Annotated in this window: 53 protein-coding genes and 2 tRNA genes (1 of these 55 running past the window's edge); 17 read left to right on the forward strand and 38 right to left on the reverse strand. The window is 53.8% G+C overall.

Going from position 1 to position 57,671, the window contains the following annotated elements; genetic code table 11:
- Positions 1-176: 176 nt before the first annotated feature.
- The 19 genes from BUA28_RS13815 to BUA28_RS13900 form a co-directional block, all read right to left on the reverse strand.
- Positions 177-2,027, reverse strand: a complete 1,851-nt coding sequence (locus BUA28_RS13815) for a phage major capsid protein (RefSeq protein ID WP_072768704.1) — start codon at positions 2,025-2,027, stop codon at positions 177-179.
- Positions 2,028-2,239: 212 nt separating this feature from the next.
- A complete protein-coding gene (locus BUA28_RS13820) occupies positions 2,240-2,527 on the reverse strand; it encodes a hypothetical protein (protein ID WP_143148533.1) in 288 nt (95 codons plus the stop codon).
- Between the two features lie 229 nt (positions 2,528-2,756).
- Positions 2,757-3,452: a hypothetical protein gene (locus BUA28_RS15655; RefSeq protein WP_143148534.1), complete on the reverse strand. Its 696-nt coding sequence runs from the start codon at positions 3,450-3,452 to the stop codon at positions 2,757-2,759.
- On the reverse strand, positions 3,453-3,575 hold the full coding sequence (locus tag BUA28_RS16330; protein WP_256598336.1) for a hypothetical protein: 123 nt from the start codon (positions 3,573-3,575) through the stop codon (positions 3,453-3,455).
- 316 nt (positions 3,576-3,891) lie between these two features.
- Complete coding sequence (locus BUA28_RS13830; RefSeq protein ID WP_072768707.1) at positions 3,892-4,158, reverse strand: hypothetical protein; 267 nt, start codon at positions 4,156-4,158, stop codon at positions 3,892-3,894.
- A 255-nt stretch (positions 4,159-4,413) separates the two neighbouring features.
- Positions 4,414-4,617: a helix-turn-helix transcriptional regulator gene (locus BUA28_RS13835; protein ID WP_072768708.1), complete on the reverse strand. Its 204-nt coding sequence runs from the start codon at positions 4,615-4,617 to the stop codon at positions 4,414-4,416.
- Between the two features lie 117 nt (positions 4,618-4,734).
- Positions 4,735-5,217, reverse strand: coding sequence for a hypothetical protein (locus BUA28_RS13840; protein WP_072768709.1), 483 nt, complete (start codon positions 5,215-5,217; stop codon positions 4,735-4,737).
- 6 nt (positions 5,218-5,223) lie between these two features.
- Positions 5,224-6,432: a tyrosine-type recombinase/integrase gene (locus tag BUA28_RS13845; RefSeq protein WP_072768710.1), complete on the reverse strand. Its 1,209-nt coding sequence runs from the start codon at positions 6,430-6,432 to the stop codon at positions 5,224-5,226.
- A gap of 177 nt (positions 6,433-6,609) precedes the next feature.
- Positions 6,610-6,685, reverse strand: a tRNA-Ala gene (locus BUA28_RS13850).
- Between the two features lie 138 nt (positions 6,686-6,823).
- Entirely contained in the window at positions 6,824-7,723 is a 900-nt protein-coding gene (gene hemF, locus BUA28_RS13855; RefSeq protein ID WP_072768711.1) for an oxygen-dependent coproporphyrinogen oxidase, read from the reverse strand.
- Positions 7,724-7,789: 66 nt separating this feature from the next.
- Entirely contained in the window at positions 7,790-9,112 is a 1,323-nt protein-coding gene (purD, locus tag BUA28_RS13860; RefSeq protein ID WP_072768712.1) for a phosphoribosylamine--glycine ligase, read from the reverse strand.
- 211 nt (positions 9,113-9,323) lie between these two features.
- Positions 9,324-10,886, reverse strand: a complete 1,563-nt coding sequence (gene purH / locus BUA28_RS13865; protein WP_072768713.1) for a bifunctional phosphoribosylaminoimidazolecarboxamide formyltransferase/IMP cyclohydrolase — start codon at positions 10,884-10,886, stop codon at positions 9,324-9,326.
- Between the two features lie 146 nt (positions 10,887-11,032).
- Positions 11,033-11,275: a helix-turn-helix domain-containing protein gene (locus BUA28_RS13870; protein ID WP_025041412.1), complete on the reverse strand. Its 243-nt coding sequence runs from the start codon at positions 11,273-11,275 to the stop codon at positions 11,033-11,035.
- Complete coding sequence (gene dusB / locus BUA28_RS13875) at positions 11,272-12,285, reverse strand: tRNA dihydrouridine synthase DusB (RefSeq protein ID WP_072768714.1); 1,014 nt, start codon at positions 12,283-12,285, stop codon at positions 11,272-11,274. Before dusB ends, BUA28_RS13870 begins: the two co-directional genes overlap by 4 nt.
- Before the next feature lie 208 nt (positions 12,286-12,493).
- Positions 12,494-13,774, reverse strand: coding sequence for an FAD-dependent monooxygenase (locus tag BUA28_RS13880; RefSeq protein ID WP_072768715.1), 1,281 nt, complete (start codon positions 13,772-13,774; stop codon positions 12,494-12,496).
- A 103-nt stretch (positions 13,775-13,877) separates the two neighbouring features.
- Complete coding sequence (locus BUA28_RS13885) at positions 13,878-14,276, reverse strand: hypothetical protein (RefSeq protein WP_072768716.1); 399 nt, start codon at positions 14,274-14,276, stop codon at positions 13,878-13,880.
- Complete coding sequence (pepP, locus tag BUA28_RS13890; protein WP_072768717.1) at positions 14,255-15,601, reverse strand: Xaa-Pro aminopeptidase; 1,347 nt, start codon at positions 15,599-15,601, stop codon at positions 14,255-14,257. Before pepP ends, BUA28_RS13885 begins: the two co-directional genes overlap by 22 nt.
- A gap of 93 nt (positions 15,602-15,694) precedes the next feature.
- Positions 15,695-16,420 (reverse strand): N-acetylmuramate alpha-1-phosphate uridylyltransferase MurU, encoded by a 726-nt coding sequence (gene murU / locus BUA28_RS13895; protein WP_072768718.1) that lies wholly within the window; start codon positions 16,418-16,420, stop codon positions 15,695-15,697.
- Positions 16,421-16,439: 19 nt separating this feature from the next.
- On the reverse strand, positions 16,440-17,447 hold the full coding sequence (locus tag BUA28_RS13900) for an aminoglycoside phosphotransferase family protein (RefSeq protein ID WP_072768755.1): 1,008 nt from the start codon (positions 17,445-17,447) through the stop codon (positions 16,440-16,442).
- 103 nt (positions 17,448-17,550) lie between these two features.
- On the opposite strand from BUA28_RS13900, the gene BUA28_RS13905 reads away from it, so the two are divergent.
- The 3 genes from BUA28_RS13905 to metH all read left to right on the forward strand — a co-directional run bounded on the left by BUA28_RS13905 (position 17,551) and on the right by metH (position 23,449).
- Entirely contained in the window at positions 17,551-17,853 is a 303-nt protein-coding gene (locus tag BUA28_RS13905) for an accessory factor UbiK family protein (protein ID WP_072768756.1), read from the forward strand.
- 107 nt (positions 17,854-17,960) lie between these two features.
- Positions 17,961-19,469 (forward strand): YifB family Mg chelatase-like AAA ATPase, encoded by a 1,509-nt coding sequence (locus BUA28_RS13910; protein ID WP_072768719.1) that lies wholly within the window; start codon positions 17,961-17,963, stop codon positions 19,467-19,469.
- 248 nt (positions 19,470-19,717) lie between these two features.
- Positions 19,718-23,449 (forward strand): methionine synthase, encoded by a 3,732-nt coding sequence (metH, locus tag BUA28_RS13915; protein ID WP_072768720.1) that lies wholly within the window; start codon positions 19,718-19,720, stop codon positions 23,447-23,449.
- Positions 23,450-23,542: 93 nt separating this feature from the next.
- Here metH and BUA28_RS13920 read toward each other — a convergent pair whose 3' ends face one another.
- The 5 genes from BUA28_RS13920 to BUA28_RS13940 form a co-directional block, all read right to left on the reverse strand.
- Positions 23,543-25,696, reverse strand: coding sequence for a RelA/SpoT family protein (locus BUA28_RS13920; protein ID WP_072768721.1), 2,154 nt, complete (start codon positions 25,694-25,696; stop codon positions 23,543-23,545).
- Between the two features lie 148 nt (positions 25,697-25,844).
- Positions 25,845-26,051, reverse strand: a complete 207-nt coding sequence (rpoZ, locus tag BUA28_RS13925) for a DNA-directed RNA polymerase subunit omega (RefSeq protein ID WP_072768722.1) — start codon at positions 26,049-26,051, stop codon at positions 25,845-25,847.
- Between the two features lie 125 nt (positions 26,052-26,176).
- Entirely contained in the window at positions 26,177-26,809 is a 633-nt protein-coding gene (gene gmk, locus BUA28_RS13930; protein ID WP_072768723.1) for a guanylate kinase, read from the reverse strand.
- Between the two features lie 183 nt (positions 26,810-26,992).
- The gene (trxC, locus tag BUA28_RS13935) at positions 26,993-27,424 is read right to left on the reverse strand and encodes a thioredoxin TrxC (RefSeq protein ID WP_072768724.1); all 432 of its coding nucleotides are present in this window, start codon (positions 27,422-27,424) and stop codon (positions 26,993-26,995) included.
- Positions 27,425-28,059: 635 nt separating this feature from the next.
- Complete coding sequence (locus BUA28_RS13940; protein ID WP_072768725.1) at positions 28,060-28,914, reverse strand: YicC/YloC family endoribonuclease; 855 nt, start codon at positions 28,912-28,914, stop codon at positions 28,060-28,062.
- Between the two features lie 208 nt (positions 28,915-29,122).
- On the opposite strand from BUA28_RS13940, the gene rph reads away from it, so the two are divergent.
- The 3 genes from rph (at position 29,123) to hemW (ending at position 31,865) form a co-directional block, all read left to right on the forward strand.
- Complete coding sequence (rph, locus tag BUA28_RS13945) at positions 29,123-29,842, forward strand: ribonuclease PH (protein ID WP_072768726.1); 720 nt, start codon at positions 29,123-29,125, stop codon at positions 29,840-29,842.
- A 9-nt stretch (positions 29,843-29,851) separates the two neighbouring features.
- A complete protein-coding gene (gene rdgB / locus BUA28_RS13950; protein WP_072768727.1) occupies positions 29,852-30,445 on the forward strand; it encodes an RdgB/HAM1 family non-canonical purine NTP pyrophosphatase in 594 nt (197 codons plus the stop codon).
- Between the two features lie 193 nt (positions 30,446-30,638).
- The gene (gene hemW, locus BUA28_RS13955) at positions 30,639-31,865 is read left to right on the forward strand and encodes a radical SAM family heme chaperone HemW (RefSeq protein ID WP_072768728.1); all 1,227 of its coding nucleotides are present in this window, start codon (positions 30,639-30,641) and stop codon (positions 31,863-31,865) included.
- A gap of 175 nt (positions 31,866-32,040) precedes the next feature.
- Here hemW and trmB read toward each other — a convergent pair whose 3' ends face one another.
- The 3 genes from trmB to thiS are packed head-to-tail and all read right to left on the reverse strand — an operon-like array spanning position 32,041 to position 33,811.
- Positions 32,041-32,724, reverse strand: a complete 684-nt coding sequence (gene trmB, locus BUA28_RS13960) for a tRNA (guanosine(46)-N7)-methyltransferase TrmB (protein ID WP_072768729.1) — start codon at positions 32,722-32,724, stop codon at positions 32,041-32,043.
- Positions 32,725-32,753: 29 nt separating this feature from the next.
- Complete coding sequence (locus BUA28_RS13965; protein ID WP_072768730.1) at positions 32,754-33,566, reverse strand: thiazole synthase; 813 nt, start codon at positions 33,564-33,566, stop codon at positions 32,754-32,756.
- Positions 33,567-33,568: 2 nt separating this feature from the next.
- On the reverse strand, positions 33,569-33,811 hold the full coding sequence (gene thiS, locus BUA28_RS13970; protein ID WP_072768731.1) for a sulfur carrier protein ThiS: 243 nt from the start codon (positions 33,809-33,811) through the stop codon (positions 33,569-33,571).
- A gap of 380 nt (positions 33,812-34,191) precedes the next feature.
- On the opposite strand from thiS, the gene BUA28_RS13975 reads away from it, so the two are divergent.
- The 4 genes from BUA28_RS13975 (at position 34,192) to BUA28_RS13990 (ending at position 37,613) form a co-directional block, all read left to right on the forward strand.
- Positions 34,192-34,265 (forward strand) — tRNA-Gly (locus tag BUA28_RS13975).
- 13 nt (positions 34,266-34,278) lie between these two features.
- On the forward strand, positions 34,279-35,853 hold the full coding sequence (locus tag BUA28_RS13980) for an AsmA family protein (RefSeq protein ID WP_072768732.1): 1,575 nt from the start codon (positions 34,279-34,281) through the stop codon (positions 35,851-35,853).
- Complete coding sequence (mutY, locus tag BUA28_RS13985; protein WP_072768733.1) at positions 35,850-36,944, forward strand: A/G-specific adenine glycosylase; 1,095 nt, start codon at positions 35,850-35,852, stop codon at positions 36,942-36,944. Before BUA28_RS13980 ends, mutY begins: the two co-directional genes overlap by 4 nt.
- Positions 36,945-36,989: 45 nt before the next feature.
- On the forward strand, positions 36,990-37,613 hold the full coding sequence (locus tag BUA28_RS13990; RefSeq protein WP_072768757.1) for a 5-formyltetrahydrofolate cyclo-ligase: 624 nt from the start codon (positions 36,990-36,992) through the stop codon (positions 37,611-37,613).
- Between the two features lie 134 nt (positions 37,614-37,747).
- Here BUA28_RS13990 and rapZ read toward each other — a convergent pair whose 3' ends face one another.
- The 11 genes from rapZ to BUA28_RS14050 form a co-directional block, all read right to left on the reverse strand.
- Positions 37,748-38,587 carry an RNase adapter RapZ gene (gene rapZ / locus BUA28_RS13995; RefSeq protein WP_072768734.1) on the reverse strand — a complete coding sequence of 280 codons (840 nt, stop codon included), beginning with the start codon at positions 38,585-38,587 and terminating at the stop codon, positions 37,748-37,750.
- Positions 38,588-38,630: 43 nt separating this feature from the next.
- Positions 38,631-39,590 carry an HPr(Ser) kinase/phosphatase gene (hprK, locus tag BUA28_RS14000; RefSeq protein ID WP_072768735.1) on the reverse strand — a complete coding sequence of 320 codons (960 nt, stop codon included), beginning with the start codon at positions 39,588-39,590 and terminating at the stop codon, positions 38,631-38,633.
- 82 nt (positions 39,591-39,672) lie between these two features.
- Positions 39,673-40,005 (reverse strand): ribosome hibernation-promoting factor, HPF/YfiA family, encoded by a 333-nt coding sequence (gene hpf, locus BUA28_RS14005; protein WP_072768736.1) that lies wholly within the window; start codon positions 40,003-40,005, stop codon positions 39,673-39,675.
- Between the two features lie 19 nt (positions 40,006-40,024).
- Positions 40,025-41,494, reverse strand: a complete 1,470-nt coding sequence (locus BUA28_RS14010; protein ID WP_072768737.1) for an RNA polymerase factor sigma-54 — start codon at positions 41,492-41,494, stop codon at positions 40,025-40,027.
- 49 nt (positions 41,495-41,543) lie between these two features.
- Entirely contained in the window at positions 41,544-42,266 is a 723-nt protein-coding gene (gene lptB, locus BUA28_RS14015; RefSeq protein WP_072768758.1) for an LPS export ABC transporter ATP-binding protein, read from the reverse strand.
- 28 nt (positions 42,267-42,294) lie between these two features.
- The gene (gene lptA / locus BUA28_RS14020) at positions 42,295-42,909 is read right to left on the reverse strand and encodes a lipopolysaccharide transport periplasmic protein LptA (protein ID WP_256325275.1); all 615 of its coding nucleotides are present in this window, start codon (positions 42,907-42,909) and stop codon (positions 42,295-42,297) included.
- Positions 42,893-43,465, reverse strand: coding sequence for an LPS export ABC transporter periplasmic protein LptC (gene lptC / locus BUA28_RS14025; protein WP_072768738.1), 573 nt, complete (start codon positions 43,463-43,465; stop codon positions 42,893-42,895). The genes lptA and lptC overlap by 17 nt, the downstream gene beginning before the upstream one ends.
- Entirely contained in the window at positions 43,462-43,986 is a 525-nt protein-coding gene (locus BUA28_RS14030; protein ID WP_072768739.1) for a KdsC family phosphatase, read from the reverse strand. Before BUA28_RS14030 ends, lptC begins: the two co-directional genes overlap by 4 nt.
- A 569-nt stretch (positions 43,987-44,555) precedes the next feature.
- A complete protein-coding gene (ispH, locus tag BUA28_RS14035; RefSeq protein ID WP_072768740.1) occupies positions 44,556-45,500 on the reverse strand; it encodes a 4-hydroxy-3-methylbut-2-enyl diphosphate reductase in 945 nt (314 codons plus the stop codon).
- A gap of 344 nt (positions 45,501-45,844) precedes the next feature.
- Complete coding sequence (locus BUA28_RS14045) at positions 45,845-46,906, reverse strand: cobalamin-binding protein (protein WP_072768742.1); 1,062 nt, start codon at positions 46,904-46,906, stop codon at positions 45,845-45,847.
- An 85-nt stretch (positions 46,907-46,991) separates the two neighbouring features.
- Entirely contained in the window at positions 46,992-48,113 is a 1,122-nt protein-coding gene (locus BUA28_RS14050; RefSeq protein ID WP_072768743.1) for a 3-deoxy-7-phosphoheptulonate synthase, read from the reverse strand.
- A gap of 320 nt (positions 48,114-48,433) precedes the next feature.
- On the opposite strand from BUA28_RS14050, the gene miaA reads away from it, so the two are divergent.
- The 7 genes from miaA to BUA28_RS14085 all read left to right on the forward strand — a co-directional run.
- Complete coding sequence (miaA, locus tag BUA28_RS14055) at positions 48,434-49,357, forward strand: tRNA (adenosine(37)-N6)-dimethylallyltransferase MiaA (RefSeq protein WP_218587274.1); 924 nt, start codon at positions 48,434-48,436, stop codon at positions 49,355-49,357.
- 61 nt (positions 49,358-49,418) lie between these two features.
- Entirely contained in the window at positions 49,419-49,787 is a 369-nt protein-coding gene (locus tag BUA28_RS14060) for a BON domain-containing protein (RefSeq protein WP_072768745.1), read from the forward strand.
- 64 nt (positions 49,788-49,851) lie between these two features.
- The gene (locus tag BUA28_RS14065) at positions 49,852-52,212 is read left to right on the forward strand and encodes an acyl-CoA dehydrogenase (protein ID WP_072768746.1); all 2,361 of its coding nucleotides are present in this window, start codon (positions 49,852-49,854) and stop codon (positions 52,210-52,212) included.
- Positions 52,213-52,253: 41 nt separating this feature from the next.
- Positions 52,254-54,095, forward strand: a complete 1,842-nt coding sequence (locus BUA28_RS14070; protein WP_072768760.1) for an AMP-dependent synthetase/ligase — start codon at positions 52,254-52,256, stop codon at positions 54,093-54,095.
- Positions 54,096-54,241: 146 nt separating this feature from the next.
- Positions 54,242-54,658 (forward strand): acyl-CoA thioesterase, encoded by a 417-nt coding sequence (locus BUA28_RS14075; RefSeq protein WP_072768747.1) that lies wholly within the window; start codon positions 54,242-54,244, stop codon positions 54,656-54,658.
- Between the two features lie 238 nt (positions 54,659-54,896).
- Positions 54,897-57,422, forward strand: coding sequence for a 3-hydroxyacyl-CoA dehydrogenase/enoyl-CoA hydratase family protein (locus BUA28_RS14080; protein WP_072768748.1), 2,526 nt, complete (start codon positions 54,897-54,899; stop codon positions 57,420-57,422).
- 16 nt (positions 57,423-57,438) lie between these two features.
- Positions 57,439-57,671, forward strand: the start of a protein-coding gene (locus BUA28_RS14085) for an acetyl-CoA C-acyltransferase (RefSeq protein WP_072768749.1). It continues 967 nt past the right edge of the window; only the first 233 of its 1,200 coding nucleotides appear in the window; its start codon is at positions 57,439-57,441; its stop codon lies beyond the right edge, outside the window.

Raw genomic sequence — 57,671 nt, forward strand, 5'->3', positions numbered from 1 at the left:
CCCGCAAAGACGTCCTGCATTTTTTTGATGGACCCGTTCACCGAATCAAAGCTCTTGCCCATCTGTGAGGTAGCGTTTTGCACCACCTTTTGCGCGGCAGCCACGGCGGCATTCAGGCCGGCATCTTCCGCGCTGATGCCGAGTGATACGTCTTTATCTGCCATGGCGAGCCCCTTTTAGCCGGTAATCGCGTCGGACATGACGGCGAAGGATTCAGGATGACGTATTCCAATATCCACGCTCTGCATCGCGCGAATATCAACCTGGCCGGTAGCAAAACCTGAACCGTACGGATTGGGCAGTATTTCCAGCACACCCCATTCACCGATAACCAGAGAACTCCAATCACCGAAACAGAGAGAGCTCAGGTTCGTGCCAGTCCCTTTCGTATTATTGCTGGGTAACTGATTCGTCTGGAGTACGGGATAACCGTTGATCCTGTCCACCATACGCTCAGCAATCGAGGTAAATTCGCCACCGCGTGCCCACAGGTATTGACCGGTGGTGGATTTGAGTTTGCTCAAAGAGGTTTGAGTTTTGCTGTTCACCAGGTAACCCATGCTTGTCCCTGCCGCGTTTGCATTCATCACGGCGGCTACCAAATCAAGCATGTGGTCCAGGGTAACTTGTCCGCCGTTGGTTCCCCCCACGACTGAGCCGATACCGCCGGTATTAAAGATGCCGGTAGGCTGATTACCTGTTCCAGGGCCATATAGCGCCGCTTTATCGATTGCCAGGGCGATAATCTCTACCAGGTCGCCGCGTACCAGCATCTCGATGTCAGGCGTGCTTTGGATAAGCATGTTGCGGCTGTAGCGGCTCAGGGCTGCAACCGTCTTGGGACTCAGCGATATTTTATCGAAAGTGCCCTCAGACTCGGTAATTGACCCGGCCTCAGCCACCCAATATGCGGTAGTTGCCGAACTGCGCCGCGGAATATCCACATTGCCGACCAATCCGGTAAGCATTGTGGCGCCCAAATTAATCACCTGGCAGCGGTTGCGCAAAATGTCTATGAAGCTGCTGGCGAGTAAGTTCGTAGCAACAACGTTGCCGCCAGTCGAAGGCGCGCCGGTAGCGTAGGCTGCGCGGGCCATGGGCAGATCCAGGGGAACGAAGAAACCTTCTGTCTGGCGTCCAACGCGCTGGGAAATGGCATCAGACATCGAACGTTCCAGTCCGGCCTTGCGCCAGTCCTTGCCGGCTGATGCTACCAGGGCGCGGCAAATTGAGAAGTCTTGCATGTCGGCCCGACCGAACCCGTAATCTTGACCGGAACCTTCATAATTATTGCCGTACGAGTCGGGACCTGTAACCGGAGTGTATCTACGGGCGCTTATAATTTCCAGTACAGTGCGGCGCGCAATTTCAGTATTTGAGCCGCTATCAATCAGCTCCCGCGCCACATTCGCATCGACTTTGTGGGTTTTGCACATTTCTTCAATTGCGCGAATGCGCCCACGCTCAGCTTCAGCTGCTGCTTGTTGATTTTCAAGCCCGTGCCGTTGCGCTCTACGTTGACCACGCGAAAGATCCTGTTCATCATTTTCTTCAATTTGCATTTGATACTCCATATTTAGATTGCGAAAGATTCCTGCATTGATGTCGGCAGGCACAGCGACCAGGCTCACTTCAAGAGGTTGCCAGCGCGTGACGGTTACGGTGTCGTTTTTGTCCACCCACTTCACCCACCGATACCCGACGCTAAGCGCCCCTACGATGCCGTCCTGGATGTCCTGCTTGATTTCTTGTGCGCGGGCAGACTTACCCAAACGAAGCATTCCCCGCAGTTTTCCGCCGACCAGGGTTAAATCCTCGACCAAACCGATATTGAGCTTTCCTGAATCGTGGCTTTCAATGAGGGGCAGCGGTGCGCGGCTAAGGTCTACTGCGCCAGGGTCGTGGGATAGCACCTCCACGAAGTCACCGCGTGATACGGGTGCATTCGATGAGATGGTGCAAGGGAATACATCGGATGAGCCATCCTGTTTTTCTACCTGTGCGGCTCGATGATATGTGTGTTTCATGAGACTCCTCTAGCGGATCGGCCAAAACAAAAAGCGCGCTCTAGCCGAAACGCACATAAATGAATATATGCATCTTGACCAGAGCGCGCTTTCGTAAAGCTTGCTCTCCCGCTTAAGGATACATCCCCCGACCACTCTGCAAGCGCTAAGCAATTGAACAGGTATCTGGGAGCTGTAGCATCTAGAAGCTCAGATAATTGCATATTATTCTATTAATTCTTTTTTGTCAAAAGCTTAGCTTGCGCATTAATTTTATTTATCTCAGCAATAAAAGTTTCAGAGCATCTGTTAGCAATTTTCGCGAAATCGCTTTCACTGATGGGGGTGTAGATGCTCCACATGCCTCCCCCGCAACCATTACCGGTAAATGAGCCGCCAACGTGACGGTGCTTGCAGTACACGAATTTCAGGTTGCCGCCTGATGGAGCAAAAGCGATAGCTTCTTTTTCCAAGCAATCATCACAGGGCACGGCGGGTCGCACTTCTTTAAGCTGGTTCATGATTTCCTTATAGGTTGAAGCGGGGCGGATTCTTTCTTCATCGTATCCATGCATAAGTCCCTGATAGTCACTACTAATTCTATAATCCGTTATCTAGGAAATGGCTTAAAGGAAGGAAGTGAGGAGAGGCAAAACATCTGCGCGAAATTCGCGGTCATGGCACCCGCAGTACGAGGGCCTGGGAAGTACCTTTTATCATTGGCCGCCCTGCCATCCTCGTCGATCATCATCACGCCATTTTCTTTTCTTGTTCGTCCGTGACTTGGTCGCATCCATTCGTGATCAGTAATCGTCGTCCACTTGCAGCGCTACCCGAACCAACAAGACCAGACAGAGCAACAGCAGAAGCAGGGATGTATTGGTTATATACATTGTGGACATGCGGTGTCCTTGGTGGGTCGTCAAAAAGGGGGTTTTCACGGACATGCGGCGTCCTTGGGCTAACGTCCCCACGGACATGCGGTGTCCTTGCAGAGGCCTTATCAAGGACATGCGGTGTCCAGCCTTTTTTTTCTGTTTTATGCTCTTTGGATAGTGGGGAAAGTAGATATGCGCCGGGGTGATAATCGCGTGATGTGATGTCCAGTTCGGCAAAATTGGATATGGCTAGCCAAGTGAGTGCAAACCAGTGCGAGCCATTATTTAACCCGCCGTGTCTTGTCTGAAGAATGAGTCGGTTCTGAGCCAGCTCATCCCTGAGTTTTCGAACGGTTGCGGGCCTGTTCCATCCACGTGACTCCAGCCAACTACGTGAAAGGTGAAGATGCCCATTGTTGAGCCCGTTATGCTGACGACAAAGCTCCATCAGCAGCGCTCTTGCAGGTGGGCTGCAACGCTTCCAGGCATCAGAATCGAGGATGTTATAAGGAAGGGCAAAGAAGCCCCCGCTTGGGGCTTCAGGCCGCTTCTTTGAGCGTTTAGCCATCTAAATGGCCGCCCGATCGGCTACGGCAGATAACCCGGCAACGTTGCCGGGTTTTTCAGAAGGCGTGAAAGTGCACCTCTCACGTTTTATCGTGCTGGCACGATAAAATTGCTTTGCGCTCATGATTCGCTCCCAAACTTAAGCAAATCTTGCTGTAAGAACGGAAGCATGCCCAACATAGAGAGGGAGCTGTCCCCACGAGCCCTACCTTTAATGTCTGAAATGATGCTGAAGCTATCATCGCGAGGCTCATGAATTATGCCAACGTACATCAATCCGGGCAGCCTGCCTTGCCGAGCCAGCCCAAGAAGATACTCAAGGCTATCAATACTCTCGCGGCAATTGTCGCTAAGGGAAGGAGTTGATTGGCGTATCGAGATTACAGGGGCTAATTTGCGGGCGGTAGCGGCAACAGGTGCGCGGGCTGTGGTTTTCTTGCTCACCCCATCACCTTCTTCAGCAATTTGGCCTTAAGCACCTCCACCGCCCCCAGGCAGAAAGTCGGGGACCCATCCGCCATTCCTACCGCATTCGCAAAGTATCCATCAAGATTGGTAATTTCGACATACGCCAGTCCAACAGACTCGCCGCGCTCCGCTCTACGCAACAACGCTCGCAGTGCAGATATATAATTTTTTTCAGGTACTGACGTTACAGGGATAAGTTTTAAAACGGACGCGGGCGCGCCTTTAGATTGAGCAGCCATGGCTGGCCTCCTTGCGGTATCGTTGAAATTTCGCCCCTGTTGAGGGGGCGGCCAGGCACTTCAACACCGCCGCAAGACGGCTGGCAGCTTCAGTCCGAAGACTATTTTTACACTGCCCACTACCCGGCCAAAGAGAAACCAATGGACGTAAAAAAGCCACGACTGACGGGCGCGGATTAGGCCGCTTGCGGAGGTGTGTTGAGCACCGAAAGCAAACAGTACCGGAAAAAAACGGCGCCGTCAATAAAAGGGAAATCATGACGCTGTTTTCCGTTGCACGGCGCGCGGGAGGTTGGCCAGAAAGTTATCTATTTCTTCGAGATACCAACCGACTGAATTTTCACCGAGGAGCACCCTGGAAGGGAACTTGCCTTGAGACTCCAGACGGTAAATTGTGCTACGGGAAAGGTTTGTTTTCTGCTGAACAGCAGGAAGGCGAATTACAGCTTTAGATTGCATGAGTGCTCCTGGGATACCACTGCTATGCGGCCAGTGTCAGGGCGAATCATGGTGTGTTTCTAACTCACTGAAAATATCGGAATCCGGGCATTGTGTACACAATGCTGCATTGTGACATCACAAACCTTTAAGCCATCGCTCGCGGATTGTTCTTTCCTGGACTCTCAAATCGTGCTCATGCAATATACGCTTAGCATAGTCACGAGCGAATGCCGATTTATTGTTACTGTATTCGGCTTTGTGTTTTATCCATTCCGAGATGACCCACGTCTCAATTTCCCGATGTTTTTCAAAACGTTTATTTGACATCTCACTTGAATTTTTAGAAATGAATTCAGCGGCAAGTGGCTGGATTACGTCATCCGCAGATGATCCGAGGGATGATTCCCTAATCAAATTCAAACTTAATTCGACAAATGCGCTTGCCTCTGGCGAGGCAATAATTTTCTTATCCTTGGCAGCCTCTTTCAGTAATTCTATAAGCCTCAACCAACCAACAGCGTTCGGTTCAGATAAAGCCTTTGTAAAAATCGTTTGAATATCCGCAAACGCCTTATCCACTTCATCTATAGGATTGCGCCTCGTTTCAGTTTTTTTCATAATATGTTATGTCGCTCTAAGGGCTATAACATTGCCGCTAATCGTCAAGCTGTCAAGATAATCCGCCCAGAGCTGCATCATTTCCCGGCGCACCTTCAAAAACTTTGTGCGGTTGTATGCTGAACCCAGAGCGTCAGGGACCTTATGCGCCAACTGGTGCTCAATAACTTCCGGCTTCTGATGTAGCTCTTCCGCGAGAATCGTTCGAGCCATCGCCCGGAAACCATGTCCTGTAATTTCGGTTTTTGTGTCATACCCCATCCGGCGCAAAGCTGCATTCACAGCTGCGCCACTCATAGGCTTTCGAGGATCCCGCCCCGGAAAGACATATCTCCCGGTCCCGGTCAGGGCCTGGAGTTCGCGCAGAGTCTTCACCGCTTGACTGGCCAGAGGAACGGAATGCTCAGTCTTGGTCTTGGTTACAAAGTAGCGCCATTCGGACTTGTCGAAGTCAATGTCCTTCCATTCCGCGCGCCGTAGCTCGCCTGGACGCACGAACAGCATAGGGGCAAGGCGTAAGGCACACTGAACGACAAACGTCCCTCTAAAGCCTTGTATAGCGCGCAGCAGCTCGCCAACCTGCGCAGGATCCGTAATCGAAGCGAAATGATTTTTCTTGGCTGACGGGATAGCATCTTTCAGATCCTGTGCGGGGTCGCGCTCAGCTCTCCCTGTCGCCACGGCATACCTGAATACCTGCCCGCAATTTTGCTTGACGCGGTGGGCGGTATCCAGCGCCCCGCGGCTTTCCGTTCGGCGTATGACTGCAAGTAGTTGGGGAGGGGTGATGTCCGCAATAGGCTTGCTCCCAATCCAAGGGAAAGCATCGTTTTCCAAGCGCCTGATGATTTTGTCTGCATGAGAAGGTGCCCACTGAGGGGAAAACTTTGCAAACCACTCACGAGCGACGGCCTCGAAGCTGTTCGCAGCATTTTCCCTGCTTGCGGATTTGGACTGCTGCTTTACTATGCCAGGATCAACTTCGTTCGCCAGCAGCTTACGGGCATCATCTCGCCGGCTGCGCGCAAGGCTCAGGGGCACATCAGGGTAAACTCCAAATGCGAGACGCTTTTCCTTGCCGCCAAACCTGTACTTGAACCGCCAGTATTTCGAGCCGTTGGGCATCACTTCAAGGTACATGCCCCCACCATCTGCCATCTTATAAGGCTTGGCTTCAGGCTTCGCCTTTCGCACTGCCATATCGTTTAATTTCATGAGGGAACCTGATTGGGGGCATCAAATTTGAATTGGGGGCATTTGTTGTCGAATTATGCCCCCTTTAGGTGTGGGATTCAATAGAACTTGATGAGATGTGGCGGGACGTAAAACCAATGAAAAAGCCCGCAGGGCGCGGGCTTTCGGGACTTCCTGGGACTTGCTGGAACATCTAAATGGTGGAGACGAGGAGGATCGAACTCCCGACCTTCGCATTGCGAACGCGACGCTCTCCCAGCTGAGCTACGTCCCCACGTATTAAGCGCTATTTTATAACAAAAAACGACAGCAGAATATTTACGTTACCTAGTAATCGGCAAATGAGTACCCAATCAGCGAGCACCGGTAGGGTGGATGGCTTACGAAGGAACCTGACGAAACCCATGTTCGCTCACACCCAATCCTTCCCAATCAGAAAATCAGTATAAAGCTTATCTTCGGCGCTGCCCGCCTCGGGTTTCCAGTCATAGCGCCACTTCACGATGGGCGGCAGCGACATGAGGATGGATTCTGTACGCCCCCCCGATTGCAACCCGAACAAAGTTCCGCGATCCCACACCAGGTTGAATTCCACATACCTGCCGCGACGGTATGCCTGGAAGTCGCGTTCGCGCTCGCCATATGGCGTATTCAACCGGCGCTCCAGGAGCGGCACATAGGCTGGCACGAAATGATCGCCGACGCTCTTGGTCAGGTTGAAACAAGTGTCGAAGTCCGGCTTGCCTAAATCATCGAAAAAGATGCCGCCGACACCGCGGGGCTCCTTGCGGTGCTTCAGGTAAAAATAATCGTCGCACCATTTCTTGAAGCGCGTGTGATAGTCGGCACCGAACGGCTGTAGCGCGTTCTTGCAGGTCTGGTGGAAGTGTACGGCGTCTTCTTCAAAACCGTAGTAGGGGGTTAAATCCATGCCGCCGCCAAACCACCACACCGGTTTGGCGCCTTCCTTGCGCGCTTCCAGATAACGCACGTTCAGGTGCACGGTGGGTGCATATGGATTGCGGGGATGCAACACGATCGATACCCCCATCGCCTCAAAGCTGCGCCCCGATAATTCGGGCCGGGCGGCAGTGGCGGAGGCGGGCAGGCCGCCGCCGAATACGTGCGAATAGTTCACCCCGCCGCGCTCGAATACGTTGCCCTCTTCCATCACGCAACTTAACCCGCCGCCACCTTCCGGGCGCTCCCATTTGTCGCGGTGAAAGCGTTTTCCATCCACTTTCTCCAAGCGCTCGACAATGCGTTCCTGAAGGCCGATGAAGAACTCCTTAGCCTGTTGCGTGGTGTCCATACACACTCCCGATACCGCTCTGTTATTTTTTCCGGGCAACCGTGCCCCATGCCCCTTGTCTATGGGCTATTTACGGTGGTTGATAGCCCGGTAGCCAATGTCGCGGCGCATCTGGCAACCATCGAAATGAATCTGCTCGGCAATTTCGTAAGCCCGGCGCTGGGCCATTTTCACGCTATCCCCAAGCGCGGCAACGCACAATACACGCCCGCCCGCAGTCACGATTTCCTTGCCGTTTTCTGCACCCAATGCCGTGCCTGAATGGAATACGTGAAAGTCTTTTTCCAGCTCTTCCGTAGACGCTGACTCCGACCCCAGCGCCGGCAGGTCATGTATCACGTCACCTTTACGCGGCGAGTCTGGATAACCATGTGCTGCCAGCACCACCCCCAATGCAGTGCGGCGATCCCATTCGGCTTCCACTTTATCGAGCGTTCCATTCAGGGCATGCTCTATCAGCGTTATCAGACTGCTTTTCAGACGCAACATGATGACTTCGGCTTCCGGATCGCCCATACGGCAATTGAACTCCAGCACTTTGATGCCGCCGTCTGGCGTGATCATCAGTCCGGCATAAAGAAAGCCGGTGTACCGTTCGCCTTCCTGTTCCATGCCGTGCATGGCCGCATGAATCACTTCGCGCATTATCCTGGCGTGAAGGGCTGGGGTAATCATGGGTGCGGGAGAATAAGCCCCCATGCCGCCGGTATTTGGCCCCTGATCGCCTTCTTTCAGCCGCTTGTGATCCTGGCTGGTGGCAAGCGGCAACACGTGGCGCCCATCGGCCATGACAATAAAGCTGACCTCTTCGCCTTCCAGATAATCCTCTATCACAACGCGCGTACCGGCATTGCCCAGCCGGTTTTCGACCATCATTGCATCGACGGCGTCATGGGCCTCTGCCAGCGTCATCGCTACCACGGCACCCTTGCCTGCAGCCAGGCCGTCTGCCTTGATGACGATGGGTGCGCCTTTCTGGTCCAGATATTGGTGGGCTTCTGCAGCTGAACTGAAGGTAGCATAGGCGGCGGTGGGAATGCCGTGGCGCTGCATGAAAGCCTTGGAAAAATCCTTTGAGGTTTCCAGTCGCGCAGCCTGTTTGGTCGGGCCGAAAATTTTCTGCCCGGCGGCGCGAAAGGCATCGACGATGCCCTCCGCCAGAGGTGCTTCCGGCCCGACAATCGTGAATGCGATGGATTCCTTCTTGGCAAATTCCACTAATTCGGGGATAGCCGTGATGGGAAGATTCTCCAGTCCGTCTTCCATTGCCGTGCCTGCATTACCCGGCGCGACAAAGACCTTTATGGCGCGACTGATCCGCCATGACTGGAGGAGCCTCCACGCTAAAGCGTGTTCCCTGCCACCTCCGCCGATTACAAGTAGTTTCATATTTCTAGCCTGAATTTGCGAACATCCACTTTGCAAAATGTCTGTGCTACCCGACTTTGCGCCAGTGGCTGCCCATGTGCTGACATGTGTCGCGTCGCGTAGTTTTGATGGGTTGCGCTACGCTTCACCCATCCTACCCAAGCTACACAGGCGTCAAACTGAGAATGGTGCATAGGATATTTATCGAAAGACCCGCCGCTTCGACACATGCTCAATGTCTGAAATGCCGCACGCCGGTCAACACCATCGCCACACCTTGCTCATCCGCGGCAGCAATGACTTCTTCGTCGCGCACGCTGCCGCCGGGCTGGATAACCGCCGTGGCGCCGGCCTGAACGACTACATCCAGTCCATCGCGAAACGGAAAAAACGCGTCCGAGGCGACTACCGAACCAGTAAGCGTGAGACCCGCATTCTGTGCCTTGATCGATGCAATGCGGGCGCTATCCACCCGGCTCATTTGCCCCGCCCCGACACCCAGCGTCTGGCCGTTGGCGCAAAACACGATGGCGTTGGATTTGACGAACTTAGCCACGCGCCAGGCGAACAGCAGGTCCTGCAACTGTTGCGGTGTAGGGTGTACTTTGGTCGCTACTTTAAGTTGTGCAGCAGTGACGTTGAGGTTATCAGGTGTCTGTACCAGCAATCCGCCACCCACGCGCCTGAAGTCGAAAGTGTTGCTGCCGGTCTCGAGCGGAACGGTCAGGACGCGCACGTTGGCCTTTCGGGCGAGAATCTGTTGCGCCTCGCCGGTTAACTGGGGGGCAATGATTACCTCGACAAATTGCTTGATCACCGCCTCAGCCGCGGCGCCGTCCAGCACGCGGTTAAAGGCGATGATACCGCCGAAAGCGGAAGTCGGATCGGTAGCAAGCGCAAGCTTGTAAGCCGCGAGGGGTGTGGTGGCAACGGCCACGCCGCAGGGATTGGCATGCTTGAGGATGACGCAGGCGGGCAGGTCAAACGTCTTGACGCATTCCCATGCGGCATCCGCATCGGCGATGTTGTTATATGACAGCTCCTTGCCCTGCACCTGGACGTAACTGGCAAGACTGCCGGGGACAGGGACAGGTTCGCGATAAAACGCAGCCTGCTGATGGGGGTTTTCGCCATAGCGCAAATGCTGGCCGATGCTGAAGTTGAGATTGAGGCGTCCGGGAAAGGCCAAGCGTTCTCCACCTTCACTTTCGGTCGAGGTCAGGTAATTACTGATGGCGCTGTCGTAAGCAGCGGTGTGAGAGAAAGCCTTGCAAGCCAGCTTGAAACGGGAATCAGGCGCAACCGCGCAATCAAATGACTTCATTTCCGCCAACAGGGACGCGTAATCCTCCGGGTCGGTGACAATGGTTACGCTTTTATAGTTCTTTGCCGCGGCGCGCACCATGGTAGGTCCGCCGATGTCGATATTTTCGATGGCCTCTTCCAGGCTGCATCCAGGCCGCGCAATGGTCTCGCGGAAAGGGTAAAGATTCACCACCACCAGTTCGATAGCGGGGATTGCCGCCTTTTCCATGGCTGACATGTGCTCGGGCAGGTCTGTCCGCGCCAGAATACCGGCGTGTATTTTGGGATGCAGCGTTTTCACCCGCCCATCGAGCATTTCAGGAAAACCGGTGTAATCCCCGACTTCGGTAACGGCCAGGCCGGCTTCCTTCAGCAATTTGGCGGTGCCGCCGGTGGATAGGAGGGCTACCCCCAGCTCGCGCAACTCTCTTGCAAACTCGACAATGCCGGTTTTGTCGAAAACGCTAATCAGTGCTTGTTTAATGGACATTCGCGATCATTATTGAAATTGAATATATAGCGCTATTGCTGCGGTTCACCATCACCTGAGTAAATATCCACCTTCATATGCAATTTTGCATTGCGTCTGATTGCTTCGGTTACCTGCTGTGATGACACGGACGTGGCTATGCCGGCCTATTTGATCTGATACTGCTTCATCTTGTTGCGGAGCGTATTGCGGTTGATGCCGAGCAACTCGGAAGCCCGGGTCTGGTTGCCGCCGGCGTGCTTCATTACCAGTTCGATCAGCGGCTTCTCTACGCTGCGTATTACCATGTCGTGTATGGCGTGCGGCTTTTCACCGTCCAGATCATTGAAATAATCTTCTACGGCCTTCCGTACGCACCGGGCAATGTCGTTTTCGTTAATAATGCTCATGCGACGAGCTCCTCAGCCTCAACGTAAGTCAACCGCCGCCCATAGCCGGCAAGTTTAGTAAAAAATTCATTCACCGCCGACAACTGCTGATCCGTGCTTTGCAACTGGTTCATGGCATGACGGAACCCGGCAGAACCCACCAGCCCCTTGGTGTACCAGGAGATATGTTTACGGGCAATACGCACGCCGGAATATTCACCATAGAAATTATATAGCTCATTCAGATGCTTGATGAGCACACGGTGAATCTCGGCGACCTCGGGCAACTGCAGATGCTTCCCGGTGGCCAGGTAGTGGTTAATCTCGCGGAAGATCCAGGGCCGCCCCTGGGCGGCACGGCCGATCATGATGGCGTCGGCGCCGGTATATTCGAGCACGTGCTTGGCTTTTTCAGGGGTTGTGATGTCCCCATTGGCAATGACCGGGATTTTCACTCCGGCCTTTACCGTGGCGATAGTGTCATATTCCGCATGACCAGTGTAGGCACAAGCACGGGTGCGCCCATGAATGGCGAGCGCCTGAATGCCGGCGCTCTCGGCAATCTTCGCCACCGCGAGCGCGTTTTTGTGCTGGGTATCCCAGCCGGTGCGGATTTTCAGGGTAACGGGAACATCTACCGCGCCGACCACGGCATCGAGTATGCGCCCGACCAGGGGCTGATCCTGCAGCAACGCGGAACCTGCCATGACATTGCAGATTTTCTTGGCCGGACAGCCCATGTTGATGTCTATGATTTGCGCCCCTTGCGCCACATTGTATCGGGCAGCTTCAGCCATCATCGCCGGGTCCGCACCGGCAATTTGCACGGAAATGGGGTCTACTTCCCCGTCATGATTTGCCCGGCGCCGGGTCTTTTCGGAACCCCACAGCAGCGAATTGCTCGATACCATTTCCGATACCGCCATACCCGCGCCCATGCTCTTGCACAACTGTCGGAAAGGACGATCAGTCACCCCTGCCATGGGTGCGACGATCAGCTTGTTTTTGAGAATGTGAGAACCGATTCGCATGACTTAAATTTGACGGCGATGCCAGCGGCAAAGCGCACAGAGGACAAAACAGGTGCAATCTTAACAGGAAATGATCATGACTTCTAAAACCACTGCGCCATCAATGGATAGATGCAGGATTTTACGGGCCGGCGATAATGCAGTTAACTGCACCGACTCGCTACAGGCAGCATCTTCGGGTTTATGGGTTTATGGGTTTATGGTCCGGTTATCCTCTCGCACCGAACATCATGCGCCGCGCGACGAATCGCTTGGCTTGCGGCAAACAATCCAGCGCACTTAATCCGCTGTTTCGCAGGGCTCCCAGCACGAGATCGTCATTGGAAAAGAGCTTTATCAATGAATCAGTGAATATCCGCCCGACGCTACTATCCGTTTGGCGCTTGTCACCATATCTGGCAAGCATTACCGGCGCGCCTATGTCGGCGGGCGACGCAATAATTTCTTCAGCCAGCTCCCACGCATCGCGCAGCCCCAGGTTGAAACCCTGTCCTGCAACCGGGTGCAACGTTTGTGCCGCATTGCCGATCAATACGACGCGGCAAGCTGTGACTGGAGTGGCGTACTTCAATGCGAGGGGAAAACCGACCCGTTTGCCGGTCTCGATGAATTTGCCGAGACGGTCGCCGAAATGGCCATGCAACCGTGCAAGAAACGCCGTGTCATCCAGTGCAAGAATTTCCTGAGCCGCTGCCGGAGAAACAGTCCATACCAACGCAAAGCGGTCGCCAGAAGGCAGTAGCGCCACCGGGCCATCCGGTGTAAAACGCTCATAAGCGATGTTGGGTTGAGTACGCGCAGGGCCGTTGCCGTTAGCCTTCATTGTTTGCGAAGTTCGTTTCGCGGACCGGCTAAGTGCGGCAGTAAATGGTTTCGCTACTGCGGCGGGCGACAGGCTCCCGAAGCGCTCCGTTTTGACGCGTGCAACGACAGCCCATTGCTGGTAGTCATGCACATGTTGGGTCACGCCTTCGATTTGCCCGGTGAGGCGACCGCCGTCTGCCACTGCCAACAGCCGCGCCGTCACTTTTTTTGTGATGCCGCCATGCTGAAATTCAACCTGGCCCAGCCCGGCAGGCGTTTCCAACCGAGTTACCTGTGCGCCTTCCAGATAGTCGACATTGCAGTTTTGCAATGCTTCATGCATGGTCCGAAACACATCATGGTGACTGACTACGTAACCCAAAGCCGGCACACCGGCTTCGTCAGCAGTCAATACGGTTCGGCCGAACCCGCCTCGGCTGGAGATATGAATAGTAAGGATGGGCGTGACTTCCGGCAGCGCGTCCCACACGCCTAAGCGTTGCAGGATGAGCCGGCTGCCGTGAGATAACGCCAGCGGACGGGAGTCTTCCGTTTTTGCAGGCATTCCCCGCGCTTCCAGCAACAGCACGGATGTGCCACTGCCGCGTAGAGCGAGTGCCAACGCCATCCCTACCGGGCCGCCGCCGATAATGATCAGGTCGTAATCGTAACGAGGGGTGTTCATTCTATTTTTAGCGTGAGATTTTAAGGAGACTTTTGCTCGACTCCTCATTTTTGCCACATTTTATCTTTGTTACCGCCTATGGCCCATGATTGCTTGTGGTTACTCAGGACGGCTCATGGTGATCATGATGCTTGTTTTTATTTGCCCTGTCGGTGCTTTCCTCGATAATTTCGGCATCCTCTATGACAACATATTCTGCTTCCTCTACATCCATCTGTGTTTCCTTTGCATCCATCGTTTTTCGCAATTTGTGGCGCAGCCACCATAACCTGAGTCCGAATCCAGCCGCGGCAACGGCGAATAATGCAAGAAATGCGGTAAAAAAGAAGATGCCCAAAACCACCATGATGATCAAAAATGGGGTCAGGAGCAGGTAAGTGAGCCAACGCTTGCCGGGGCTGCCACCGCCGGCACGAAAAATATGCACGGTCTCGTCTTCCGGACCGCCAGTATTTCCGTGCCGGGATATGCGCTTTATGATTATCCGATCGTTTTCGTCCATGATTTCGATTTTTTCCGATCGCGCATCAGTTCTTCAATCTCCGCTACCGTTTTGGGAGCGGTCCCCGTCAATACTTCACACCCGGTTTCCGTCACTGCCACATCATCTTCGATGCGTGTCCCGATATTCCAGAAATGCCGGGGAACATTATCGGCCGGGCGGACATAACAGCCTGGTTCCACTGTCAGGGTCATCCCCGGCTGCAGTGGGCGCCATTTTCCGTTACGCTTGTATTCGCCCACGTCATGCACATCCAGCCCCAACCAGTGGCCGGTGCGGTGCATGTAAAAACGCTTGTAGTCTTCCGACTGGATAACTTCATCTACACTGCCGTGGCACAGGCCAAGATCGATAAAACCTTGAGCCAGCACCTGCAATGCCGCATTATGCGGAGCATCCCAAGTATTGCCCGGCCGCACCGCGTTTATCGCTGCCGCCTGTGCGGACAGCACCAATTCGTATAAATCGCGTTGCGCCGGATTGAATTTTCCGTTCACTGGAAAAGTGCGCGTAATGTCGGCGGCGTAGCCATCCAATTCGCAACCCGCGTCGATCAACAGCAACTCGCCGGCCTTCAGCCTGGCATTGTTATCGACATAGTGCAGTACGCAGGCGTTCGCTCCACCCGCGACAATGGAGGTATAAGCGGGCGCCTGCGCGCCATGCCGACGAAACTCATGCATCAATTCGGCCTCCACTTCATATTCGCTCATGCCGGGACGCGTGTTCTGCATGGCGCGACGATGCGCGCCGCCGGAAATCTCTGCCGCGCGGCGCATCACTTGAAGCTCTTCTGGGCCTTTGAACAGGCGCATCTCATCCAGCAGAAGGCGGATGTCACGAATTTCAGCCGGCGCGGTAGTGCCGCTACGCGACTGTTGCCGCACATGGTTGACCCAGCCAATCACCCTCGCGTCCCACGCCGTATCGTCACCCAGCGCGCAAAAAACGGCGGGCTGGTCTGCCAACAACCGGGGCAGCATTTCGTCCAGCTTGGCAATGGGATATGTTTCGTCGAACTCGAATGCTTCCCGGGCGGCTTCGGGCCCGTAACGGAAACCATTCCAGATTTCATATTCGATATTTTTCTCGCGGCAAAACAGGATGCTCTTTGATACATCTTTATCAACCCCCGCCACAATCACGAGTACTGCCTCGGGCTCGGCAAAGCCTGTCAGGTAATAAAAATAGCTGTCGAAGCGATAGGGATAATGCGCATCTCTATTTCGCACCCGCTCGGGGGCGGTAGGAATAATGGCAACGCCCTTTTGCATTTGGGATGCAAGACGATGGCGCCGTCCGCTGAAGGCTTGAATGGGGATCATGGATAAATATTCTTACAGCATTTGCCGGATAAAGCAAAGTATCCCGGTGGTTTCTGGTCGGTTTTTGATGGGTTGCGCTTTGCTCCACCCGTCCTACGGATGGGCTAGTGATTGGCGGTGTTGAGTGCTTAGCTGGGAATCAATCAGCCGCAATCGCTCGGGCGTGCCTACGTCTATCCATACGCCTTGGTAATGTTGGCCGCTCACTTTACCCGATGAAATCGCCTGGCGCAGCAGGGGTGCAAGTTTCGCCACGGAACCCGGCGCGATATCGGCGAAGAGCTTCGGTTGATAGATGCCGATGCCGCTGAAGGTAAGATTATTTTTCGCCGAAAGCGCCACTCTGCCGGAATCAAGGGTGAAGTCGCCCTCAGCATGGTGCCGAGGATTATCGACCAGTACCAGATGGGCGAGATCCCCATCCGGGCTGGTTTGCATGCGCCGTAAAACCGGAAGGAGGAGGGAAAAATCGATTTCACAATAAATATCGGCATTCACCGCCAGAAACGGTCGGCCTCCTCGATTTTCCCGCTCGTGTCTTAGAAGGGGTAGCGCCTGGGCGATGCCGCCCGCGGTTTCCAATGCGGCGGGTTCACTCGAATAATGGATATTCACACCATAACGGTCGCCTTTACCGAGCGCAGCTTCGATCATGTGTCCCAGATGAGCATGGTTGATGACGATGTCGGCAAAGCCGGCGCGCGCAAGGCTTTCAAGGTGATATTCGATCAACGCCTTATTCCCCACGCGCAGCAGCGGCTTGGGCAAGGTATCGGTCAGGGGACGCATGCGTTCGCCGCGCCCCGCTGCCAGGATCATGGCCTTGAAGGATACATTTTCAGAAGGTATAGCCAACTTTCGCTTCCGGCGACTTGGTGACCGTCCATTCGTCCAGCAGCGTGAGCAGAGGATGCAGTTCGCGGTAGCGCTCGCATGCCTTTCGCAAATATTCCTCCACCAGGGGTAGATGGGCGAGGTAATCGCTTTTGCCGTCGCGGTAATTCAGGCGCGAAAAGATCCCCAATACCTTGATATGGCGCTGTACGCCCATCCATTCAAAATCGCGATAAAAATCGGAAAAATCGCCGGCCACCGGCAGCCCGAGTTTGCGCGCCTGTTCCCAATAACGGATCAACCAGTCCAGTATGCGCTCCTCATCCCAACTTATGTACGCGTCCTTGAAGAGTGACACCAGATCGTAGGTAATGGGCCCGTAGACCGCATCCTGAAAATCGATAATGCCCGGATTGGGTGTGGTCACCATCAGGTTGCGCGAGTGATAGTCGCGGTGCACAAACACCCTGGGTTGAGCCAGGTTGTTTTGAACGATCCGTTGGAAAATGCGCTCAAGTTCCGCTTTCTGATTCGCCTCCGGCACTACATGCAGATGCTTGCCCAGATACCAGTCCGGGAACAGGTTCAGCTCTCTCAACAGCAGCGTTTCGTCGTAGTCCGGCAGTACATTCGCTTGGCTCGCAAGCTGGATTTGAACGAGCGCAGCCACCGCATCGCGATATAAGCGATCGGTATTATCTGCATCGCCGTTCAGCGCCTGGAGATAGGTTGTGCTTCCGAGATCGGAAAGCAGCAGGAAACCTTGTGCCAGATCCTGCGCCAGGATTTCAGGCACATGCGCCCCTGACGCGGCGAATAACTCGGCCACGTGCACAAAAGGCGCGCAATCTTCCTGCGGCGGCGGCGCATCCATTGCGATCAGTGTCCCGTCGCTAAACGTGACACGAAAATAACGGCGGAAACTCGCGTCTGCGGAGGCGGGCGCCAAGGTGAAGGGTTTATCAGGAAATTGCGTCCTGATCCAGTTTTCCAGAAGGCGAAAACGCTCCATAATAGTTCGCTGATTGCCTATTTTGCTGAAGTATGAGATTTTAGCACGCATGCGTCACTCCTCACCCGGCCGGGTGATGGAGCAGAAATTTATGGAGATAATCATGGCCAACCAAAAAGTAGTGGATGAAATCGTCACCAAGGTTAACGAACTTTTGTCACAGAACCCCATAAAAGATGTGGAAAAAAACATGCGGGTTATGCTTGCAGGATTATTCACCCGCCTTGATCTGGTGACCCGCGAAGAATTCGAGGTGCAGCAGGAAATACTCAAACGCACACGCGAGAAATTAACGGCGCTGGAAACCAGAGTAGCCGCACTTGAAACTGCCGCGAAGTCGGATAAATCGGCAGGCACGCTCGATGTTCCGGTGGAGACGCTGGATGATCTGTCGGAGACCGAATAACCAGATATTCAATACTAAAATGTCGCGTTTTCGGACATCCTGCAAAGACTTGATCCCGCCGCACTATTCCCATTGATCCCGTTGCTTCTGGCTGAGGATCTTTCTGCATGCCGCTAGCTATTCTCTATAGCCGAGCGATCTCTGGCATGGAAGCGCCACTGGTCACGGTGGAAGTTCACATCGCAAACGGTCTGCCAAGCTTTACCATTGTCGGGCTGCCGGAAGCGGAAGTGAAAGAAAGTAAAGACCGGGTGCGGGCGGCGCTGCAAAATGCGCAGTTCGAATTTCCCGCCCGGCGCATTACCGTCAATCTCGCCCCCGCCGATTTGCCCAAGGAGAGTGGGCGCTTCGACCTGCCTATCGCACTGGGCATACTGGCGGCAACGGGGCAAACCCCTGCGGACAAGCTCGACAGATATGAATGGGCGGGTGAACTCGCCCTGACCGGAGAACTGCGCGCAATCCGTGGTGCATTGGCGATGACATACGGCGCATCGCGCTCCGGAAGAAGTTTTGTGCTGCCTGCACAAAACGCGCCTGAAGCTGCACTGGTCAAGGAAGCCGCGGTTTATCCCGCGACATCGCTGCTTCAGATTTGCGCACACCTTGCCGGGCGCGAGCCGTTGCAGCTTCACAAGGCATCCAGCGTAGCGGGCACGGAAACGAGTACGTTTCAGCATCCAGGCATGGAAGAGGTGAAAGGTCAGGCGCATGCAAAGCGCGCCCTGGAAATCGCGGCGGCGGGCGGCCACAGCGTACTGATGGTGGGTCCGCCTGGCACGGGCAAATCCATGCTGGCGGCGCGCCTTCCCGGCATTTTGCCTTCCATGACAGAGGAAGAGGCGCTTGAATCCGCTGCGATGCAGTCCCTGAGCAGCAGCGGATTCAACGTTGCCAACTGGAAACGCCGCCCTTATCGGTCGCCGCACCATACCGCATCGGGTGTTGCACTGGTCGGCGGCGGCAGTAATCCGCGTCCGGGCGAGATTTCACTGGCGATGAACGGGGTGTTGTTTCTCGACGAGCTACCGGAATTTGATCGCAAGGTTCTGGAAGTATTGCGCGAGCCGCTGGAATCGGGGCGCATTACCATCTCACGCGCGGCGCGCCAGGCGGATTTTCCCGCTCGATTCCAGTTGATTGCCGCGATGAACCCGTGCCTCTGCGGTTACCTTGGACATTACAGCGGAAAATGCCACTGCACTCCCGACCAGGTAGCGCGCTATCGCGGCAAAATTTCTGGCCCGTTGCTGGATCGCATCGATATACAGGTAGAGGTGCCCGCCGTGCCGCAGGAAGATTTGATGCGTCAGGCGCAAGGTGAAGCGAGCAAGGCGATAAGAGAGCGGGTTGAATTGGCTTATCAGCGCCAAGTGGCACGGCAAGGCAAGGCCAACGCCCACCTGGCAGTGAAGGATATCGACAGGTACTGTATGCCGGATGCGCTGGGGGAAACCTTGCTCAAACAAGCTATCAGCCGCCTGAATTTTTCCGCACGCGCTTATCATCGCGTCCTGAAAGTGGCGCGCACTATCGCCGATCTGGCGGCAAGCGAAACCATAGCCAGTGCCCATATTGCGGAAGCGGTACAGTACCGGAAGCTGGACAGGAATTGATCGCGGTAGACGGAAGTAGACAAACCGAGTCTTCGCAATGAGATTGCGACCAGGTTACATTGTTACGCCGCGATGGCAGAGGCGCGTTCTACGCAACATGTAGAAACAAGCAAAGTCAATTGGCTGAGATGAGCTCCGCTCTCGATGTAAGCGCGATTGACGACGTTAGATGTGGGGGAGGGATAGGTTAGGGAAAATGCCTGCAGGGGCGTGATAGAATAAACCTCCACCTCAAACGTTGCGCTGCCATGAACGAAACCCCTCGCACCAAATTGCTGGAAGAAATCCTCTCACGTCGTATTGTGCTGCTTGACGGCGCCATGGGAACCATGATCCAGAGCTACAGGCTCGACGAAGCAGATTATCGTGGTACTCGCTTTGCCGATTTTCCCCATGATATCAAGGGAAATAACGATCTTCTGACGCTTACCCGGCCGCAGGTTATCCGTGCCATCCACGATGCCTATCTGGAAGCGGGTGCGGATATCATCGAGACCAATACCTTCAATTCCACCGCCGCCTCGTTATCGGATTACCACATGCAGGATCTGGTATACGAGCTCAATTTTGCCGGGGCCAAACTCGCGCGGGAAGCGGCGCAAGCGATGGAGGCAAAAACTCCGGAGAAGCCGCGCTTTGTCGCGGGCGTGCTGGGGCCGACCACCAAGACGGCATCCATCTCCCCGGATGTCAACGACCCAGGTTTCCGCGGCATTACTTTCGATCAATTGGTTGCGGATTATTCCGAATCCATTCGGGGCCTGATCGATGGCGGCGCCGATATCCTGCTGGTTGAAACCATTTTTGACACGCTTAATGCCAAGGCAGCGCTGTTCGCCGTGGATCAATATTTCGAAACCCACGGCACAAGATTTCCCGTGATGATTTCGGCAACGATTACCGATGCTTCCGGACGTACCCTTTCCGGACAGACACCGGAAGCTTTCTGGAATTCCGTAAGTAACGCGCGGCCATTGTCGGTCGGGCTCAACTGCGCGCTAGGGGCGGAGTTGATGCGTCCCTATATCGAAGATTTATCCAGGGTGGCCGGTGTGCGTGTAAGCGCGCACCCCAATGCCGGCCTGCCGAATCCGCTGGCTGAGACAGGCTACGACGAGTCGCCTGAATACACAGCGAGTCTGATAAAGGATTTTGCGCAATCGGGTTTCGTCAATATCGTCGGCGGCTGCTGCGGTACGACACCCGCACATATCAAAGCCATTGCGGATGCGGTGAGCGGTATCGCGCCGAGAGTCATACCCGATATTCCAAAAAAATTGCGGCTGTCTGGCCTGGAGCCGCTTGCCATTGGCGATGATTCATTGTTCGTGAATGTCGGCGAGCGAACCAATGTAACCGGTTCGAAAGCCTTCGCTCGCTTGATACTGAACAACAACTATTCGGAAGCGCTGAGCGTTGCCCGCAACCAGGTCGAGAGTGGCGCGCAGATCATCGATATCAACATGGATGAAGCGATGCTCGACTCGCAGAAGGCGATGGTTACGTTCCTGAACCTTGTCGCCGCCGAGCCGGATATCAGCCGTGTGCCCATCATGCTGGATTCGAGCAAGTGGTCGGTGATCGAAGCGGGACTGAAATGCATTCAGGGCAAGGCAATCATCAATTCCATCAGCTTGAAGGAAGGCGAAGCGGAATTCATCGAACATGCGAAGCTTGCGCTCCGCTACGGGGCGGCGGTAATTGTCATGGCGTTCGATGAAGCAGGTCAGGCTGATACGCTTGAGCGTAAAGTGGACATTTGCACGCGCTGCTACCGCATTCTTGTGGATCAGGTAGGCTTTCCGCCTGAGGACATCATTTTTGATCCCAACGTTTTCGCGGTCGCCACGGGCATCGAGGAACATAACAATTACGGCCTGGATTACATCAATGCTACACGCCTGATCAAGCAAACCCTGCCGTATGTCAAGGTGAGCGGCGGCGTTTCCAATGTGTCGTTCTCTTTCCGCGGCAACGAGCCGGTGCGGGAAGCAATCCATACCGCTTTTCTCTACCATGCGGTCCGCGCCGGCATGACCATGGGCATCGTCAACGCCGGGCAACTTGGCGTTTATTCGGATATCCCCAAGGATCTGCTGGAACGGGTAGAGGATGTGCTGCTGAATCGTCCCCCCAAAGGAGATGGGGACGCGAGCGCCACCGAGCGGCTGGTTGAATTCGCCGAGAGCTTCAAGGGACAGACCAAGGAGAATGTTGAAGACCTTGCCTGGCGCAACGAGTCACTACAGCAACGCCTGACTCACGCGCTGGTAAGGGGCATCACCACTTATATCGTGGAAGATACCGAGGCGGCGCGGCTCGAAGTCGCTGAGGCAGGTGGGCGACCCATCCAGGTGATCGAGGGGCCGCTTATGAACGGGATGAACGTGGTGGGCGACCTATTCGGCTCGGGCAAGATGTTTTTACCTCAGGTGGTCAAATCAGCGCGCGTCATGAAGCAGGCGGTGGCGCACCTGCTGCCGTTTATTGAGGCGGAAAAGAAACTGCTCGGCGATTCCAGGCCCAAGGGCAAGATCGTAATCGCCACGGTCAAGGGGGATGTTCACGATATCGGCAAGAATATCGTCACGGTAGTCCTTCAGTGTAACAATTACGCAGTAGTGAATATGGGCGTAATGGTGCCTTCTGCACAGATTCTGGAAATGGCACGGCGTGAGCAGGCCGACATGATCGGGTTGTCGGGCCTGATTACGCCCTCGCTGGAGGAAATGGCGCATGTGGCGAAGGAAATGGAACGGGAAGGTTTTACCATTCCTTTATTGATCGGCGGCGCAACAACCTCGCGGGTGCACACTGCGGTGAAAGTGGCTCCCCATTACAGCGGCATTACCGTATGGGTCCCGGATGCGAGCCGCGCCGTGAGCGTTTGCAGTAGCTTGCTGTCTGAGGATCTAAAGGCAGGTTACGTGGAAAAACTCCAGGCCGAATACGAAAAGGTGCGTGCCCAGCATAAAAATAAAAGGGGGCCTGCGCCAATGCTATCCATCGCAGATGCCAGGAAGAATTCTTTTAAAACCGATTGGGAGAACTATACGCCGCCTGAACCGGATTTCATCGGCGTAAGGTCCTTGAGAAACTACCCGCTGGAAAAGCTGGTACCTTTCATAGACTGGACGCCGTTTTTCCAGGCGTGGGAATTGTCCGGCCGGTTTCCGGCGATTCTCCAGGACGAGGTGGTGGGAGAAGCGGCCACTAACCTGTATCGCGATGCCCAGGACATGCTGAAAAAAATCGTCGAGCAGAAGTGGCTGACAGCCAATGCTGTATTTGGCCTTTTTCCCGCCAATACAGTAAATGATGACGATATCGAAATCTACACGGATAAGGCTCGCACCCGGCTAGCGATGACCTTTCACAATTTGCGTCAGCAGACCCTGAAACCGGCGGGACGTCCCAACCAATGCCTGGCGGATTTCATCGCTCCCAAGGAAACCGGAATAAAGGATGCCATCGGAGCATTCGCAGTTACCGCGGGTATGGGCATAGACGCACGGATAAAGGCGTTCGAGGACACGCATGACGACTACAGTGCAATCATCCTGAAGGCGTTGGCAGACCGTCTGGCTGAAGCTTTCGCCGAACACATGCATTGGCGGGTACGACGCGAATTCTGGGGTTTCGCAAAGGACGAAGACCTGGGTACCGACCAACTCGTCGCCGAAGAGTATCGCGGCATCCGCCCCGCGCCGGGCTACCCCGCTTGCCCCGATCATACAGAGAAAGGCCCTTTGTTCGAAATGCTGAAAGCACCTGAAAACGCGGGCATTATCATCACTGAATCTTACGCCATGGTTCCTACCGCGGCGGTATCCGGCTTTTATTTTTCTCACCCTGACGCCGATTATTTTGCGGTAGGCAAAATCGGCAAGGATCAGGTGGAAGATTATGCGAAGCGTAAAGGCTGGACGCTGGAGGAAACCGAGAAATGGCTGGCGCCAGTCCTGGCATATGATCGATAGCTATGGGTGAAAAGTGAATTGCTGGCAACCAATGCCGGGGAACTCACTGCGGGCACGCAGTATTCTGTAGAAACGTGATGCGAGACGAATCGATCAGCTCTTCATACGGGTGATTTTCGCCACTTCGGGAATACGCCTCAAGCTGCGCATCACTTGCGCCAGATGATGGCGGTTGCGGACCTGCAACATGAAATTCATGGTTGTGTACGTACCCTTTCCTTCATCTTCGTCCATAGCGACATTGTCAATATTGGATCCGGCCTCGGCGATTGCGGCGGCTACTCTCGCCAGCACGCCACGTTGATCGGCCACCATCACCTTGATGCTGACCTCGAACTGCTTGCTGATATCCTTGCCCCAGGCCACGTCCAGCCAGTTTTCCGAGTTACCGCGGTTTTTTAAAGCGGCCGGACAGTCATGGGTATGAATCACCAGACCTTGATCTTTTTTGATAAAGCCAACAATGGAATCCCCCGGGATGGGGCGACAGCATTTCGCAAACTGCACCGCCATGCCTTCAGTCCCAAGTATGGTGATGACACCTCCAGTCCCGCTCGGGCCGGAGGCGGATTCTCCCGGAACCGCCAGCCGCCTGGCAATTACCGCCGGCAAATGCTTGCCCAGCCCCATATCCGCCAGTAAATCCGTCTTGGACTTTGCCCCGCTCTCACGCGTCAGTTTTTCCCACTGCGCCGCGCTTATCGTTTCGGGATCGACCTTGAGCGAAATTAAAGCTTGATTCAGCAAGCGCTCCCCCAGTTTAGCCGACTCTTCATATTGCATGGTCTTGAGAAAGCGGCGAATATGCGAGCGTGCCTTGCCCGTGCCTACGTAATTAAGCCAGGCAGGATTGGGTTTTGCATGTGATGCAGTCACGATTTCCACGCGGTCGCCGCTTCGGAGCATGGTGCGCAACGGCGCGTTTTCGCCGTTTATTTTTGCCGCCACGCAGCAATCGCCGATGTCGGTATGCACCGCATAGGCGAAGTCCACCGCGGTGGATTCTTTAGGTAGCGCCAATATCTTGCCTTGGGGCGTAAATACGTAGACCTCTCCGGGAAACAGGTCAACTTTGAGATGCTCCAGGAATTCCAGTGAATCGGTAGAATCGCTAAGCGTCTCCAACAGGCTCTGCAACCACTGGTGGGTTTTCATGTGCAGGTCGTTAAGATCTGCATCCGTGCTCTTGTAGAGCCAGTGAGACGCGACGCCTGCCTCGGCGATTCGGTGCATTTCGGGGGTGCGAATTTGCACTTCGATGGGCGTGCCGTAGGGTCCCCACAAGGTGTTGTGCAACGACTGATAGCCATTTCCCTTGGGAATGGCGATATAGTCCTTGAATTTTCCAGGGATGGGATTGTAGAGGCTATGCAATGCGCCCAGCGCGATATAACACGAGGGCACGTCTTTGACGATGACACGAAAACCGTAGATATCGAGGATCTCGGAGAATGTGAGGTGCTTTTCCACCATTTTCGTGTAGATACTATAGAGCTGCTTTTCTCGCCCCGTCACCTCGGCATCCAGCCCTGCCACTTTAAGACGCTGCTTGATCGTATCCAGGATTTTCGTCACCATTTCCCGGCGATTACCGCGGGCTGCCTTGGTGGCATTGGCCAGAACGCGGTAGCGCGTCGGGAACAGGTAACGGAAACTTAAATCCTGCAGCTCATGATAGATATTGTTGAGTCCCAGCCGATTGGCGATAGGGGCATAGATTTCCATGGTTTCGCGTGCGATACGGCGCCGTTTCTCGGGCCGCATCGCTTCCAGCGTGCGCATGTTGTGCAACCGATCCGCCAATTTGATAAGTATGACGCGCACGTCCCGCGCCATGGCCAACAGCATTTTGCGGAAATTCTCCGCCTGTGCATCCGCATGGGTCTGGAATTCGATCTTGTCGAGCTTCGAGACGCCATCCACCAGATCCGCAACCGATTTGCCGAATCTATTACTGATCTCGGCTTTGGAGACATGCGTATCCTCCATCACATCGTGCAGTAGCGCGGCAGCCAGCGTCTGGGTGTCCAGGCGTAATTTGCCGAGTATGCTGGCTACCGCCAGCGGATGAGAGATATAGGGTTCACCGGATTTTCGGAATTGCCCGGAGTGGGCACTTTGGCTGAAAAGGTACGCGTTCTCAAGTTCGGAAACATCCTCCCGCTTAAGATAGCTCGACAGTTCACGAAAAAGGAAATTCGCCTCAGGCAAGGTAGCAGAAGAATCCGGCAGACCTCGTGCTCGCATCGTCGTTTCCTTAATTTCCCTGTTATACCCGTACAGTTTTTTTCAGGACGGCATCACCTTCACATGACAATCTACAATTCTTTTTCTACAAACGCTTATCAGTGTATTCAAGCAGGCTTTTTATAAGAAAGCCCAAGCCGTTCAAAAATCAAATGGGACCCGTTGTGAGAAGTTCAATTCCCACCCTTCCTTGTGCAAGTTCGCGCAATGCAATGACGGTGGGTTTATCCCGCGCAGACTCCACCATGGGGGTACCCCCCACTGAAAGCTGTCTTGCGCGAACGGTCGCGACCAACGTCATATCGAAGCGGTTGGGAATTCTTTTCAAACAATCGTCAACGGTAATACGCGCCATGATCTTGCCTCTGCTAATGTATAGTATAGAAATTGAAGTATAGAATGCCCCACCAACTAAAGGCAACCTGCGAAAGAGAAGTGTAGCGCACCAGCCATTCGACCGGACGTTGGAATTATCGTCGCTTATGGAAAAGGCGTTCTGCCGAGTTGCGCCATCAGACCATGGTGGCGGGCAAGCTGTTTTGTCATTCTCAAGCGCTCGGCCTGTACAATGCACTTCAAATCCTGCAATGCCCTGTCCAGCCTGTCATTGATAATAACATAGTCATACTCGCCGGCATGGCTGATTTCGTCGCGGGCCGCAGCCAGACGCCGCCCTATCGCTTCGAGGCTATCCTGAGCCCGCTGCCTCAAACGCATTTCCAGCACTTCGAGCGAAGGGGGCAGAATAAAAATTCTCACTGCCTGAGGAAAAGCCTCCCGTACCTGATGGGCACCCTGGCTATCGATTTCCAGCAGAACGTCGCGTCCTGAAGCTATGGTTTCGTTGATCCATCGTTTTGAAGTGCCATAGAAATTTCCGTAAACTTGCGCACTTTCCAGAAATTCGTCCTGTTTCAGCCTCTGCTCAAAAACCTCCCGGCGTATAAAATGATAGTCGCGGCCGTCGATTTCTTCAGGACGCGCGGGCCGCGAGGTGTATGAAATTGACAGGCTCAGGTCGATACCGGTTTGAAGCAGGGCTTTAACCAGGCTGGTTTTTCCAGCACCTGATGGAGCGCTGATAATATATAAATCACCCGGCGTTATGGTCATATTGAAGTTAGCCCTACAGTATTAACGCACGGTATCACCCGCCAGTTTGCTGGTTGCGGTGTTTCCCTCTTTCCGGCTTTATTAGCGGAGCGCTGTCGCTTGATTATTAAGTGTGCCGCCAAAGTTTAACAGCTTCGGCTCATTCCAACCAAGCCAACTGGCACGGTAGTCCACTCAATGCCATTAATGGGTACGAACCCAGCGCACAATATCCTGAGTTATCAAAGCGCCGGCCTGCCGCGCTACTTCATGTCCGTCTTTAAACAGAATCAAAGTAGGGATGCTGCGGATGCTGTATTGCGTACCCAACACTTGCTCGGTATCAGTGTTCACCTTGGCTACACGGACAAGCGGCTCCAGCATCGCCGCCGCTTGCACGAAGGCTGGGGCCATCATCTTGCATGGCCCGCACCATGGCGCCCAGAAATCCACCACCAACGGTATATCGTTGTGGTCAAGGTGCCGTGCGAATGAGGCCGTGGTGAGCTCTACCGGATGGCTCGTGAACAAAGGCTGGTGACACTGCCCACAATTGGGTTTCTGGTCGAGCCGCGCAGTCGGCACACGATTGATGGCTTGACAGTGAGGGCACACGAGATGAGAGGAGTCGCTCATGGAGTTCGTATATCGCAGTGATTGGTTATTTGATCAGGTGAGGGCAGTTCGTCCGACTTCAAATGTCATTTTTCTACGTCCGGCCTTTTTTGATTCACGTGAGCTGACAACTTAAACTCCATGCCCAATTCTTGGAGCGAACCTCCAACATATCTCTGTGACTTAGCGCACGGATATCAGTCGTGAAAAGGTAAATAATATGGGATGCTCTATCTCTATATTGAAGGGGAACGCCATGAATAGTATAACTTCCTGGATTGTTTATATTGTAATACTTGTTACCGGTTTGGGTGTTCTGGGAATAGGTTGGGTATAAGTCGTCGCCTCGGATCCATAAAGGCCTTGGAGTACTGCTTGGGGCTAATCCAGGAAGAAAGGCCAGAGACTTTAACGCCCGTCTCATCCATGCTTATAAAACAAAGATAATGTGAAGTGTCGCTTGACCTCCCTCTACCTAAGCTCATACCCACTTTCTACACATAATGAGTAGTCACGGTCCACGGGGGTAGAGGGACAGACTTTTGATACCCCTTTCCAGCATGAGCCGTTGATCAAGATGCTCATCAAAAATGCTCAGCGGGCACTTTTATAGTGCAGTTATCCGTGCGAGTTTCAGCCGGACCCATCTAATATTGTCACTCAATATTCTGGACCTGCTCACGCATTTGCTCGATCAGAACTTTGAGTTCGATGGAAATTTTCGATACTTCCGCATCTACCGATTTTGAGCCCACCGTATTGGCTTCGCGGTTGAGCTCCTGCATCAAGAAATCCAGTCGCTTGCCGATTGCGCCGCCTTTGCGCAAAACCCGTTCCACTTCTTCAAAATGGGCCTGCAGGCGGGACAGTTCCTCGTCTACATCGATTTTGCTGGCAAATAGTGTCAGCTCTTGCCGGATACGTTCATCATCGCAATTTATCATGGCATCGCGCAAACGGGCTTTGACCTTTTCCTGAAACGCCACAAGCAAGGCAGGTATACGCGGCGCTACTTCTGCTGTCAGGGAGCGCATCCTGGAGAGGCGTTCAAGCAGGATGACTTTAAGTTTTTCGCCTTCTCGGGCACGTGCGGCGGCCAACTCATGCAGGGCGGCGCCCAGTAATTCCAGGCAAGGTTCGCGCAAGCTCTCTGCCGGCATTGAATTGGCCCTCAACATTCCGGGCCAGCGAAGAATATCCGCTACCTCGAGCCCATGGGCGTCGGGTAGCGCAGCCCTGACGGTACGGTTCAGCTCAAGTAGTTTTTGCAACAGGTCAGCGTTGATGTGCTGCAGATCTTCGGTACTTGTGATTCCGGAAAAGCTTACGCGGCATTCGATTTTTCCACGACTCAGCCGAGCGGTCAGAAATTCACGCATCGTCACTTCCAGCAAGCGTAATTCGTCGGGCAGGCGGAACTGGATATCCAGATAGCGGTTATTAACCGAGCGCAGCTCCAGATTCAGTGAACCTTGGGGCAACTCGCGGGCAACCACGGCATAGCCGGTCATGCTGTAGATCGTCGCTAACTCATCCACTGACAGGTCCTGATAGGTTAAAATAGGGGGCGATGGGAATTATCGCACATGATCGTCGCAGATATGCAGGACGAGTTTGCACCCTTATCCCACAATTGTTACCGATTAGCTGATCAAATGATTGTGGTTCCGTTCGACGGCACGCCGCCGTTATAAGATCATTTAGAGATTTATTACAACCATGCGCCCCAGTAATCGCACGCCGGCTCAACTTCGTCCGGTTCAAATTACCCGCCATTACACCAAACATGCTGAAGGTGCGGTGCTGATCGAGTGTGGCGATACCAGGATATTATGTACAGCCAGCCTGGATGAGAAAGTGCCCCCGTTTCTACGTGGCAAAGGGCAGGGCTGGCTCACTGCGGAATATGGCATGCTGCCACGTTCCACTAACGAGCGCATGCAGCGCGAAGCAGCCAAGGGAAAGCAATCCGGGCGCACCATGGAAATCCAGCGCCTCATCGGGCGCGCATTGCGTTCAGTAATGGATTTGACAAAATTGGGCGAGCGCACCATCCAGATCGATTGCGATGTCATCCAGGCCGACGGCGGCACACGCACGGCCAGTATTACCGGAGCTTTTGTCGCGCTGCATGATGCGGTAGAAAAACTCCTACACCAGCAGTTGATAGAAACGACGCCGATACTCGGTCATGTTGCAGCGGTCTCGGTTGGCATGTACGAGGGCGTGCCAGTGCTTGATCTTGATTATCTTGAAGACTCCCGCTGCGACACTGACATGAACGTCGTCATGACTGGCGACTCTGGTCTGGTGGAAATGCAGGGGACTGCGGAAGGAGTTCCGTTCAGCCGCCACGACCTGGACGCCATGGTAGACCTGGCGCAGCAGGGGATACAGGAATTGATCGCAATTCAAAAAGCGGTATTGGCCGCTCGATAAAGAGCTGATATGCAAAAACTGGTAATCGCCAGCAGTAATTCCGGTAAGTTGCGGGAAATCGGCCAACTGCTGAAGCCGCTGGGGATTGAGGTATTGCCCCAGTCTGTATTCAATGTCGCTGAATCGGAAGAGCCGTATTCCACTTTCATCGAAAATGCCCTCGTCAAGGCACGTCATGCCAGCAGATGCACCGGACTGCCAGCTCTGGCGGATGATTCAGGTATTTGCATGAACGCCTTAAATGGCAAACCGGGCATTTTATCGGCACGATACGCGGGAGAGCCCAGGTCAGACGAGCGAAATAATCAGAAGCTGGTCGATGTGTTGACAGACCAGGCCGATCGCAAAGCTCACTATTACTGCGTGATTGTGCTCTTGCGCCACCCCGACGATCCGCAACCCCTTATTGCCGATGGAACCTGGCATGGTGAATTCATGCTCAGCCCGCGCGGGACCGGCGGATTTGGGTACGATCCTTACTTTTTTCTGCCGGGCCTTGGCAAAACTGCTGCGGAACTTCCCGCGGAGCAAAAAAATCGAATTAGCCATCGCGGTAAGGCACTGGCTCGGCTCGTTAAAAGAATCAGCGAAGAAACGCTCTGAGCCCAGCAGCGTCTGGTACCGGCGAAAAGAGAGATGAGCGATTAATCCGAACAAAGCAAACCGTTGTTGGTCTGATTGGAATTCTGGGTCAAATCCCAAGATGACGAAATTCACATTATCTTCTTGCAAGACCGATTATTTCAATCATCGCTGAAACGATATTTTCTTTTGCTTGTCATCTCTCCCATTAGTCATGACAACAATTATTTCTCCTGCACTCATATTGGGTTCTCAGTCCCCGAAACTGAAATCGCTGCCCCCGCTAAGCCTGTACATTCACATCCCATGGTGCATGAAAAAATGCCCCTATTGCGATTTCAACTCTCATGAGGTTCGCGATCAGGATGGCGTGCCCGAGGCTGAGTATGTGGCGGCGCTTATTCGTGATCTGGAAGCGGCATTACCCCAAGTTTGGGGACGCAAGGTGGTCAGCGTATTTTTCGGCGGTGGCACGCCCAGCCTGTTTGGTGCCCGGTCCATAGACGAAATCCTCGGTGCCGTGCGGGCCTTGCTGCCACTCGAACTTTTCGCTGAGGTGACGCTGGAAGCCAATCCCGGCACTTTCGAGGCGCAAAAATTCGCCGATTTTCGCGCGGCCGGGATTAATCGCTTATCCGTCGGTATCCAGAGCTTCAACCCCAGACATCTTAAATCTCTGGGCCGAATACACGACGACAACGATGCGCAGCGAGCCGTTGAGATCGCCCGGAATAATTTCGACAATGTGAATCTCGATCTGATGTACGGCCTGCCGAACCAGACGCTGGAGGAAGCCCGCAACGATATCGAGACCGCGGCCAAGTGTGGCGTTGCCCACATCTCGGCCTATCATCTGACGCTGGAACCCAACACGCTGTTTCATCGCTATCCGCCGCCATTGCCCGACGATGATTTGGCTGCGGAAATGCAGATAATGGTCGAGCAAACACTTGCGCAGGAAGGCTATGTCAACTATGAAACGTCAGCGTTCGCCCAACCTGGCCGAGAGTCCCATCACAACATGAACTATTGGTTGTTCGGCGATTATCTTGGGATTGGGGCAGGCGCGCATAGCAAGATAAGCTTTGCCGACAGGATCGTACGCCAGATGCGCTACAAGCAACCCAGGGAGTACCTCGTCAAAACCGCCCAAGCCACGCCGGATGCCGGCCCGCCTGTCATGGAACAGCATGAAGTAGGGCGGAACGACCGTGGGTTTGAATTCATGATGAACGCGCTACGTCTTACGAAAGGCTTTGCCACGGAAATGTTCACGGAGCGTACCGGCCTGCCCATCACCCGCATACAGCGCCAGCTTGACGAGGCCGAGCAACGAGGCCTGATTACGCGCGATTATCGGCGCATTGCGCCTACGCACACCGGCAGGCGTTTTTTGAATGATCTGTTGCAAATCTTCCTTCCCGAGAAAAGCAACGACTAGCCCGGATGTTTCATAAATTCGCGTGATGATTGCGCAGAATTTTGTTTTGTAGGGAGATTTTGTGAAAGAGTGGCGTAGTTATTCATACGCCCGACTGAACGAAATTTTCATACGAAACAAAAGACCAGCAAGGGCGCGCGTCAATTTATGAAACATCCGGGCTAGGTATAGCTCGTTATTTTTTTCGGAATATCAAATCCCACACTCCGTGCCCTAACCGCAAACCACGCTGTTCGAATTTGGTCAAAGGCCGGTATTCCGGACGTGATGAATAATCAACAACGGTATTGGCCAACTGCGGTTCACTGCGCAACACCTGTAATATTTGGTCCGCATATTCCTTCCAATCGGTCGCGGCGTGGATATAACCGCCGGGCTTCAGATGCCGGCACAGCAGCGCAACAAATTCCGGTTGTATCAACCGGCGTTTGTGGTGGCGGGCTTTGGGCCAAGGGTCGGGGAAAAAGATGTGCACACCGTCCAGGCATTCCGGTGGCAACGCGTGTTGCAGCACTTCCACCACGTCATGCTGGACAATGCGTATATTCGTCAGCCCAAGCTCTTCGATTTGCTTGAGCAAGCTACCGACGCCGGGTGTGTGAACCTCAACGGCGAGATAATCGTTCTGTGGATGCGCCTTGGCGATAACGGCCGTAGTCTCACCCATGCCGAAGCCGATTTCCAGGAACCTTGGCGCGCTCCTGCCGAAGATGGTTTCGAGATCGAGCAGGCTTACCGGAGGCCTTCCGGTGAACGGAACGCCGTATAGGGGCATCAACGTTTCGTGAGCGCGACGCTGCGCATTCGAGACACGACCCTGACGGAGAACAAAGCTTCGGATGGGACGATGCTCTGCCATTTATATAGAATCTGAAAAACCGGCAGTGATCAGGATTTGTCTCTGTCTTTTTGCTGATGGCTGCCGGCAATGGTCCCCTCGACTGGCGAACTGGGACTGGCATTGTAAAGCTTCTTGGTCATGCGTCCAGCCAGATAGGCTTCGCGACCCGCTTCTACCGCTTTTTTCATGGCGGAAGCCATCAGTACCGGATTGCGCGCGGCAGCAATTGCAGTGTTCATCAGAACACCGTCGCAGCCTAGCTCCATAGCAATAGCCGCGTCCGAAGCCGTGCCGACACCCGCATCCACTATTACCGGAACATTGGCATTTTCTATTATGATTTGCAAATTCCAAGGGTTAAGAATACCCATGCCGGAACCGATCAGCGAGGCCAACGGCATCACCGCCACACAGCCGATTTCTTCCAGTTGCCTGGCTGCGATAGGATCATCCGAGGTATAAACCATTACCTGGAAACCTTCCTTTATCAAAATTTCGGCAGCTTTGAGGGTTTCCATCATGTTGGGGTAGAGGGTTTTCGGATCACCCAGCACCTCCAGCTTTACCAGCGTGTGGCCATCCAGCAATTCGCGCGCAAGGCGCAAGGTGCGCACGGCGTCTTCCACCGTGTAGCATCCGGCTGTGTTGGGCAACAAGGTATATCGGGATGGTGGCAGCACGTCCAGCAGGTTTGGCTCATCGGGGTTCTGGCCGAGATTGGTCCTGCGAATCGCTACCGTTATAATTTCCGCACCGCTGGCATCAACCGCTGCGCGAGTCTCGTCAAAATCCTTGTATTTTCCAGTGCCTACCAGAAGTCTGGAAGAGTAAGCCTTGCCAGCAATGATGATATTGTCCACCCTTAGCCCCCACCTACGGCCACGACGATTTCAAGCTGATCGCCTTCCACCAGGATGGGCTGGTCGAACTTGCTGCGAGGGATGATTTCGCCATTTCGCTCTATGGCGATACGCTTGCCCTGCAATCCCATGTGCTCCAGCAATTGTGTTACGTTCAGCGCCACAGCATCTGTGTCCCGAGTTCCTGTTTCCGCAGGCGAGACGGGAAAGCGCTGGGGTTGACCATTAACGATAAGTTGTATCATTTTTAAAAGTCGCTTGAAGCGGATACGCTGGGATTAACTGTGACTTGGCTTGAGCAATAACGTTCTTTTTAATGCAGGTCTAATGCAGATCTAGCAGGTTTAATGCAGATTATACGGTGGAGCAGCCTCATAGTCGACAATGAGGACTTCTATACGTTCGTTTTTGACTTACCCTGCCTTTACCTCGACAGCTTACACCCGAGAATGCGCTTTTCCCGAGAATCGGCATTGAATATTTGCCGGTATCTCAACGACTACAGTTGATGCTTGATCAAGAAACCGATTATAGGGACGCCATGGCTATGTATAGCGTTTTTGTCATTCCATCTTACTACTATAGCGGCTATGACGACGTTTCCATCGTATAATTCTCCCATGAAGCGGGTGTAGCTCAATGGCAGAGCAGAAGCTTCCCAAGCTTACGACGAGGGTTCGATTCCCTTCACCCGCTCCACCTTTCCCGGCCTATGAACCGTTATCCCAGATATGTTTTAATCATATTTTCCGTTACCCTGACGATTGCGCTGCCCGGTCTTGCCATATATATTGCCGCGACCTTCGACCCTAACGCCTACAAGCCTCAGATCATCCAGTTAGTGAAGGAGAAAAATCAGCGCGACCTCAAGCTCGATGGCGATATCAAGCTCACGTTTTTTCCCAGGCTCGGCGCGGAGATCAATGGCCTTTCGCTGAGCGAATATCAAAATGACGAAGAGTTTGCCTCTGCGGAGAACATTCTGGTATCTCTCGCGTTTTTTCCCTTGCTCAGGAAGCAACTGGAACTGGATGAGATCGTGGTAACGGGACTGAAAGCCAATCTGATCCGTTTTACGGATGGGCATACGAATATTGATGATTTGCTCGTTAAAAGCGACGAGGCGAAACAATTCAAATTCGATGTTGGTCGCGTTCGCGCGGAAAAAAGTACGCTCATTTTTCGCGATGAAGTCAGCCAGAAGCAGTATATATTCGGTGACCTCAATCTCAAGGCTGACAAGATCGATGTCAGGTCCAGTTCGGTGGATGATGTTATTCGCAGCAAACTGAAATTGACGTTCAGGATGAATCAACCTGAACAGCCTGAGATCGACCAGGCCATCAGGCTGTCATTTGATTTAACGCTGGATGCAGCCAATCAATATTACGCCGTGAGTGGCCTGAACCTTGAGAGCAAGGGAACAATTAACGGGATCAGTCACCTCGTGATTAATTCCACCGGTGATTTCTCCGCGCGCTTTGCTGCTGCTGGCGCGGTTGGCGACGAGTTCACGGTCACAGGGCTGACTCTCGGCATGACTGGAATAAGTGGGGGAAATAACCTCGATATGCAGTTGGACGCACCGCGATTAAGCTTGAATGGAAAAAAAGTAGCCAGTGAGGGAATCGTTGCGGTGCTGAAAATTATCGGCTCCGGGGGTAACACCAATGGTAATTTTTCTCTTTCAGGCGTGAACGGTACGATAAGCGATTTCAGGAGCAGCGCGCTAACGGTTGAGCTGGAATCACACAAAAAGGAGAGAGTCGTCAAGGCCATGCTTGCTTCTCCGCTCGCCGGCAGCGTGACTGCTCAGCAGCTGGACTTGCCGGATTTGGTGGCAACTATCGATGCCGACAGCTTCGGCGCGTCGGATGGGCTCCGTGGTAACCTGAAGGGTAGCGCTTCAGTGGATGGCCTGGCCCAAAATGCACAGATGCAGTTTAATGGCAGACTGGGGGGCAGCGATATCAAAGGGAATTTGGAAGCAAGCGGTTTAACTCCGGGCTTACCTCAGCCCGTTCTCAATTTTTTGGTGGATATCGGCCAGCTTGATCTGGATCGCTTTCTGGCGCCCCAGCAAAAGCAGCAGGGGGCAAGAAAGTTTACAAAAAAAGTTGCGAGCACAAAACGTGTGGATGAAACGCTCGACTTATCCTTATTCGATGATCTGGAGGATTTGAATATCCAGGGTTCGATCCGGATCGGCGTACTGAAAGCCGCTAACGTCACGTCGTCCGGTGTGAAACTGAATATCAGGACCGGTCAGTATCGGGACCACCATTGAACTCTTTTGCCACAAAGCTGATCCACTGGCAAAAAGATCATGGCCGCCACCACCTGCCTTGGCAGAACACCCGCGACCCGTATGCAATATGGCTGTCTGAAATCATGCTGCAACAAACGCAGGTGAGTACGGTTATTCCTTACTACCTGCGCTTCCTGCAATGCTTCCCCGATATCAAAAGCCTTGCTTCGGCATCCCTCGATGATGTGCTGGCGCAATGGAGCGGGCTCGGTTATTACTCGCGCGGAAGAAATCTGCATCGGACTGCGTGTCTGGTTATCGCAGACCATGGAGGCGTCTTTCCTCGAGACGTGGAAGTGATCCAGCAACTGCCCGGCATTGGACGCTCTACTGCTGCCGCAATTGCCGTGTTTGCTTATGGGCAACAATGCGCGATACTCGACGGTAACGTCAAGCGTATTTTTGCTCGCTACTTCGGAATCGATGGCTATACCGGAGAGAAAAAGAACGAGATCCTACTGTGGCGAAAAGCTGAGGAATTGCTGCCCGGCGAAGACGAGAGCAACGCCGAAAACGGGATCGAAGCTTATACCCAGGCGCTGATGGATCTCGGCGCCACGATTTGCACTCGCGGCAAGCCCAAATGTTCGTCATGCCCCTTGCTACGGGATTGCATCGCGTTCCGGGATAACCGGACGGATAAGCTCCCGGTTCCGAGGCCGAGAAAGTCGCTACCGGAGCGGGAGATGGCAGTTCTGATGCTGATGAAGCAGGGGCGGATTTTTCTGGAAAAACGCCCGGCCGTGGGAATCTGGGGCAATTTATGGTGTCTGCCCGAAATGTCGGTGAGCGAAAGTGCAGGCGAACATTGCATGCGGCGTTTTGGCATGAAAGTAGAGCCATTGGCGCAGATGCAGCCGTTCGATCATACCTTTACTCACTTCAGGCTGCGGATTCATCCACAGCCACTGCAAGTGGTTTCATGCCCCTCAGCCGTAACGCCGGACGGGAGCGAAAGCTGGATAACGTTTGATGACGCACTGAAGGCAGCCATTCCTTCCCCCGTCAGAAAACTGCTCATGCAATATGCTGCCCGTGATCATCACACACCCGTCGAAAAGCAGTTGTGATGGAAGGAAACCAGGTATCGCCTTCGCAGATAGCTCTTCAGAATGATGGATAACTGGCAAGAGTGGAGAAAGCAGCAGCGCGCCGAGCTGATGGTACGCAGGGAATGCGTCACGGAAGGGGAGCACCGCCGCTGGAGTACGGCTATTACGGCCTTGCTGGAACAGGGCTTTCCATCCTTGCAACAAAACGTTGTGGGGTTTTGCTGGCCTCATCGTGGCGAATATGATCCGCGCGCCCTAATGGATTTTATCCGGGAACGTGGTGCGACGCTTGCACTGCCCGAAGTAGTGAATAAAAAGGAACCGCTGCGTTTTCGCAAGTGGTGGCCAGATGCGCCGATGAAAAGGGGAGCCTATGACATTCCGGTACCGGATAACACCTGCCTGGTAACGGTGGGCGCGCTGGTGATCCCAATGATAGGCTTCGACGAACTGGGCTTCAGGCTGGGATATGGCGGCGGTTATTTCGATCGTACCTTGATCGCGATCACTCCGCGGCCCTTGGCCATCGGCGTAGCCTTCGAAATTTTGCGGATGCACAGCGCGCATCCGCAACCGCACGATATTCCAATGGATTTTATTGTAACCGAGGCCGGAATTTATCGGGTAGCGACAACCGGCCTGATGTTAATTTCTCCCGAGGAATGCGCGGCAGAGACACTTCGGTAGGCTCATAACCAGCGATGACATTCAGCCCGCAACGCTGCGCGCAAGCTTATGCATATTTTCCATATGGGTTGAAGAAGACGATGCGTCGCTCGTACCGGAATGAGCTTGCGCTTTCTCCTTCCTCTTCAGAAGCCCTACACATCAAACTCCCTGTGCCGTACCAAAACCTGGTTGTTTCCGCAAAAATATCGCGCCAACCGTTCGGCGAAATAAACCGAGCGATGACGTCCGCCGGTGCAACCGATACTCACAGTCAGGTAATTGCGATTGTCGCGTACGAAGCAGGGTAGCCAGTCATCCACGAATCGCTTGATGTCCTCAAACATTTTATTGACGCTGGCTTGTGCATCAAGGTATTCAATTACCGCGCCATCTTTTCCGGTAAGAGGCCGCAAAAGCGCCTCGTAATGCGGATTGGGAAGACAACGTATATCGAATACCATGTCGGAATCCAGAGGAATGCCATGCTTGAAGCCGAAGGATTGGAACAGAAGAGTCAGGGATGCATGATCCAGACCTACAAAATCCCTTATCCATGCGCGCAATGAACTGGCGCTCAAATCGCTGGTATCGATGCGGTTCGCGAGATCGTGTATGTCACGCAGCATTTCGCGTTCCAGCTCTATACTTTCCCGCAAAGTCGAGTGGTTATCGCTGAGTGGGTGGCGGCGTCGGGTTTCCGAAAAACGCTTTACCAGCGTATCGGTTTTAGTTTCAAGGAACAGCAGGTGCACTTCCATTCCCTGCCGCCTTAGATCGGCCAAGCGTTGCGGCAACAGATGCAAGGTTTCGCGGCTCCTGGCATCGATACTGACCGCTACGCGCTGGTGTCCGGATTCCTTCAAATACACCGTCACTTCCGGCAGCAGGTTTGCTGGAAGATTGTCCACGCAATAGTAGCCGCTATCCTCGAGAACGGTAAGGGCGATACTCTTGCCGGAACCGGAAAGGCCGCTAATGACGATCAGCTGCATTTCTCGAATACAAGGGGAGAATTAATGGTTCCCGCCCTGCAATTCAAAGTTCATTTTCATGCTTTTGACCATTTTCCATTTCCTGTTGATGTCGCGCAAAGAATTCCTGGGCGCTATCAATACCACGAAGTTGCAGAACATAATTGCGTACTGCCGCTTCTACCAGCACGGCCAGATTTCGTCCAGCGGCAACCGGGATGATAACCTTGCGGATATTGACGTCCAGGACGCTTTCAGTAACATCGTTGATCGGCAGTCGTTCCATCGCGTTGAAATCAGTGCTGCTCGGTTTTTGCAAATGCACGATGAGCTTCATGTTTTTTTTCCGGCGTACCGCGGTCTCGCCAAAGATAGTTCGAATGTTCAGCATCCCCAGTCCGCGCACTTCAAGAAAATCACGCAAAATCGGAGGACAGCATCCTTCCAGCGTTTCTGGCGCAATTCTATAAAGTTCCACGACATCATCGGCAACGAGCCCATGGCCCCGGCTCACGAGTTCCAGCGCCAATTCACTTTTGCCCACGCTGCTTTCGCCGGTGATCATTACGCCCATTCCCAGAACGTCCAGCAGTACGCCATGGCGGCTACAGGAGGGCGCAAGGACGCGCCCCAGGTAGGGGCGTAACGTCCAGATCACTTCCAGGCTGGAGTAGGGTGAACAGAAAAGGGGAGTGCGGGTGGCATCTGCCAAGGCTCTTATCGAGTCTGGCACTGAGCAGCCGCCCGCAACGATAATGCACAAGAGGTCGCTTTGTGCGATCTGCTGCATACTCTGTGCCAGGGACTCGGCACCAAGGGTGTTGAGATACTCGGTTTCGGTCTGGCTCAGCACCTGTATCCAGTTAGGATGGATGAAATTGAGGTGACCGATCATTCCCTGTGTCGAGCGGGCAACGGCTTCCGCGTCCAGATACCGGTCGCCACCGTCTTTACCGGCCTCCCAGGTCAGGCTCAGCTTTGACTGCTTATCTTCAAATAGCTGTGTAACGTTAAATCGAGGCATTCTGGCTTGCATCTTCCAGGTGATAGGACCGGGGAACAACGCTTCCGCTTATCTTGCAGTGCTAAAGTCCTGATGGAGTCGATTATTCAGGCTGTTCGACATCCCGATTCTTTAACACACCGATATTACGATGGCTTTCATTTTTTTCCTTGTGCTTGAGTATCTGGCGATCAAGCTTATCCACCAGGTTATCGATGGAAACGTACATATCGGAACCGTCGGCCTCGACAAAAATATCCTTGCCTGGCACATGGACATTTGCTTCAGCCTTTTGCCTGAGCTTTTCCACCGATAGAATCACGTTGATATCGATAACGTAGTCGACATGACGCATAACCCGGGTCAGCCTTGAAGTAACGTAATCGCGCATCGCAGGGGTAATTTCTATGTGATGACCGGTAAGGTTGAGATTCATCCTTTCTCCTTGGCTTGGATTAAAATGATTTGCGAAGATTAACGGGGGGAATTTGTATGGATTCCCGATATTTTGCCACGGTACGGCGGGCAACCATAATTCCCTGCTGCCCCAGAATTTCTGAAATCTGGCTATCGCTCAGCGGCTTCTGCGCATTTTCGGCGTTTATCATTTGCTTGATCAGAGCACGAATTGCGGTGGCGGAACAGGCGCCGCCGGTGTCGGTCGCTACATGACTGCCAAAGAAATACTTTAATTCGAATATGCCCCGTGGCGTCCGCATGAATTTTTGCGTCGTTACCCGCGAAATCGTAGATTCATGCAAGTCAAGCGTATCCGCAATTTCCCGCAATACCATGGGGCGCATGGCGACCGCGCCATGCTCAAAAAACTGTTGCTGGCGTTCGACAACTGCCGAGGATACCTTGAGTATCGTGCTGAAACGCTGATGTACGTTCTTGATGAGCCATTTCGCCTCATTCAGATGGCCCGATAGGCCTCGTGCGGAATCATCATGAGAACGTTTCAGGATATCAGCATAGAGCCGGTTGATTTTCAGGCGGGGCATTGCCTCAGGATTAAGGCTGGCCGCCCAAGAACCGCTGATCTTTGTCACAATGACGTCGGGTATGATGTAACGGGCGACTGCGGAACTGAATGCCATGCCGGGCCTCGGGTTCAACCGGGTAATCAGTTGCTGAATCGATCGCAGACATTCATCATCACAGTGCAGCAGCTTTTTAATGGCGGCGAAATCCCGGGATGCCAGACTTTCAAGATCGTCGTTCACCAGGTGCAACGCCTGATCCAGGTAAGGAGTACATTCCGGCAACGCATGCAATTGCATGAGCAGGCATTCCCTGAGGCTACGCGCCCCAATGCCCGGAGGATCCATGCGTTGCAACTGTTCCAGAGCATTGTGAAGATCGTCGATGTCTATCGCGAGCTCGGGCGGCAACAGTTCAACGAGCTCTTCAAGATCCTGTGCAAGATAGCCGTCGTCATCCAGGCTATCGATCAGTAAACCAACGATTCTCCTGCCGCGCTCCGGGATCTGGCTAAGGCTTAGCTGCAGGTTAAGATGCTCACGCAAGCTGGGCGGTTCTGCCGCCTGTTGCTGAAAATCCCGCTCGTCGTCGTCATCCCGCGTGTTGCGAACGGCTCTATCGTCCGAGAACCAGTCTGACTCATCAGTCATCTTTCTCGTATCGGAGCTGTCCTCGATAGGAAGCAATGTCGCACCGGCTTCATCCGGAATCTCAATCAGATCCGATAAGGGCTCCGCCCGAATATCGATGGGCATATTCCGATAATCGATGATATCGCTGCCAATATGATCGTCAAGCTCCAGAAGGGGATTTTCTTGAACCATACGTTCTATTTCCTGGTTCAACTCGACCGTGGAAAGCTGTAGCAGCCGTATGGATTGTTGCAATTGCGGAGTAAGCGTCAAGTGCTGTGACAGCTTAAACTGGAGAGTAGGCTTCATAATTTGGAATACCCACGGTAAGGCAAGATTCGTGCGGACCGAATCTTTTTCACAGCTTGAAATGTTCCCCCAGATATACTTTTCTCACATTTTCATTATAGATGATTTCCTCAGGATTTCCGCTAGCCAGGACCTTTCCTTCACTGATGATATAGGCGTGATCACAAATTCCTAACGTTTCCCTGACATTATGGTCTGTAATGAGCACACCGATGCCACGCTCCTTGAGGAACCCGATAATTTTCTGGATATCCAGCACAGCAATAGGATCCACACCCGCAAACGGCTCATCCAACAGGATAAAGCGCGGCTGCGTTGCAAGCGCGCGCGCGATTTCGACACGGCGGCGCTCGCCCCCGGATAAGCTGATTGCCGGATTGGTCCGTATATGACTGATGTGCAGATCATGCAGCAAATCGTCGAGCTGCTGCTGCATTTCATCGCCCGTATAATTTTTCAGTTCCAGTACTGCCCGAATATTATCGGCTACGGACAGCCGCCTGAAAATTGAAGCCTCCTGTGGCAAATAGCTTAAGCCAAGGCGCGCACGCAGGTGCATAGGCATCTGGCTTAAATCGCCATCGTCCAGGGATATGTTGCCCCCATCCAGCGGCACCAACCCTACCATCATGTAAAAACAGGTGGTCTTGCCTGCGCCATTGGGGCCCAGCAGGCCGACCACTTCACCGCTGCTGACAGAAAGTGAAACATCTTGCACCACCGTCCGGGATTTATATCGCTTTTTTAAATTAACGGCTTTTAATTCGCTCATTTTTTTGGAATCGGGGCGTTGGTCGATTTCATTCATCTTTTTCAGCGGCTGGTTTCGGCTCCTTCTTCTTCGGCTGGATAACCAACCTCACTCTCCCCTCGGAATGGCTCTGAGCGCTCGTATCGTTGTTCCCGGTCACCTGAAAAAACTCATTCAGTGCATCGTAAGAAATATAATCGCCATGTACTTCGTCCTGACCACGTCTCAGTCTCGCCTTCTTGAAGAGCTGCACCTTATCCGCCTTGGCGTCATATTCCATGCGCTCGCTCCAACCCTCGACGTACTCGTCCTTGCCATCGCGCTTTTGACGGAAACTGGCAAGATTACCGAAAGCCGTGGCGTGCTGAAAACCGTTGGCGTCTTCTTTTACCGTCATCTTGTCAGCGCGAATAATCAGCGTGCCCTGCGTGAGGACTACATTACCAATGAAAGTAGCAAGCTTGTTGGCATCCTGGACAGTGGCCCGGTCAGACTCCAGATGAACCGGCTTATCGCTATCCGCCCGCTCCGCCAGTACCGGTCCTGTAAACAGCAGGGAAGCAAAAAATATAGTAAAAAATATCCCGCCCCGTCCGATGTTCGCAGCGGCTGCCGTCGAATTCGCATGGCGCTTGCCGAGGGCTTCCCTAGCGTGCATTGTCATGAATAACTCTTACGCGTGAGAACAACTGGATGATATTGGTGCGGCTGTTCATTTCCATGCCGACTGCGTTGATAACAGATTTTTTTTCGGTAATAACCACGGGCTTATCGGTTTTGGCGATGTCATCATCGGGAATCAAGTGCAACAAACTGGTCGTCATGGTTGTCTCGCTCCGGCCTTTGGCAGCGTTCCTCAATACCATAACGTTACCCGTGAGATAAATGTCTTCGTTGTTGCTGGACATCTTCGCTTTATCCGCTTTTATCTGCAGTGCCGGCTTACCGGGTTCGGTGTTGATAAAAAGGGGTTGTTCCAGATCAGTAGTATCGTCGTCCGGGTAATGGATCATTTCCTTCGCTACAAGCATCTGGCGCGCAAAACCATCCTGATCCGTGCGAATGGCCGAGAAGTTTTCCACCATGTAATCGGGGGTACGGCCAATTTCGTTGTCTTGTGCTGGAGAAGGCGTTCGTACCGACTGGCTCAGCCAGAATAACAGCGCCGCGAGCAGAGCGAGTAGAATGAGAGGAAGCCCGGAATACAGGCGGGCGATCATTTAAGGTACATCGCCAATTGAGCGTTCAACGTGTCCTGCGCCTGCATGACCCTTTCGCATACCTCGCGGACTGCACCGCGCCCGCCCTCAAGACGCGTAACGTAATGCGCATGCTTCTTCACCAGAGAAGGCGCTGCAGGGACAGAGAAAGCAAGACCGCAACGTAACATCACCGGTAAATCTATCAGGTCATCCCCCATATACGCACAAGCCGAAGCATCCAGCTCCTGTTCCTCCAGCAGGGTCTCGAATACAGGCAATTTAGTTTTTGCCCCCTGATAAACGACGGTCACGCCCCAATCTTTTGCCTTCAGTTCGACGCAGCGCGATTTTCTGCCAGTGATCAGCGCGATTTTGACGCCGCTCGCCTTGAGCATTTTCAGACCATGGCCATCATGGCTATTGAATGCCTTGATCTCCTCGCCGCCATCTGTGAGGAAGAGAGTACCATCGGTAAGGACTCCGTCCACATCGAAGATAGCCATACGTATCTTCCTGGCCCTTTCCTGTATGTGTTGCATCAATATTACAACGGCCGATTGCCCGGCCGACCTGGATAAATAATTAGTTTTTTTTGATGTGTAACAAGTTGCGTACCGCCATCAAGATTCATATAAGCCGGAATCTTGCAATGCGTTCTCCCTGCCTCCCTTCTCCTGGCCGTCGCGGCATATAACATTTGTCCAAGCCATCCTGTTGGGATAGATGGCGCGCACGAAGAAGAAGATCTGGATGAAGACTTCTCGCCCCAGATAATTCTGCCAATAAATATTCTGGAATCAAATGGATGCTAGAGGCACAGGAACGTGGCAAACGAGCAGTCACCTCAGCGGCAGCTTGCCATATTCTGACGGGGGATAAACATCTCGCACTGAGAATAAAATTATTCCCGATAAGAGCCGATCCAAATAAACCGCCCGAGCCCTTTATCTTTCAGTCCTGCGAAAGCGACAAGAAAGCGAAAACGCAGATGCAATAATATGACAACAATGAAGCGGGACGGTTCGCCGGATAACGCCGGCATCGCACCGCTACGCTCGCCCGATCAAGATGTTTGCCCGTGAAAAAAGGTTCCAGTTCCTGGCTGCGATTAATTTTTAGGCAACGGAAACACTACCGACTCAACCACGCCGCTCAATTCCTCTACGACCACGTCTCTTCCTGCTTGTCCTGCTCCTATCTGTCTTAGCCGTGAAATTACCTCCTGCACCAACACTTCCGGCGCCGAGGCGCCAGCGGTGATACCGATCTGGTCTTTTCCTTCCAGCCACTTCTCCTGCAATTGCTCGGCACGATCTATCATATAAGCGTCAACGCCGGCATTTCTCGCGACTTCACACAAGCGGTTAGAGTTAGAGCTGTTGGGTGAGCCGACAACGATGACGAGATCACACTGCTTGACCATCATTTTCACTGCATCCTGGCGATTTTGCGTCGCATAGCAGATGTCGTCTTTTTTTGGCCCGGTAATTTTTGGAAAGCGTTTTTTCAAGGCCTTGATCACTCGCGTTGCGTCATCCACCGACAAGGTCGTCTGGGTAACGTAGGCCAGATGAGTCGGGTCTTTGACCAGTAAATTCTCGACATCCTCTTCTGTCTCCACCAGGTACATGCAAGGACCGTCTCCTTCGGCCTGGCCCATCGTGCCCTCAACCTCCGGATGACCCGCGTGGCCGATCATGATAATTTCTCTCCCTTGCTCCCGCATCTTTGCCACTTCAATATGAACTTTGGTCACCAGCGGACAGGTGGCATCGAACACTTTGAACTGTTGCGCCTCGGCTTCTCGTCGCACTTCGTGAGAGACCCCATGCGCACTGAAAATCAGAATACTGCCAACGGGTACTTCGTCGAGATTCTCGACAAATACAGCTCCCTTTTTTTCCAGGTTCTCCACCACGAAACGGTTGTGCACCACCTCGTGGCGCACATAAATCGGCGCACCATGCATTGTCAACGCACGTTCGACAATTTCGATTGCGCGATCGACGCCAGCGCAGAACCCGCGGGGGTTAGCAAGTAATACCTTGATCATTATTCATTCTCCATAAAAACGATTCCATCAACTGGCCGTTGTCGGCGATATCGTTTGTTGTTCAGCGTTCATTTATGGCACATACGCGGACGCATGCGCGGATAGGGAAATCGGTAACCCATGCAAAAAGCCGGACCCTTATTTTAACAGCCTGTCGGACTTGAAGGAAATCGGCTGCAAAAGCGTCTGGCCGGTTCATATTTCGCCGCTTTTTCGGCCAATAGAATAACCATTGGCCTTCAAAACCCTCAAAATCTGCCATCGCCCAAACACTTTTTCGCTTCGATTCTTCAAGCCCGACAGGCTGCCAGAGCATTCATATAATTCCTCAAGATAACTTTCTGTCAATGAAATCCGGCTCCATTTGTATTAAGCGTTTGAAAACCTGCGCGTATCATTGACCGTTCATCATTTTGCCGCATCATCTTTTTTTCCCGGCTTGACCGGACGCTCTCCAGCTGCGCACACACGGTTTCCGCAGCCTGCAATATACGAACTGTCTGGCGATGCAAGAGATCCGGGTGCACGAAAAACAAATGATCGCTTCGGACAGCCTGAATATGCGGGAATCGACGAAACAGCGCCTCTACCCCCGTTTCAGCCGGCCCCAGCGGTACACTGCTGATGATGGCATGGGGATCGGCTTCCAGCAGGTTTTCCGCAGATATCACAGGCGTTAACGAAGACGCGGACTCGAAAATATTGACGCCGCCACAAATGTTGATGATATCGCTGATGACGTGTTTACCGTTTACCGTCATCAGCGGCTGATGCCAGATTAACTGAAATACGCTAATTTTACGCCGGTCGCCATAATTACGCTTGATTTGCTGCAATTCCTCTTCATAAGCGCTTGCCGCAGGTTCCGCTTGCGCTGCCGTTCCCGTCAACTTGCCGATTGTCCGCAACAGCCGCGGAATGTCTTCCAGCCTGGTTGCCTCGGCGGCAAAAACGGTCAAGCCTAATTTCTCCAGTTTCTCGATATCCGACCGCCCATTACCGCTACGCCATGCAATCACGAGATCTGGCTTGAGCGTAATGATTCTCTCCAGATCAAGACTGGAAGAATCGCCTACGTCAGGAACAGACTTGGCCGCGTCGGGAAAATCGCTGTAGCGGCTGGCGCCTACGAGTTTATCGCCAACGCCGGCTGAGAACACCAGTTCAGTGATATTCGGGGAAAGCGAGACGATACGGCTGGCGAATCGATCCAGGCGGATATCGTGTCCTCGATCATCGACCAGGCTGATTGGGAAAGGGGAGGACGCAGAAAGCGACGAGGTTTTCTCTGCAGCTTGAACAACGCCAGCGATACCGATACCGGTAGAAGGCGACACCCACACCGGAAACACAAGCAGCAGTATTAAAACATTATGCCGTATTTGTTTACGGAATTTGCGGGACATGGGAACTAGAAGTGAGCAGGCTTCCGAAGCGGAGCTCACAGACCGGAATTTTTAGACAATTCCCTGGAAAGAAGACGAGGGGAAGCTATTCATCCTCCTGATAACGTCCAGCCAGGGCCACACGCTGTTCGTACGCCTCACGCGCGATTCGGACATCTTCCAGAAAAAAGGGCAACTCCCTGATCAGCATTGCCTGGGGCCCATCCACCAGCGCTTTCCCCGGCACGGGATGAAAATCCACCAACACCATATTAGCGCCCGCGATCACTCCCTGGGCGGTCACGTGCATGATATCGAGTATGCCATCGGGCGAAGCAGCGCGCAGGCCGACGGAATGCGAGGGGTCAATGCAGACCGGCATGCGTGTGAGGCGCTTCACTACCGGTACATGCGCAAAATCCACGAAGTTACGATGAGGATCCGCCATGTTGGTTTTCATGCCCCGTAAGCCAAAGACGACTTTGCGATTACCCTCGGACGCCAGGTATTCCGCAGCGTTCAATGATTCATCGAGCGTAATGCCGAAGCCGCGCTTGAGCAATACCGGAAAATCCTGCTGGCGTCCGACGATTTTCAGCAATTCGAAATTCTGTGTGTTGCGCGTCCCTATCTGCAACATGACGCCGGTGGAGTTGCCCGTCCGGTACAGGGCCTCGCAAATCTCTTCCACGTGGGATTCATGAGTAATCTCCATGGCTATCACTTTGATGCCATATTTCCCCGCCAGCTCGAAAACATAAGGCAAGCAGGCCTTGCCATGGCCCTGGAACGAGTATGGGCTGGTACGCGGCTTATAGGCGCCCATACGTGTGCATACCTGGCCGTTATCCCTTAGCGCTTGCATCATCAGCTCGACATGCTCCAGCGTATCCACGGCGCATAGTCCGGCGAAAACGTTCAGCGTATCCTGCCCGAAGCGCACGCCGTTATAGTCAAAGTGGGTAGGCCTGTGGTCGTCCTTGTGCCGCCCGAGAACGCGATACTCCTCCGAGATCCGGACTACCTGCTCGACACAGGGCAGATTTTGCATTTCCTCGATTAGCAGGGCCTTGGTGTTTCCGATCAGATAAACTTCGGTAAGCGCCTGCTCGATACCCACTTCAGTATGTACACGCGTGGAAATACCGGGCAGATTGGCAAGATGCGCCAGCAACTGTTTGAATTCGGGAGTATCAGGCCGAGTATCCGGTCTCAGGACAAGAATCATGGAATAGTATCGGGTGTCGACAAACCGGCGGGCGCGAAAAGGTGAGCGCGAAAGGCGTGACGTGTGGGAAAAGTGGAATTCTAACCGAAAAAATCCACCCTTGCCATTCAATCGAATATGGCGTTTAATGATTTTTTCATGGCGTCACCAACCTCCTTCTTAAATCCTTAAACCCGGAATTTACAAAAAAAACACAAAATGGCCGTGATCGCCGTGCGATCAAGAATATGAGCCGTCCTCGCCCCGTTTACCCGTTGACAGAACAAAGCGTAAAACTTGAAAGGCCCGAAGCCGCCACCTTTCCCCCTGTGATTTTTCTGATGGGGCCTACCGCAAGCGGCAAAAGCGGCATAGCGCTGGAAATCGCCCGGCATTTCCCCGTGGAGATCGTCAGCGTGGACTCAGCCCAGGTCTTCCGGCACATGAATATCGGCACCGCTAAACCGGACGCTGAATCCATGGCGTTCATACCACACCACCTCATCGACCTGATCGAGCCGCATGAGTGTTATTCCGTGGCTCAATTCGTCAATGACGCGCTTGTCGCAATGCACGAAATTACGGAGCGGGGCAATATTCCGTTGCTGGCGGGCGGCACGATGCTTTATTTCAGAATGCTGCTGGAAGGTCTTTCCGCTCTCCCTCCCGCAAACAGCAGCCTGCGCCGGCAGATCGAAGCCAAAGCGGAACAGAACGGTTGGCACGAAATGCACAATGAGCTGTTACAGCTTGATCCGGCAAGCGCGGCGCGTATCAAGCCTACAGATAGCCAGCGCATACAGCGCGCGCTGGAAGTGTGTTATTTGGCCGGCAAACCCATGTCGGAGATTTTGAAGAAGCCCAGAAATGCCGGCCTTCCCTATCGCGCGATCAAGATTGCTTTGATTCCCGGCGACCGGGGAGCACTGCATCAGCGCATTGCGCAACGTTTCGAGGCAATGCTCACGCTGGGATTAATCGATGAAGTTCGGGCAATCCGTGATAAATTCTGCCTGAACGATGCAAGCCCTTCGATGCGTTGCGTTGGGTATCGGCAAGTATGGATGTATCTGGAAAAGGAAATCAACGCCGCAACAATGCGCGAAATGGCGCTGGCTGCTACGCGGCAATTGGCAAAACGACAACTCACCTGGCTGCGTTCCATGAAAGAGATGCGGGAATTCGATTGCCTGGCAGAAAATTTGCCGGAGCAGGTGCGCGGGTACCTCGCAGACACTGGCTTAAAAGCTGCGACGGTTTCATAATCACGGGGTTGTTACATCTAATTTTAATTTTTTTTGGATCCATTCTGATAAGGAAAACAAAATGAACGATAGGCATAAACTGGTTATCTGGACATTAATCCTCATCGGCGCCTTGTCCACCGCGGGATGCGGAAAATCGGAGGAGAGGGTGCACGAGTCCTGGGTGGCTCCTCCAACCGCGGAGGGGGTGGACGACAGCACTCTCAACAGCACGATAAAGGCAGCGCTACTGGCCGATCCCGACGTCAGGCATCTGGATGTCAGGGTAGAGGCACATAACGGCGAAGTCATGCTGAGCGGTATCGCAGATAATCAGACACAGATGGATCGTGTCAATATGCTCACCTGGATGGTGGACGGCATCAAGAAGGTGGATAATAAGATGAGCTTGCGAAATAGTGGAAGCGAGACTGCGGCCGCAGCTGATTGATCTCATCCGGCATCCATAAAAATACTCGGGTACAGTCGTTGCAGACCTACGCAGGAAAATTATCTTGACCGCTTCCCTGCTTACGACGCTGGTTCTGCTTATTGGCGTTATTTTTTTCGTCCCGGCCGTTCGCCGCGCACTTATTTCGAACCGGCTGCTTAAGGTTTTTCGAAAAATCCTGCCGAAGGTTTCCCAAACCGAACAGGAAGCGCTGGATGCCGGAACCGTGTGGTGGGATGGCGAGCTGTTCAGCGGCAAGCCAAACTGGAACAAGTTGCTGGCTTATCCCAAACCAAAGCTCAACGCAGAGGAAAAAGCCTTTCTTGCCGGTCCGGTCGAGCAGTTGTGCGCCATGCTGGACGAGTGGCATATTACGCGCGAGCTGTATGATCTGCCACCGCACGTCTGGCAATTTATCAAGGACAACCGCTTTTTCGGCATGATCATTCCCAAGGAATATGGCGGCCTTGGCTTTTCAGCGCTGGCGCATTCCGAAGTAGTCATGAAGATCAGCTCGCGGAGCGGCACGGCGGCGGTGTCGGTCATGGTGCCAAATTCGCTGGGGCCATCCGAGTTGCTGTTGCAGTATGGCACGGAGGCGCAAAAGAACCATTATCTGCCGCGCCTGGCAAAAGGGCTGGAAGTGCCATGCTTTGCACTTACCGGGCCTGATGCCGGGTCGGACGCAGGCGCAATACCGGATTTAGGCATTGTCTGCCATGGCGAATACAACGGCGACGAAGGTGTGCTCGGCATGAGGGTTACCTGGGAAAAACGCTACATCACGCTGGGCCCGGTGGCGACGCTCCTCGGGCTTGCATTCAAACTGCAGGACCCGGATGGGTTATTAGGCGACCAGAAAGACCTCGGTATTACGCTGGCGCTGATCCCCACCAATACACCGGGCGTCAACATCGGCCGGCGCCATTTTCCGCTCGATGCGGCTTTTCAGAACGGCCCCAACTCGGGAAAAGACGTCTTCATCCCCATGGAATGGGTAATCGGCGGGCGCGAAGGAGTGGGTAGCGGCTGGCGTATGCTGATGAACTGTCTTGCGGTGGGGCGTTCGATCTCGCTGCCCGCGACCAGCACCGGCGCGGCCAAGCTGGCGGCGCGCACCAGCGGGGCTTACGGCAGGGTCCGGGTGCAATTCAAGACGCCGATTGGACGCTTTGAAGGCGTTGAAGAAGCGCTGTCACGCATCGGCGGCAATACATACATGATGGATGCGGCGCGGATGATGACGGCGGGAGCAGTCGATTTGGGCGAAAAGCCCTCGGTCATCTCGGCGATCGTCAAATATCATCTTACCGAGCGCGGGCGCCAGGCGATTAACGACGCGATGGATGTGCATGGCGGCAAAGGCATATGCCTGGGACCCAGCAATTACCTGGGGCGCAACTATCAGCATATCCCCGTCAGCATTACGGTGGAGGGAGCCAATATCCTTACTCGTAATATGATTATTTTCGGTCAGGGGGCAATACGCTGCCACCCTTACCTGCTGGAAGAAATTCGCGCAGCCAATGATGGCGATACCGTGCGTTCTTCAGTGCAATTCGACAAGGCGTTGTGGGGACACATTATCTTTACATTGGGGAACGGTTTGCGTTCCTTGTTGCATGGACTCACCGGTGCATCTCTCGCCAGTGCGCCGGGCAGCGTGGGCACCGAAATGCAGCGTTATTACAGTCAACTGACGCGTTTCTCCGCCGCTTTCGCTTTTCTTGCCGATATCTCCCTTCTGGTCTTGGGCGGCGCGCTGAAGCGCAAGGAAAGACTGTCCGCCCGGCTTGGCGATATTCTCAGCATGCTTTATCTATGCTCGGCGGTGCTCAAACGCTTCAAGGATGACGGCAGGCCCTCAGCTGATTTACCGCTGGTGCATTGGTCTGTTCAGGATGCGCTTTATCGCATGCAGGAAGCATTTGACGGCGTGCTGGATAATTTTCCTGGCCGTATTCTCACCGCGCGCCTCCTGCGGTTTGTGGTGTTCCCGCTGGGCAAGCCATTCTCTCCGCCCCCAGATGAGTTAGGACATCAAATCGCCACGCTGATGCTGTCACCAGGAGAAGCGCGAGACCGCCTGACCGCGGGTATATATATGCCTACCTCGGCCGACGAACCGCTGGGCATGCTGGAACAGGCGCTTCAGTGCGCGGTCGTGTGCGAAGCAGTGGAAACCAAATTGCGCGCCGCCGTCAAAACAGGCCGGATTCCCGCTCAGGGCGATGAGAGAATTGCGGATGCGCTCAAGCAGAGAGTTATCACCGCAACCGAACTGGAGTTGATGGGAAAAATGAAATCCATGCGCCGCCGCGTGGTCATGGTGGACGATTTCCCTGCGGATTTTGGCCGCGCATCAGGCGGAACATCAGAAACTGCGCCAGCCCAACCGGTGCATGAGGCGATAATAAGCCGTTAACCCTATCCGGCCCAACAAAAATACATCGGTGAAAGCCAATGATGCAAACCAAACCGCGTAATCTTACGGATGTTATCCCGGTGGAAGCCGCCAGAACGCTTGACGGGTTGTTCCGCGAGCGGGCGCGTCGCTCGCCCGAGGCGGTAGCCTATCGGGATTATGACCGCTCCAGTGGTAAATGGCGCGATCTCACCTGGAAACAGATGGATGAGCGCATCACGCACTGGCAATCTGCCCTCACGCGAGAAAAACTCTTGCCTGGCGACAGGGTCGCGGTGATGCTACGAAACTGCCCGGAATGGGTGATATTCGAGCAAGCCGCGCTAAGGCTGGGGCTTGTCGTCGTGCCACTTTATACAGCCGACCGGCCCGCGAACGCTGCCTACATCTTGCACGACGCAGGCGTTAAAGTATTATTGCTCGAAGAACTGGCCCAATGGCAAGCGTTTCATGAAGTACGGGGTCAGATTGCCCATCTCCTGCGCGTCATTACGGTTCAGGGAAGTCCTGGAGAAAAAGACGATGGCCTCGTGCTTGCCCTGCATGACTGGCTGCCAGACTGGCCGTTGGACGATCCGCAAAGAAAAGCCGAAGAGGTGGAGGATACAAGCCGCGATCAGCATCAACTTGCCACCATCATATACACCTCCGGCACCTCCGGCCGCTCCAAGGGGGTGATGCTGAGCCATTACAATATACTTACGAATGCGCATAGCTGCCTGCAAGTGGTGCCCATCATGCAGGACGATCTACTGCTTTCATTTTTGCCGCTGTCGCATACGTTTGAGCGCACTGCCGGTTATTATGCTCCGATGATGCGCGGTGCAACGGTGGCATATGCCCGCTCGGTTCACCAACTGCAAGAAGATCTTTTGATCATCCGGCCCACTATTCTTGTTTCCGTCCCGAGAATTTATGAGCGAGTCTATGCCGGCATTCACGCCAAGCTGGCGGCAGGTTCGGCTTTGAGCAGAAAACTGTTCAATCTGGCGGTTGACACCGGCTACAGCCGCTTTGAGTATCAGCAGCAGCGGGGTCCCCGGCTTTTTTCTCACATGTTATGGCCACTGCTGGAAGCCCTGGTGGCGAAGAAGGTAATGAGCAAGCTGGGCGGACGTCTACGCGAGGCGATGAGCGGCGGCGCGGCGTTACCGACAAAGGTTTCACGGGTATTTATCGGTTTGGGCCTGCCCATCCTGCAAGGCTACGGTATGACAGAGACCAGCCCGGTCGTATGCTGCAACACCATTGAGGACAACCTTCCGTCGAGCGTAGGGCGTCCCATCCCGGGAGTAGAGGTGAAACTCGGCTCAGACGACGCTTTGCTGGTTCGCGGCCCCAACGTCATGCTCGGTTACTGGAACGATCCAGCAGCCACCGAGGCAATAATGACGCCTGACGGGTGGCTCAATTCCGGCGATATCGCGTGTATTGATGAACAAGGCCGGGTGACCATCACTGGTCGCCTGAAGGAAATCATCGTGATGTCCACCGGCCAGAAAATTCCCCCGGCGCCCATCGAAGCGGCGATTCTGCATGACTCGTTATTCGAGCAGGTAATGCTGATTGGAGAAGGCCGCCCGTATCTAAGCGCGCTGGTGGTTCTGAACACCCGCAATTGGGAAAGCATTTCGGCGCAATATAATCTTGACAGCAATTTGCGCCGGCTGTCGCAAGACCAGAAGCTCGAAGAAATCCTCGTGGAGCGCATCACCCGTCAAATAAAAGAGTTTCCCGGTTATGCCAAAATATATCGCGTGGCGCTGGCGCAGGAGCCATGGTCTGTCGAGAACGATATGCTGACGCCTACGTTGAAGCTGCGTCGCGCGCAGGTGCTGAGCCGTTACCAGGCCGAGGTGAGCAGGCTATATGCGGGGCATTAGGAATCGATAGGTGGCGTGCCCGTATGTCACCCGGGGCGCGAAGACTGGCGCCAAGCAGGTCGGGCTTCGCCCGACGATTAAAAAATAATATCGTGCATAGCCCCACTGACTGGCCAAAGCTGGCAATTTAAACCCTGGGATGGAAAATGAATACCGACACAGAAACTCATACATCGCTGCCCGAGGGGCTCGATCCGATACTGCGCCTCGTGCCGATGCCAACGGACACCAATTATGCCGGGGATGTATTCGGCGGCTGGATCATGGCGCAGGTGGACATTGCGGGGAGCCTTCCGGCAATACGCAGGGCTCGTGGGCGTGTTGCCACCGTAGCCGTGAATTCCTTCGTGTTCAAGCAGCCGGTATTTGTCGGGGATATCGTGAGTTTTTATGCCAAGATCGTCAAGGTAGGCCGAACTTCCATCACGGTGGACGTCACTGTCTATGCACAACGGGGTCTTCGTCACGGAATCGATGAAATATGCTGCAGGGTGACCGATGCAGTCCTGACGTACGTCGCTGTGGACGAGAATCGCAGACCGCGCGTCGTTCCACAGGAATAACGGTTTTGTTCAAAAACTCGAGATTCTTGTAGCTCATTTGCCGATTACCGGCAAATGAGCTCAGCGAATAATATTCAAGAAATTGTTCTCGCCGAGCGGCCGGTAATACGATACCTTGATGTAATGGGTAAGGGTTTAAGGAGTAAGCAGGCAAGAATGCCGCAATGCTCACGCAGCGGTTTTTCCTGATGAAAAAAAACGGATCGAACTGGAGGCGACATTGAATAATCGTAAATTCATGGTGCGCAAAGCCGCTGTCCTCGGCGCCGGCGTAATGGGAGCGCAGATCGCGGCGCATCTGGTCAATGCCAACGTCGAGACGCTATTATTTGAGCTGCCCGCTGAGCAGGGGGGTCCCAACGCCAACGTCATCAAAGCAATAGAGAATTTAAAAAAACAGGATCCTGCGCCACTGTCTATGGCAGCCAAGGCCGCCTCCATTCAACCGGCGAACTACGACCAGAACCTGGAATTGCTCGGGGATTGCGACATCGTGATCGAAGCCATCGCCGAGCGCATGGACTGGAAAAGCGAGTTGTATAAAAAGGTCGCGCCACACCTCGGCGAGGACACTATTTTTGCCAGCAACACATCGGGGCTCTCCATCAATGAGCTGGCAAAGTCGTTCCCCGAGAACTTGCGCCACCGGTTTTGCGGCATCCATTTTTTTAACCCTCCCCGCTACATGCACCTCGCAGAGTTGATCCCCTGCAAGGAGAGCGATGCCGCGATGCTCAATGATCTGGAAGCGTTCCTGGTAACATGCCTGGGTAAGGGTGTAATTCGTGCAAAGGACACGCCGAATTTTATCGCTAACCGGATAGGCGTGTTTTCGATACTCGCCACCATGCATCACGCAGATGAATTCGGCCTCGGATTCGACGTGGTGGATGCCTTGACCGGCACTCTCATTGGTCGGCCCAAGAGCGCGACTTTCCGCACGGCGGATGTGGTGGGGCTCGATGTCCTTGCACATGTGATCGCTACCATGCGCGATACGCTGCCGCAAGATCCATGGCACAGATACTATGCCGTGCCCGATTGGCTGCAAGCCCTGGTGGATAAAGGGGCACTCGGGCAGAAAGCCCGGCGCGGCATATATCAGAAGATGGGCAAGGAAATCCATGTCCTGGACCTTGCGAAGGGCGCATATATTCTCTCGGCAGGTACGGCCGAGGACGACATAAAGGAACTGCTCAAACGTAAAAATCTTGCGAGCCAGCTTGGCGCGTTGCGCGCGAATTCACATCCGCAAGCACAATTCCTATGGTCCATATTCCGCGATCTGTTTCATTATTGTGCGGTTCATCTCGGCGCAATCGCCGACAATGCACGCGACCTTGATTTCTCGATGCGCTGGGGTTTCGGCTGGAACCAGGGACCGCTCGAGATTTGGCAAGCGGCAGGATGGAGCGAAATTGCCGGGTGGATAAACGAGGATATCGCGGCCGGCAAAAGCATGAGCGCAGTATCGTTGCCGGAATGGGTGCGGGAACTGGGGCAAAGCGCCAGCCAAGCAATCGATATCAGCATACAGGGCGTACATAGAACACAGGGATCCTTTGCGCCGTCCAACAATACCTTCCGGCCACGTTCGACGTTGCCTGTGTACCGGCGGCAGCTGTTTCCGGATAGGCTGCTGAGTGAGCGTGCGCAATATGGCACAACAATATTCGAGAGCGATGCGGTACGGATGTGGCATACGGGCGAGTCCGGCGGCAATGGCTCGGCCGATGACCACATAGCCATTCTCAGCTTCAAGAGCAAAATGCACACCATCGGAAGCGATGTGCTGGATGGAGTGCAACAGGCCATTGATGAAGCCGAACGGAACTGGCGTGCCTTGGTGATCTGGCAAACTGAGCCTCCATTTTCTGCCGGTGCCAATCTTCAAAAAGCCACGGCGCGCCTGAAAGGTGACGAACCTCCTTCCGCCTTCAGCGTCCTGGCAAAAAAAATCAGGAAAACAGCGCAGTCTGCGGTACTCAAAGCAGCGCGCGGCCTCAATCTGGCAGATGCATTGATGGCAGGCAAATTGGCCGAAATCGAAGCAATGGTTGCGCAATTCCAGCAAACTTCGCAGGACCTCCGATACTCGATGATTCCCACTGTAGCGGCCGTGGATGGCCTCGCGCTGGGAGGCGGCTGCGAATTTATAATGCATTGCGACCGTGCGGTAGCGACTATGGAAAGCTATATCGGCCTGGTAGAGGCTGGCGTGGGATTATTGCCTGCGGGGGGCGGTTGCAAGGAACTTGCATTGAGAGCATCGCGGGATGCGAAAGACGGCGATCCTTTCCCTTTACTGAAAAATTATTTTCAGAACGTCGCAACCGCGCAGCTATCAAAAAGTGCCGAGCAGGCAAAAGAACTGGGCTATCTGCGCGCTGCCGACCCGGTAGTGATGAACCGGCATGAATTACTTTACGTTGCCAAGGCGCAAGCGATCGCCCTGGCTGAAGCAGGATATCGCCCGCCGCTGAAAGCCCGTAATATTTCGGTGGCCGGTTCTACCGGCATTGCCAATATCAAAGGCATGCTCGTAAACATGCGCGAAGGCAATTTCATCTCGGACCATGATTACCTGATCGGCACCAGGATCGCCCACGTCATGTGTGGAGGCGAACTGACTCCCGGCAGCGTGGTCGATGAAGACTGGTTCCTGGAGCTGGAGCGTGCCGCATTCATAGAGCTACTGGCAACCGAAAAGACGCAAGCGCGCGTGGAGCATACGCTGAAGACCGGGAAGCCTCTCAGGAATTAAGCGAAGGAGAACTGTCATGACCAAACAGATACAAGACGCTTACATCGTTGCCGCCGTCCGTACGCCGGTTGGCAAAGCGCCACGCGGAATGTTCAAAACCGTTCGTCCTGATGACATGCTGGCACACGTGTTGAAAGCTGCCCTGGCGCAGTGCGAGGGCCTCGATCATGCAGCTATCGATGACGTAATCGCCGGGTGCGCCATGCCTGAGGCGGAGCAGGGAATGAACGTTGCACGCATTGCGCTCTT

Source organism: Nitrosospira sp. Nsp11, assembly GCF_900142705.1.
GTDB lineage: Bacteria > Pseudomonadota > Gammaproteobacteria > Burkholderiales > Nitrosomonadaceae > Nitrosospira.

Excerpts from the sequence above, each read along its gene's own strand:
- BUA28_RS13870 (WP_025041412.1), bottom strand. The coding sequence starts at position 11,275 with ATGAGCATTATTAACGAAAACGACATTGCCCGGTGCGTACGGAAGGCC.
- BUA28_RS14010 (WP_072768737.1), bottom strand. The coding sequence starts at position 41,494 with ATGAAGCCTACTCTCCAGTTTAAGCTGTCACAGCACTTGACGCTTACT.
- BUA28_RS14050 (WP_072768743.1), bottom strand. The coding sequence starts at position 48,113 with ATGATTCTTGTCCTGAGACCGGATACTCGGCCTGATACTCCCGAATTC.
- lptC (WP_072768738.1), bottom strand. The coding sequence starts at position 43,465 with ATGATCGCCCGCCTGTATTCCGGGCTTCCTCTCATTCTACTCGCTCTG.
- BUA28_RS13830 (WP_072768707.1), bottom strand. The coding sequence starts at position 4,158 with ATGGCTGCTCAATCTAAAGGCGCGCCCGCGTCCGTTTTAAAACTTATC.
- BUA28_RS13835 (WP_072768708.1), bottom strand. The coding sequence starts at position 4,617 with ATGCAATCTAAAGCTGTAATTCGCCTTCCTGCTGTTCAGCAGAAAACA.
- purH (WP_072768713.1), bottom strand. The coding sequence starts at position 10,886 with ATGTCCATTAAACAAGCACTGATTAGCGTTTTCGACAAAACCGGCATT.
- trmB (WP_072768729.1), bottom strand. The coding sequence starts at position 32,724 with ATGGCAGAGCATCGTCCCATCCGAAGCTTTGTTCTCCGTCAGGGTCGT.
- ispH (WP_072768740.1), bottom strand. The coding sequence starts at position 45,500 with ATGATCAAGGTATTACTTGCTAACCCCCGCGGGTTCTGCGCTGGCGTC.
- rph (WP_072768726.1), top strand. The coding sequence starts at position 29,123 with ATGCGCCCCAGTAATCGCACGCCGGCTCAACTTCGTCCGGTTCAAATT.
- trxC (WP_072768724.1), bottom strand. The coding sequence starts at position 27,424 with ATGAGCGACTCCTCTCATCTCGTGTGCCCTCACTGTCAAGCCATCAAT.
- rapZ (WP_072768734.1), bottom strand. The coding sequence starts at position 38,587 with ATGCAGCTGATCGTCATTAGCGGCCTTTCCGGTTCCGGCAAGAGTATC.
- lptB (WP_072768758.1), bottom strand. The coding sequence starts at position 42,266 with ATGAGCGAATTAAAAGCCGTTAATTTAAAAAAGCGATATAAATCCCGG.
- BUA28_RS13815 (WP_072768704.1), bottom strand. The coding sequence starts at position 2,027 with ATGAAACACACATATCATCGAGCCGCACAGGTAGAAAAACAGGATGGC.
- hemW (WP_072768728.1), top strand. The coding sequence starts at position 30,639 with ATGACAACAATTATTTCTCCTGCACTCATATTGGGTTCTCAGTCCCCG.
- hpf (WP_072768736.1), bottom strand. The coding sequence starts at position 40,005 with ATGAATCTCAACCTTACCGGTCATCACATAGAAATTACCCCTGCGATG.
- dusB (WP_072768714.1), bottom strand. The coding sequence starts at position 12,285 with ATGCGAATCGGTTCTCACATTCTCAAAAACAAGCTGATCGTCGCACCC.
- BUA28_RS13910 (WP_072768719.1), top strand. The coding sequence starts at position 17,961 with ATGCCGCTAGCTATTCTCTATAGCCGAGCGATCTCTGGCATGGAAGCG.
- hprK (WP_072768735.1), bottom strand. The coding sequence starts at position 39,590 with ATGCCTCGATTTAACGTTACACAGCTATTTGAAGATAAGCAGTCAAAG.
- BUA28_RS14060 (WP_072768745.1), top strand. The coding sequence starts at position 49,419 with ATGAACGATAGGCATAAACTGGTTATCTGGACATTAATCCTCATCGGC.
- metH (WP_072768720.1), top strand. The coding sequence starts at position 19,718 with ATGAACGAAACCCCTCGCACCAAATTGCTGGAAGAAATCCTCTCACGT.
- BUA28_RS13980 (WP_072768732.1), top strand. The coding sequence starts at position 34,279 with ATGAACCGTTATCCCAGATATGTTTTAATCATATTTTCCGTTACCCTG.
- gmk (WP_072768723.1), bottom strand. The coding sequence starts at position 26,809 with ATGACCATAACGCCGGGTGATTTATATATTATCAGCGCTCCATCAGGT.
- BUA28_RS13885 (WP_072768716.1), bottom strand. The coding sequence starts at position 14,276 with ATGGACGAAAACGATCGGATAATCATAAAGCGCATATCCCGGCACGGA.
- hemF (WP_072768711.1), bottom strand. The coding sequence starts at position 7,723 with ATGGACACCACGCAACAGGCTAAGGAGTTCTTCATCGGCCTTCAGGAA.
- BUA28_RS13920 (WP_072768721.1), bottom strand. The coding sequence starts at position 25,696 with ATGCGAGCACGAGGTCTGCCGGATTCTTCTGCTACCTTGCCTGAGGCG.
- BUA28_RS13940 (WP_072768725.1), bottom strand. The coding sequence starts at position 28,914 with ATGACCGGCTATGCCGTGGTTGCCCGCGAGTTGCCCCAAGGTTCACTG.
- BUA28_RS15655 (WP_143148534.1), bottom strand. The coding sequence starts at position 3,452 with ATGGCTAAACGCTCAAAGAAGCGGCCTGAAGCCCCAAGCGGGGGCTTC.
- BUA28_RS13845 (WP_072768710.1), bottom strand. The coding sequence starts at position 6,432 with ATGAAATTAAACGATATGGCAGTGCGAAAGGCGAAGCCTGAAGCCAAG.
- BUA28_RS13880 (WP_072768715.1), bottom strand. The coding sequence starts at position 13,774 with ATGAACACCCCTCGTTACGATTACGACCTGATCATTATCGGCGGCGGC.
- BUA28_RS14080 (WP_072768748.1), top strand. The coding sequence starts at position 54,897 with ATGGTGCGCAAAGCCGCTGTCCTCGGCGCCGGCGTAATGGGAGCGCAG.
- lptA (WP_256325275.1), bottom strand. The coding sequence starts at position 42,909 with ATGACAATGCACGCTAGGGAAGCCCTCGGCAAGCGCCATGCGAATTCG.
- BUA28_RS14075 (WP_072768747.1), top strand. The coding sequence starts at position 54,242 with ATGAATACCGACACAGAAACTCATACATCGCTGCCCGAGGGGCTCGAT.
- pepP (WP_072768717.1), bottom strand. The coding sequence starts at position 15,601 with ATGATCCCCATTCAAGCCTTCAGCGGACGGCGCCATCGTCTTGCATCC.
- BUA28_RS13820 (WP_143148533.1), bottom strand. The coding sequence starts at position 2,527 with ATGAACCAGCTTAAAGAAGTGCGACCCGCCGTGCCCTGTGATGATTGC.
- miaA (WP_218587274.1), top strand. The coding sequence starts at position 48,434 with ATGGGGCCTACCGCAAGCGGCAAAAGCGGCATAGCGCTGGAAATCGCC.
- rpoZ (WP_072768722.1), bottom strand. The coding sequence starts at position 26,051 with ATGGCGCGTATTACCGTTGACGATTGTTTGAAAAGAATTCCCAACCGC.
- BUA28_RS13990 (WP_072768757.1), top strand. The coding sequence starts at position 36,990 with ATGGATAACTGGCAAGAGTGGAGAAAGCAGCAGCGCGCCGAGCTGATG.
- murU (WP_072768718.1), bottom strand. The coding sequence starts at position 16,420 with ATGATCCTGGCAGCGGGGCGCGGCGAACGCATGCGTCCCCTGACCGAT.
- BUA28_RS16330 (WP_256598336.1), bottom strand. The coding sequence starts at position 3,575 with ATGAGCGCAAAGCAATTTTATCGTGCCAGCACGATAAAACGTGAGAGG.
- BUA28_RS13840 (WP_072768709.1), bottom strand. The coding sequence starts at position 5,217 with ATGAAAAAAACTGAAACGAGGCGCAATCCTATAGATGAAGTGGATAAG.
- thiS (WP_072768731.1), bottom strand. The coding sequence starts at position 33,811 with ATGATACAACTTATCGTTAATGGTCAACCCCAGCGCTTTCCCGTCTCG.
- purD (WP_072768712.1), bottom strand. The coding sequence starts at position 9,112 with ATGAAACTACTTGTAATCGGCGGAGGTGGCAGGGAACACGCTTTAGCG.
- BUA28_RS13905 (WP_072768756.1), top strand. The coding sequence starts at position 17,551 with ATGGCCAACCAAAAAGTAGTGGATGAAATCGTCACCAAGGTTAACGAA.
- BUA28_RS14030 (WP_072768739.1), bottom strand. The coding sequence starts at position 43,986 with ATGCAACACATACAGGAAAGGGCCAGGAAGATACGTATGGCTATCTTC.
- BUA28_RS14045 (WP_072768742.1), bottom strand. The coding sequence starts at position 46,906 with ATGTCCCGCAAATTCCGTAAACAAATACGGCATAATGTTTTAATACTG.
- BUA28_RS13900 (WP_072768755.1), bottom strand. The coding sequence starts at position 17,447 with ATGGAGCGTTTTCGCCTTCTGGAAAACTGGATCAGGACGCAATTTCCT.
- BUA28_RS14070 (WP_072768760.1), top strand. The coding sequence starts at position 52,254 with ATGCAAACCAAACCGCGTAATCTTACGGATGTTATCCCGGTGGAAGCC.
- rdgB (WP_072768727.1), top strand. The coding sequence starts at position 29,852 with ATGCAAAAACTGGTAATCGCCAGCAGTAATTCCGGTAAGTTGCGGGAA.